This window comes from Nostoc sp., from assembly GCF_036919615.1.
Lineage (GTDB): Bacteria > Cyanobacteriota > Cyanobacteriia > Cyanobacteriales > Nostocaceae > Nostoc.
In genome coordinates this window covers 57,672-102,645 of sequence record NZ_JBALCN010000099.1, presented here as the reverse complement: position 1 = coordinate 102,645, position 44,974 = coordinate 57,672, and the positions used below count along the sequence as shown (strand labels likewise).

The 44,974-nt window shown below is 47.0% G+C and carries 36 protein-coding genes and 1 pseudogene (1 of these 37 running past the window's edge); 21 read left to right on the top strand and 16 right to left on the bottom strand.

Annotated features, from left to right (window positions below; translation table 11 throughout):
* Positions 1 to 392 precede the first annotated feature (392 nt).
* From V7K48_RS30850 to V7K48_RS30825, 6 genes are all read right to left on the bottom strand, one after another.
* Entirely contained in the window at positions 393 to 521 is a 129-nt protein-coding gene (locus V7K48_RS30850; protein WP_335078491.1) for a hypothetical protein, read from the bottom strand.
* A 101-nt stretch (positions 522 to 622) separates the two neighbouring features.
* Entirely contained in the window at positions 623 to 1,663 is a 1,041-nt protein-coding gene (locus tag V7K48_RS30845) for an aspartate carbamoyltransferase catalytic subunit (protein ID WP_335078489.1), read from the bottom strand.
* Positions 1,664 to 2,127: 464 nt separating this feature from the next.
* A complete protein-coding gene (mgtE, locus tag V7K48_RS30840) occupies positions 2,128 to 3,480 on the bottom strand; it encodes a magnesium transporter (RefSeq protein WP_335078487.1) in 1,353 nt (450 codons plus the stop codon).
* Positions 3,481 to 3,850: 370 nt separating this feature from the next.
* Entirely contained in the window at positions 3,851 to 4,219 is a 369-nt protein-coding gene (locus tag V7K48_RS30835) for a hypothetical protein (protein WP_335078485.1), read from the bottom strand.
* A 101-nt stretch (positions 4,220 to 4,320) separates the two neighbouring features.
* Positions 4,321 to 4,842 (bottom strand): hypothetical protein, encoded by a 522-nt coding sequence (locus V7K48_RS30830; protein ID WP_335078482.1) that lies wholly within the window; start codon positions 4,840 to 4,842, stop codon positions 4,321 to 4,323.
* Between the two features lie 142 nt (positions 4,843 to 4,984).
* Positions 4,985 to 5,143 carry a hypothetical protein gene (locus V7K48_RS30825; RefSeq protein ID WP_335078480.1) on the bottom strand — a complete coding sequence of 53 codons (159 nt, stop codon included), beginning with the start codon at positions 5,141 to 5,143 and terminating at the stop codon, positions 4,985 to 4,987.
* Here V7K48_RS30825 and V7K48_RS30820 point away from each other — a divergent pair.
* On the top strand, positions 5,142 to 8,348 hold the full coding sequence (locus tag V7K48_RS30820; protein ID WP_335078478.1) for a glycoside hydrolase family 15 protein: 3,207 nt from the start codon (positions 5,142 to 5,144) through the stop codon (positions 8,346 to 8,348). The two genes, V7K48_RS30825 and V7K48_RS30820, sit on opposite strands and share 2 nt — an antisense overlap.
* A gap of 61 nt (positions 8,349 to 8,409) precedes the next feature.
* Here V7K48_RS30820 and V7K48_RS30815 read toward each other — a convergent pair whose 3' ends face one another.
* Entirely contained in the window at positions 8,410 to 8,724 is a 315-nt protein-coding gene (locus tag V7K48_RS30815; RefSeq protein ID WP_335078476.1) for a YkvA family protein, read from the bottom strand.
* Positions 8,725 to 9,179: 455 nt separating this feature from the next.
* Here V7K48_RS30815 and V7K48_RS30810 point away from each other — a divergent pair, with 455 nt between their 5' ends.
* The 3 genes from V7K48_RS30810 to V7K48_RS30800 all read left to right on the top strand — a co-directional run bounded on the left by V7K48_RS30810 (position 9,180) and on the right by V7K48_RS30800 (position 11,250).
* On the top strand, positions 9,180 to 9,908 hold the full coding sequence (locus V7K48_RS30810; protein WP_335078474.1) for a MotA/TolQ/ExbB proton channel family protein: 729 nt from the start codon (positions 9,180 to 9,182) through the stop codon (positions 9,906 to 9,908).
* Between the two features lie 43 nt (positions 9,909 to 9,951).
* Positions 9,952 to 10,653, top strand: a complete 702-nt coding sequence (locus V7K48_RS30805; protein ID WP_335078472.1) for an ExbD/TolR family protein — start codon at positions 9,952 to 9,954, stop codon at positions 10,651 to 10,653.
* Between the two features lie 234 nt (positions 10,654 to 10,887).
* Entirely contained in the window at positions 10,888 to 11,250 is a 363-nt protein-coding gene (locus V7K48_RS30800; protein WP_335078470.1) for a phage holin family protein, read from the top strand.
* Between the two features lie 97 nt (positions 11,251 to 11,347).
* On the opposite strand, the gene psb29 is transcribed toward V7K48_RS30800, so the two are convergent.
* A complete protein-coding gene (gene psb29 / locus V7K48_RS30795; protein ID WP_335078468.1) occupies positions 11,348 to 12,055 on the bottom strand; it encodes a photosystem II biogenesis protein Psp29 in 708 nt (235 codons plus the stop codon).
* Positions 12,056 to 12,264: 209 nt separating this feature from the next.
* On the opposite strand from psb29, the gene V7K48_RS30790 reads away from it, so the two are divergent.
* Complete coding sequence (locus tag V7K48_RS30790; RefSeq protein WP_335078466.1) at positions 12,265 to 12,870, top strand: chromophore lyase CpcT/CpeT; 606 nt, start codon at positions 12,265 to 12,267, stop codon at positions 12,868 to 12,870.
* Between the two features lie 250 nt (positions 12,871 to 13,120).
* Here the strand turns inward: V7K48_RS30790 and V7K48_RS30785 are convergent, their stop codons facing one another.
* Together V7K48_RS30785 and hemF are read right to left on the bottom strand one after the other, a co-directional pair.
* On the bottom strand, positions 13,121 to 13,489 hold the full coding sequence (locus V7K48_RS30785) for an STAS domain-containing protein (RefSeq protein WP_012411454.1): 369 nt from the start codon (positions 13,487 to 13,489) through the stop codon (positions 13,121 to 13,123).
* Positions 13,490 to 13,772: 283 nt separating this feature from the next.
* Complete coding sequence (hemF, locus tag V7K48_RS30780; protein WP_335078464.1) at positions 13,773 to 14,813, bottom strand: oxygen-dependent coproporphyrinogen oxidase; 1,041 nt, start codon at positions 14,811 to 14,813, stop codon at positions 13,773 to 13,775.
* Between the two features lie 449 nt (positions 14,814 to 15,262).
* On the opposite strand from hemF, the gene V7K48_RS30775 reads away from it, so the two are divergent.
* From V7K48_RS30775 to V7K48_RS30740, 8 genes are all read left to right on the top strand, one after another.
* Positions 15,263 to 15,787, top strand: coding sequence for an SRPBCC family protein (locus tag V7K48_RS30775; protein ID WP_335078462.1), 525 nt, complete (start codon positions 15,263 to 15,265; stop codon positions 15,785 to 15,787).
* A gap of 284 nt (positions 15,788 to 16,071) precedes the next feature.
* On the top strand, positions 16,072 to 17,145 hold the full coding sequence (locus tag V7K48_RS30770; RefSeq protein ID WP_335078460.1) for an Mrp/NBP35 family ATP-binding protein: 1,074 nt from the start codon (positions 16,072 to 16,074) through the stop codon (positions 17,143 to 17,145).
* A 179-nt stretch (positions 17,146 to 17,324) separates the two neighbouring features.
* Positions 17,325 to 18,638 (top strand): rod shape-determining protein RodA, encoded by a 1,314-nt coding sequence (rodA, locus tag V7K48_RS30765; RefSeq protein ID WP_335078459.1) that lies wholly within the window; start codon positions 17,325 to 17,327, stop codon positions 18,636 to 18,638.
* 87 nt (positions 18,639 to 18,725) lie between these two features.
* On the top strand, positions 18,726 to 18,923 hold the full coding sequence (locus tag V7K48_RS30760) for an NAD(P)H dehydrogenase subunit NdhS (protein WP_334974836.1): 198 nt from the start codon (positions 18,726 to 18,728) through the stop codon (positions 18,921 to 18,923).
* A gap of 110 nt (positions 18,924 to 19,033) precedes the next feature.
* Positions 19,034 to 19,690, top strand: coding sequence for an HAS-barrel domain-containing protein (locus V7K48_RS30755; RefSeq protein ID WP_335078457.1), 657 nt, complete (start codon positions 19,034 to 19,036; stop codon positions 19,688 to 19,690).
* A gap of 145 nt (positions 19,691 to 19,835) precedes the next feature.
* Positions 19,836 to 21,974: a cation:proton antiporter domain-containing protein gene (locus V7K48_RS30750; RefSeq protein ID WP_335078455.1), complete on the top strand. Its 2,139-nt coding sequence runs from the start codon at positions 19,836 to 19,838 to the stop codon at positions 21,972 to 21,974.
* 886 nt (positions 21,975 to 22,860) lie between these two features.
* On the top strand, positions 22,861 to 23,811 hold the full coding sequence (locus V7K48_RS30745; RefSeq protein ID WP_335078452.1) for a UDP-glucuronic acid decarboxylase family protein: 951 nt from the start codon (positions 22,861 to 22,863) through the stop codon (positions 23,809 to 23,811).
* Positions 23,812 to 23,957: 146 nt separating this feature from the next.
* Positions 23,958 to 25,349 (top strand): UDP-glucose dehydrogenase family protein, encoded by a 1,392-nt coding sequence (locus tag V7K48_RS30740; RefSeq protein WP_335078450.1) that lies wholly within the window; start codon positions 23,958 to 23,960, stop codon positions 25,347 to 25,349.
* Positions 25,350 to 25,699: 350 nt separating this feature from the next.
* Here V7K48_RS30740 and V7K48_RS30735 read toward each other — a convergent pair whose 3' ends face one another.
* From V7K48_RS30735 to V7K48_RS30710, 6 genes are all read right to left on the bottom strand, one after another.
* Complete coding sequence (locus V7K48_RS30735) at positions 25,700 to 25,906, bottom strand: hypothetical protein (protein WP_335078448.1); 207 nt, start codon at positions 25,904 to 25,906, stop codon at positions 25,700 to 25,702.
* Positions 25,894 to 26,151 (bottom strand): hypothetical protein, encoded by a 258-nt coding sequence (locus tag V7K48_RS30730; protein WP_335078445.1) that lies wholly within the window; start codon positions 26,149 to 26,151, stop codon positions 25,894 to 25,896. Before V7K48_RS30730 ends, V7K48_RS30735 begins: the two co-directional genes overlap by 13 nt.
* Before the next feature lie 149 nt (positions 26,152 to 26,300).
* A complete protein-coding gene (locus tag V7K48_RS30725) occupies positions 26,301 to 28,034 on the bottom strand; it encodes an ABC1 kinase family protein (RefSeq protein WP_335078443.1) in 1,734 nt (577 codons plus the stop codon).
* Positions 28,035 to 28,450: 416 nt separating this feature from the next.
* Positions 28,451 to 28,651, bottom strand: coding sequence for a DUF6200 domain-containing protein (locus V7K48_RS30720; protein WP_335078441.1), 201 nt, complete (start codon positions 28,649 to 28,651; stop codon positions 28,451 to 28,453).
* 167 nt (positions 28,652 to 28,818) lie between these two features.
* The gene (locus V7K48_RS30715; RefSeq protein ID WP_335078439.1) at positions 28,819 to 29,175 is read right to left on the bottom strand and encodes a hypothetical protein; all 357 of its coding nucleotides are present in this window, start codon (positions 29,173 to 29,175) and stop codon (positions 28,819 to 28,821) included.
* 86 nt (positions 29,176 to 29,261) lie between these two features.
* Positions 29,262 to 29,447 (bottom strand): hypothetical protein, encoded by a 186-nt coding sequence (locus V7K48_RS30710; RefSeq protein WP_335078498.1) that lies wholly within the window; start codon positions 29,445 to 29,447, stop codon positions 29,262 to 29,264.
* A 161-nt stretch (positions 29,448 to 29,608) separates the two neighbouring features.
* On the opposite strand from V7K48_RS30710, the pseudogene V7K48_RS35260 reads away from it, so the two are divergent.
* The 8 genes and pseudogenes from V7K48_RS35260 to V7K48_RS30670 all read left to right on the top strand — a co-directional run.
* Positions 29,609 to 29,707: pseudogene (locus tag V7K48_RS35260) on the top strand (DUF6444 domain-containing protein); the annotation flags it as partial.
* A 120-nt stretch (positions 29,708 to 29,827) separates the two neighbouring features.
* Positions 29,828 to 30,136 (top strand): hypothetical protein, encoded by a 309-nt coding sequence (locus V7K48_RS30700; protein WP_335078437.1) that lies wholly within the window; start codon positions 29,828 to 29,830, stop codon positions 30,134 to 30,136.
* Between the two features lie 96 nt (positions 30,137 to 30,232).
* Positions 30,233 to 31,639 carry a WS/DGAT domain-containing protein gene (locus V7K48_RS30695; protein ID WP_335078434.1) on the top strand — a complete coding sequence of 469 codons (1,407 nt, stop codon included), beginning with the start codon at positions 30,233 to 30,235 and terminating at the stop codon, positions 31,637 to 31,639.
* A gap of 37 nt (positions 31,640 to 31,676) precedes the next feature.
* A complete protein-coding gene (fabD, locus tag V7K48_RS30690) occupies positions 31,677 to 32,552 on the top strand; it encodes an ACP S-malonyltransferase (protein WP_335078431.1) in 876 nt (291 codons plus the stop codon).
* Positions 32,549 to 33,526, top strand: coding sequence for an acyltransferase domain-containing protein (locus V7K48_RS30685; RefSeq protein ID WP_335078429.1), 978 nt, complete (start codon positions 32,549 to 32,551; stop codon positions 33,524 to 33,526). The genes fabD and V7K48_RS30685 overlap by 4 nt, the downstream gene beginning before the upstream one ends.
* Before the next feature lie 122 nt (positions 33,527 to 33,648).
* Entirely contained in the window at positions 33,649 to 34,251 is a 603-nt protein-coding gene (locus V7K48_RS30680; RefSeq protein ID WP_335078427.1) for a 4'-phosphopantetheinyl transferase family protein, read from the top strand.
* A gap of 16 nt (positions 34,252 to 34,267) precedes the next feature.
* Positions 34,268 to 44,266 (top strand): SDR family NAD(P)-dependent oxidoreductase, encoded by a 9,999-nt coding sequence (locus V7K48_RS30675; protein WP_335078425.1) that lies wholly within the window; start codon positions 34,268 to 34,270, stop codon positions 44,264 to 44,266.
* Positions 44,267 to 44,322: 56 nt separating this feature from the next.
* Positions 44,323 to 44,974 carry the start of an SDR family NAD(P)-dependent oxidoreductase gene (locus tag V7K48_RS30670; RefSeq protein WP_335078423.1) on the top strand. It continues 16,970 nt past the right edge of the window, so 652 of the gene's 17,622 nt are visible here — the first part of the coding sequence; it begins with the start codon at positions 44,323 to 44,325; its stop codon lies beyond the right edge, outside the window.

Genomic DNA, 44,974 nt, shown 5'->3' with positions numbered 1-44,974 from the left:
TTTGTAACTCTACATCCATTGCCCTACTTACCTTTCAGGGTTTTTTCTGTTCATTCTTTTATTCAGAATACCCGGAAAGTGACAGAAGAGGGATAGGTATCAGGTAGTGACAAATGATAGAACTAGCCCTTTTAAGGTGACTTGTAAAATCTCTTTTTCTTTGAGCACTCTCTATGTATGAATTATTTTATGAGTTATTTATTTAACCGCAGAGGCACGTGTAAAGTCTGAGGATAGAAAACCTCTGTCGGCGCAGCCTGTCGCAGGCATCAGGCTTTCCAAGACAGAGAACAGAGAAAAAAGAGATTTACAGAGGAATTCATTTTCGAGAATTTATACTCACTTTCAAAGGGCTGGTCTTATGTTATACCCTTTATATCTAGCTTGTGTAGTCATGTCAAACCACTTTGCCCACGGTTGGTGTTGCTGATTGGGGTTGGCACAATAGCCGAATCTTGATGGTCATTGCCTGTCACCAAAACTGTGCTGAGTAAAAAAGTAAAATGACTAGGCTTAAGCATCAAATCAGTTCCGAGTAGCAAGTGCTTCGGCTAAGAGTGGGAAGATTCATAAGTACTACTTCTTACTCACCATTCAATTTAGAAGCTGACTGTTAAATTCTTTAAACCTTACCGCTTCCGATCAAATACAACAGCGCCATGCGAACGGCGACACCACTGGTAACTTGCGATTGAATAAGACTAAATTCCGGGTCATCCATCAAATCAGAACTAATTTCAACACCACGGTTGACTGGACCTGGATGCAAAACTTTGACGTTAGGTTTACAAAGTTGCAGCTTTGTGCGTGTAATGCCAAATAGCTGGTGATATTCTCGCAAACTTGGCAGCAAATGAGCCGTCATGCGTTCCTTTTGCAGGCGCAAAGTCATGACAAAATCGGCATTCTGTAAAGCTGGTTCTAGCTGCCAGTGGAGAAAAAGTTGGGGAGTGGAATGTGAGGAAGTTGAGGAGATTATAAACTCCTGACTCCCGCCTTCTGCCTCCTCCAAGATATACTCAGCAAATAACTTGGGTAAGAGGGTGGGTGGTGCTGCCAAATGCACTTCGGCACCACTGGCAATTAAACTCCAGATATTCGATCGCGCCACGCGAGAATGGAGAATATCCCCAACAATGGCAATTTTTTTACCCTTTAAAAGATTCAGTCGGGGATGATCTGGGTCAATTAGAGTACAAATGGTAAATAAATCTAGCAGTGCTTGGGAAGGATGCTCATGTTGACCATCACCAGCATTGAGGACACTAACTCGTACACCTAGACGATCCATTTCAGCCGCGATCGCATTCGGTACTCCTGCCTCTCGATGGCGGACTACCATAATATCAGTTCCCATGGCCAAATAGGTCTTGGCCGTGTCGAGAATTGTTTCTCCCTTAGTCATAGAGGAAGTGGCTGTGGCGAAGTTCAGCGTATCTGCACTTAAGCGTTTGGCAGCGATTTCAAAACTGCTACGAGTCCGAGTAGAGGGTTCAAAAAATAAATTCGCCACCACCTGTCCCTGCAAGGTTGGTACTTTCTTTGTCCGCCGTGATAGCACTTCTTGAAAACTGGCAGCAGTTTGCAAAACAGTATCATATTCAGCGGTAGTGAAATCAGCTAGGGAAAGAATGTGATGACGATTCCAGGTGGTAGTAGGCATAAATAGCAATCACTTTCCTGCATAGAGATCCGAGTGGTCGCGTCTCTACAGCTTTTTAATTTACATATGCAGAGGAAATAATACCACCTGTCTTCTATCAAATTAGATATCTATTGTTTTGTCATTAGTCATTTGTATTTACAAAGGACTAGTAAGCACGTGTAAATCCAGCTACCATCTCAATTAACCAGACAAGTTGCTTTGAGCAACTGGTTAAAGGTCAATACGCTTGGGTTAAGGCTAAAACTCTTTGTCAAAGTCAATTTTTTTAACGTAGACGCAAAGCGGTGAAGCAGCGCGGGAACAGGGGGTTTCCCCCATAAGCGACCGCCGTTGCAAAGAGAAGCAAGAAATCTTTAACTGAAGTGTATTGGGTTAAAGGTAGGCAAACTGACGCCACAGTGTACTACTGACTAATCACAGTTTTCACGAAAAAATACGCTATTGTAATGCACAATAGCTGATTAACTTGGTAAATGTAATACCTGCAAAGCAAAGGAAATCAGGGTAAGGAACGTTAAAAACCCAATTGTATCTAGCATTGTAGTCACCAACGGCCCACTAACTAGGGCAGGGTCAAGCTTCAGTCGTTTCAAACCCATTGGCAGTAAAGTGCCGAGTGTAACAGCCACAATTGTATTAGTTGCCATTACCATTCCGGCAATTAAAGCCACCCATCGCTCTTGGGGTCGCGCCCAAATTAAAGAAAGCAGGATCATTGTCGTGGCTAAAACCAGAGCTGTGGCTAAACCTGCTAAAAGTTCTTTGCGGAGAATTTTCAGAGTATCTTTGGGTGTTACCTCGCCCACTCCCAAGCCGCGGATTGTCACTGTTAATGATTGAATACCAACAGTACCACCAGTGTTAGAAAAAATTGGCATGATTACTGCTAAAACTGGCACTGCGGCAATTACAGATTGGAAAGGCGCGATCGCACTAGCTGCACCAATATACAGGGCCATGATGCCCAACAGCCAAGGCAAGCGGTTGCGGATGGTTAGTAGGGGAGAAGACAAAGCAGCTTCATCACCACTCACACCCCCCAGTTTTTGAATATCTTCTGTAGCTTCCTCTTCCAAAATATCCATCACATCATCAATGGTGATAATGCCGACCAATCGGTCTTCTCGGTCAACTACGGGGATAGCGATTAGGTCATAGCGCTGCATGATTCGCGCCACTTCTTCTTGAGGGGTTTCAGTTCTCACCTTAATGACGCGATCGCTAGCAATATCTCGGATGAAAACATCGGGAAAGGTAAACAATAACTGACGCAGTGAAACTACTCTCACCAGCGTCCGGTTGTCATCTGTGACATAGGCATAGTAAATTGTCTCCTTGTCTTCGTCCTGACGGCGGATTTTGCTCAGGGCTTCGCCTACAGTCAATCCTTCCCTCAACCGGACATATTCGGTTGTCATCACCCGCCCAGCAGTACCTTCTGGATAGCCGAGAATCGTTGCTGTTGCTTGTCTTTGTTCTGGACTCAGTTCTTGTAATAGCCGTTTGATTACCCCAGCAGGTAGTTCATCAAACAATTCTGCCCGTTCGTCGGGACTCATCGCTTCTACAAGTTGCACTACCTGCACATCATGCAGAGAATTAATTAGTTCTTGCTGCACCTCTGTGGGCAGATATTCAAATACATCAATTGCCTGAGCTTTGTTGAGTAAACGGAAGGCGATCGCCCGTTGTTTTTCAGGCAATTGTGTAATGTATTCTCCCACATCCACAGGTTGCAAGCGATTTAAATCCCATTTCAACTGATTTAAATCGGTAGTATCAGTCAGCAAATCACGAATATCTTCTGTGAGCATGATAATCTCCTAAGTCTCCCCCGCGCTGGGAGACTTCCTCGCCAGCTCAGAGGAGGTTGATACTGCCATCTTGTGGACTATGGTCCATAAAATTTCAACAATTCAATATCGATATCTAAATCAAGGCATCGCTAGGGATCATCCTAACCCGGAATAGCCCTCTCCGGTAAATACTGAATGATAATATTCAGTATCTGTGATATTCCTTACTAACTTAATTGCCCTGAGTTTCAGGTAATTTCCGTGTAACTTAAAGTAGATTTTACTACTGCTACAACCTATGTGTCTTGCCAATCAACGAATTTAATCGCCAACTTTATCGGGTTAAAATATTTACAACATTACAGGTAGTATTTGGTGTCAAGCAAGTTCATGCGTAGTCACCTGGACGACGAAGAATCAGAAAGGGGTTAGCAGGTTTTACTTCATAGTCGCGGTAATCTGTTTGAGCTTTGGCATAGGCGTAGCTCGCCGAAGGCATCGCTTCCGATGCAATCCACTCAGGATGGTTATCTTGCCACAGAGGATGGCGTAAAATCAGGATTGTCTGACGCTTCTGATTTTGGTGTACATAGCCAGTGAGGGTTCTGAACTGAGTTGGTAAGCCGTAACCAAGGCGTTGAAGGGTAGCGGCAATTGGTGCATTCATCCCTTGATATAGTTCACTCCAAGGATTTAGAATACTACCCCAAGGAGAGTAGTCTGGGTTTGCGTTGTGAAAGCCCGTTTTAGAGAACATAACTTAAATTATCGACTCAAGAGCCTTTACTTACTATTGAGTACAGGGAATAGCTTCTCCACAAAATTTCGATGAAATCTAAGTAATCTTCTAATTGAGACTCATCCCAGTATGTCAAAATATATCCCTAGCTTCTGGCAAATTTGCATAGAGTAATCGGTAAAATCTTGTCTAGTTGATATTCTGATTATATTCATAACATTATCAACAGATATATATCTATCTCCAGTAATAATACAGGATTTATCAACAATTTTTTCACCTGTTAATTTAGCATAGGTTAGTGCTAGTATAATCATCATAAATACTGATTTATATGGCATTTCTCCTGCTTCAAAATATGCCCAAAACCCTCCCTCTTCACCTAAAGTTTCAGATTCACCTGCGCTGAAAATACTAATAAATACTTCTGCATATTCTGCTATTTCTACTGTTATATCAATCTCGCTATCATATAAAATAAAATTATCTAAATATGTATCAAACAGTTCTTGACCATCAGATAGTACTTTCAATTTAGGTTGGACTGCTAAATTAATTTCAGTTAATACAGAATAGCTTTTTTCAATCAATGCCTTCAGAGACACAGGATTATTTACTTTAACGTTTAGTTCATTTGACATTATTTTGACTAATGTTGCCTCTTTTAAAGGGTTTTTGATCCTTCTTTAGAATTATCAAAAATCATGTGGAGATAAGTATAAATTATCACCCATGTGGATGAAAATTTGAAAAATATCATATTTTAGTTCGGAATCGCTAAAATTAAGTACCCGGAAACCTATTAACAGGAGATAATAATAAACTCACACCACCCTTAGCTGTTGTCCCATCAACCATTACAGAATAAGTTCTGGCTTTATCTAGGTAATTCACTTCACAGCCATAGGGTCGAATTTTGCAAGTAGTTCTGAACCAAATCATGAAAACATCTACCAAATTGCCAGCTCGTCTGGAGTATTACTACCAGCAAATCAAAACGATCATTCTGACTCGGCAGAATCCGATTACTGGTTTACTACCTGCGAGTACAGCGATTACAGCCCACGGCGATTATACTGATGCCTGGGTGCGAGACAACGTTTACAGCATTTTGGCAGTTTGGGGTTTAGGACTTGCATACCGTAAGATTGACAACGATGAGGGACGCACTTATGAGCTAGAACACAGTGTCATTAAACTGATGCGCGGGTTGCTCTTTGCGATGATGCGACAGGCTCATAAAGTAGAGACATTTAAACATACTCAGTCGCTATTAGATGGACTGCACGCCAAATACAATACTGCAACTGGCGACATTGTTGTTGGTGATGACCAATGGGGACATTTGCAACTGGATGCCACATCTATATTTTTACTAATGTTGGCACAGATGACCGCAGCCGGATTGCAAATAATTTATACGATTGATGAAGTGAATTTTGTCCAAAATTTGGTTTACTACATTGGACGAGCTTACCGTACACCAGATTATGGCATTTGGGAACGTGGTAATAAAATTAATCGTGGTAATGCTGAGTTAAATGCCAGTTCCGTAGGCATGGCAAAAGCTGCTTTAGAAGCTATCAACGGACTGGATTTGTTTGGTGTGCGTGGTAGTCAAGCATCGGTGATTCATGTGCTACCAGATGAAATCGCCCGCGCCCGGATTACTTTAGAATCTCTATTACCAAGGGAATCTGGTTCCAAAGAAATTGATGCAGCGCTGTTAAGTATTGTTAGTTATCCTGCCTTTGCTGTGGAAGATTTGCAGTTACGCGATCGCACTCTCAACGATATTATCAACAAACTCGCAGGTAAATATGGCTGCAAACGCTTTTTACGTGATGGACACCAAACCGTTTTAGAAGATAATCATCGCTTGCACTACGAACCGTGGGAACTCAAGCAATTTGAGCATATTGAATGCGAATGGCCGTTATTTTTCACTTATTTAATTCTAGATGGATTATTTCGCGACGAGCCAGAACAAGTTAAAAAATACCAAGAGCTTTTAGAATCATTACTCATAGAACAAGATGGTTTGCGTTTATTGCCAGAGCTTTATTATGTTCCAGGCGAAAATATAGAAGCAGAAAAATTAGCACCTCAAACGCAACCACGTTTACCTAATGAAAATATTCCCTTGGTATGGGCACAGAGTTTATATCTTCTCAGTCAAATGTTGAGTGAAGGTTTACTTGCGGTTGGTGATATCGATCCTTTAGGAAGACATTTGTGTGTAGGAAAACAGCGCGAGGCGTTGGTGCAAATTGCTTTATTAGCAGAAGATGAAGACTTACAGACAAAATTAGAAGTTCACGGAATTGAAGCACAAACCCCTACCCAAGTAGAACCAATTCAGGTGAGAAAAGCTGGAGAATTTTCAGCTATTTATACCCAAATTGGACGTAACGACAAACTTGGTTTAACTGGGCGTCCAGTCCGGCGGCTACGGAGTTTAACAACATCTAGATTTTTTCGGATTCGCGGTGAAACAATTGTATTTTTACCTTCTTTTTCAGACTCTCAACAGTTTTATTTAACCCTCGATTACCATTTTCTGCTGGATCAAATTAGAAGTGAACTGGCTTACATTCAAAAATATTGGAGTGATTTAGGGCGTCCGACTCTGACTTTAATGTTGACGCACACCATGTTAGAAATCGGTTCTGAAGCATTACTAGAACTGATGCAAGAACTGAAAGATGGTGTTTGTAACGGTGTACGGGTGAAATTAGGGCGGCTAAATCAGCTAATGCTGACAGCTGGAATCCAAAGAATTGATTTTCTCCCAAATGCGGAATTTTCGCGATCGCCAGTGAAAAATGCTGGACTACGTTGCTATTATCTAGCTGATCATCCTGAGAAAAACTGGCGTTTAGGACATACCCAAGAATTTCAAATGGAGTGTGAAACCAACTTGGGGTTATTACTTGATTATTTGCGCTCATCAGAGAATATCTACGAGCAAATTGAGTTATTGCAAACTTTAATTCGCTTGCAGGGAATAAAATTTGATACGGGGTATGGTGGCCCAGGATATCCTGTGACTGTAGCCGATTTACTCGATGAAGTTTACACCAAAGCTGGAGATTTAGGTATTTGGGCAGTGGTACGCCGAGCTGCGGGGTTACGGCAAATGGTTGATATTAGCCTATCAGATGCAGTAACGAGTATTTTGGTACGGGGTAAGCAAATTGCTGTGGGTAAAGCTTACAGTGAGGCGTCTCTGATCACTGTACCCATGTCCCACGATGAGATTGCTGATAAAATTAATCATTTTTGTCGTGAAGATATACGCGATCGCGTCCTAACTCAAGAGATTTTAATCTATCTTGGTATCTTAATTCGCTCAGAACCCGAACTATTTCAGGGACTATTGACGCTGAGAGTCGGCTATCTGATCTTATTGATAACCAGCGAACTAGCGCGAGAATTGCATGTCACTCAAGATGAAGCATACGATTACTTAATGCAACTTTCACCCTTTGAAGTGAAAATGCGCTTGCGTCAGGTATTAACTGGATATACTGGCATGAGTAACCTGTTGCGCCAGCAAGAATCACTGCACGTCAAGCAAAAAGAAAGTGATATCGCTTGGGTGGTTTTACCAGCAATTGAAGAAGAAATACAAGTTCCATCAGGTGGTTGGCGGCGGTTTCGCCAAGCCGAGGGTGCGACGGGGCGCGTACCAAAAGAATTTTTTAAGCAAGTTTGGCTATTAATGCGACATTGCAAGGGTCTAGTAGTTGGTGATAAACTAGAGCGCCGCAATCGTTTAGATAGTGAGATAATGTTGTCGGAAATGACAGCGGGGGAAAGAAATTTTGCTCTGTTAGTTGAGCATTTACTGAATAAAATCGAAGCTCCAGAATACCGCCAAGTTAATATTGAAGCATTAATAGAATTAGGAGCGATCGCAGCGAATAATCCTAAGCTGCAAATCGAAGAATATATCGTGTTGGATGTGTTAATTGGACATGCAGTGCGATTGGCGTGGCTAGAAAATCATAGTCAACGCAGCGATCGCTATGATGAAGATAAGGCGAGTGCGTGGCGATCGTTTTACAACACTTCTCCTAGAGATTGTGCTAGTTATATTTTGAAGGCATTCAGGTTTTTGACGGAATTTGTGAAAGATTTTTAAAAAAAATATCCCCCACCTCAGATTCCAAAAGCAGGGGTTTTGTTAAATTTTATTTGCAAAACTACTTAACAGAAACAGCATCAACATCAATGGTGCTTGCAGTGGAGGTAGAAGCCTCAGTAGTATTAGGTACTTCAGTCGCCACATCACCCTTACGAGCTTTCCAGCCTTCAATTACTAGCCCGGACACCTCACCAACTAGCAGGGTCAAAAGGAAAACATCATCAATCTGTCCCACAACGGGTATAAAATCTGGAAGAATATCAATTGGGCTGATCAAATAGACTAACGTTCCTAAAATTACCCACCAACGGTACTTGGGGTTACGAAGCACATCGCGATACCAGGTGTAAAGTGATTGGATTGAAAATTTCATATTTTGAACCTCCAGTTATCTTTTATTTTGGCAAATTATCTTAAAAATTCCTGGTGGGAATAACCGCCCTAGTTAGTTAGGAAGACGCTACTCGTAATCTGCGATTCTGCACAAGAGTCTAGTAATTCTCTGACAACAAATAAATTATATGGATGTTGATTGTCTATTTTAAAGGGGAATCCTAGCTATATAAGCCTAAAGTTTCGCTTCTTGAGTGTAAATTTATCTGCTTTTACGAAGGCGAAGCACTAACGCAGGAAGGAAGTGAGTTTATCATTCAATTGCCTACCCAGCAGCAATTTTCTCCAACAGTCTAAGTCAAATATCCATACTTGCACTGTCTTTTCAGGTTTTCGAGAAATTTATATTTTGGAAGTCCCTCATTTTGCATTAATCTCTAGAATTAAAATGCTTTAGCATATTTGCTCTAGTCATGGAGGGAGGAAACTTAAACAGTGGATATTTTAGATTTATTTTATAAGGGCGGGCCAGCGATGTGGTCTTTGCTAGTTCTGTCGATTCTGTCTTTGAGTGTGATTTTTGAACGTCTATGGTTTTGGTTGCGAATTTTGACTCAGGAAAAGCAAATAGTCGATCGCATTCTGAATGCTGCCCAAGATAATTGGCAAGTAGCTGCGGACATTGCAAGACAAGCAAGCCATCAGCCTGTCGGGCGTTTTCTCTACGCCCCCTTACGTTTTCCAAAAACTGATGCAGAAACCTTTCGACTAGCACTGGAGGCTACGGCGGAAGATGAATTGGCTGGAATGCGGCGGGGCGAAAAACTTTTAGAAGCCGTAATTGCCCTAGCGCCACTGCTGGGATTGTTGGGCACGGTTTTGGGTTTAATCCGCGCTTTGCGATCAATTCGGATTGGTGATTTGGGAACTGAATCTACAGCTGGGGTCACTACTGGTATTGGTGAATCACTGATTGCTACGGCAACAGGGCTAATAGTTGCCATTATCAGTTTGGTATTTTACCGTCTATTTCAAAGTTTTGTAGTTAACCAAGTCAAAGTTTTTCGGAAGGCAGGGAATGAAATGGAATTGCTCTACCGCCAGTCCCCGCCCGATTTTAGCAATAGTACATCAGCAGTTGTGCCAGAAAATTTCACTCCACCCCGCAAGTCAGGAAAGACTAGGTTTTCTGAACCTCCGGAACCCCCGAATACACCTAATTAATAATCAAGAATTCAACCACCGAACTAGGCTTTAGAGTGAGACAATGAAAGTTAATCTACATACTCCAATTGAAGAAGTCCAAATTCAAATCATCCCTTTAATTGATGTTGTTTTTTGTATCCTGACGTTTTTTTTATTAGCGGCTTTACAATTTACACGCCAACAAGCAATTAATGTTGATTTGCCCAAAGCCAGCGCCAGTTCAGTATCTGGAATAACATCACAGAATGGAAGTCTAATTGTAACTATCGATGCCGTTGGCAATACTTACATAGAAAAACAGCCTGTAAAACGGGAAGATTTGGGAGTGAGGTTAAAACAGTATCTCCAAGCAAATCCCAGTGCTGTTGTGGTGCTGAATGCTTCGCGGACAGCAACTTACAATGATGTGATTGAGACATTGGATTTGCTACGGCAAGTAGGGGGCGATCGCGTCTCTTTGGGAATTATTCCTGGCCCATCTCAACCATCCACAAACTCACTTAACCAGCCTGCTGTCCCTTCTTTTCCAATCAATCCTGGTGCAGCACCAGTACCCACCACCGCACCATTTCCAGGCATCAATCCCGAAGGGAATCTTAACCCGAAATTTCCCTCAGCACCTAATCAAGTACCCTTGCCTACGGTAACTGGTCAACCTCCAACTAGGCAAGGCATTAGTCCGATCAATCCTGGGATTTCCAACCCACCAGCATCCCAAGCGCCTGTAGCACCCAAACAAACCCAACCTCCTCTTAAAAGATGAGATCAGGCAAGGGAGAGCAGGGGAGAGTTAGAATCTCCCTGATCTCCCTGATCTTTTTCATCTCCCCACTCTCTTTCAAGCTCTTTCCCAAACCTAAAGATATCTAAAATAAAATTCGGTCAGAGAAAAATTCCCTGCTAATTTATAGATAATTGGTTGAGCTTTAAAGATTTTTCCACCGATAAACTAAAGTAATTTATCACCAATTGCCATTCACGTTTCAGGGGTTGTGGCATGAATCTCGTAACGCTTTTAATTGTTTGGGTAGTAACAGCTATCAGCCTGTTGATAATTAGTAAATTACCTTTGGGAGTTGAAATTGACACTCCTGGTAAAGCCTTCCTTTCTGCCGCAGTGCTTGGGATCGTGACGGCAATAGTCAGACCGATTTTAAGCTTCGTTTTTGCAGTACCAAATTTACTCACATTGGACTTATTATCCGGCATTTTCACATTTATGATTGCCGTGGTTTGTTTTAGTATGGCTGCTTCGTTAGTAGAGGGCTTTCGCTTGCGTTACGGTATTTGGAGTGCTGTTATTGGGGCATTGGCGCTGACTTTTATTAACAGCTTAATCTACAAATTATTGGGCGTCTAAAATTAAAAGTTAGGAGTTAGAAGTGAGGAGTTAAGAGTTATTAACAATTACCTAACTCCTCACTCATCACTTTTCACTCCTGACTTCCATCTCCTAACTATTCATTGGAACTTGGGGGAGCAACGGGGGTAGTAGATTGTTGTTTACGTTGCTCACGTTTTTTGCGATCGGCTGAAAGCATATCTGCCATCACCACCAGTGCTTGCGCCATCTTGTCTAGGTTAGAACGGTATAGCTCCAAATCCTTGTTGAGTTTGTCATTGGACACGTGCAAGCCAGCAGCGATCGCTTTCAGCGCCTCAGTTAGTTGCTTTTCATCTTTGACCAATTCCGGATCTGACTGTTCTAATAACGAAAATACACCAATTGCAAACAAACGGTTGTATTTAAAGTTAGGATTGTTGGCGATCGCTTGCAGGTGTGCTTGCAAGTCAGCATCTTGATCTAAATAACTAGTTTGACCTAGCCACGCAATTAAATCTTTAATTTGCAAACCTTTAGCTACAGTTTGCAATCTTTGGGCATCTTGTCGATAGCGTTGCGGATCTTGTTCTATAGCCCGACATAGGGCGTTAAAAATTGATTCTTGATCATGTTCTGGTAAATAGCCTTGCATGAAGCGGTCAAAAGTAGTGACGACGCCCAAGGCATAAATTGGATTGTAGCTAAAATCGATATTTACTGACAGCAGATGCATTTCCACCATCAATTCTTCCACTACCCGACGATAAATAGTGTTGATCGGACGGGTGTGAAGATTGTAGAAAGTTCGCTTTGTATCAGAGACAGTACGGACGTTATTCACAAAGAAAAAGAAAATGTTAAGGGCGACGTATCTTTATTTTCTCGCTTAAAGGCTACTTTGCCAAGTTGAGCTTTTGGCTGGTAACAGTTTCATTTACAATATAGACAAATCAGAAGTATTTTATCAGCTCGTAGCCAGAGGGGATAAGACCTTTTGCGCTAAAAAACTAGCCAAAAATTATCATCGTTAATGATTCGTTTATTACATTTATGAACTTTTCGCCACAGTTAATTGCTTTAGGTGAGTACCTAGCTGGTGAGTTTGATAATCGAGAACAAGCCATAGGAGAACCAGTTTGGTATGTCCACCTCCGCATGTGGCAAAGACCAGTTAATCTTTTCACAGAAGATAGCATCACCCTGTTTGCCGAACAGGCTAACGTTATTAACCTAGATCAACCTTACCGCCAGCGAATTATCCGGTTGCGTCAGGGGAGCAACTCTGACACATCTGTGAAAGTACAATACTACATGCCTCAAGATCCAAGTGCATTAAAAGGCGCAGGTCATAACCCTGCTCTACTAAACACACTGACACCCGAACAATTAGATTTACTACCAGGTTGTATCCTAACAGTAAATCAGGAAACACTAGCCCCCGATCGCTATAAGTTTACCACTACCCCACTACCAGAGACTCGTTGCAGCTTTACTTATCTTGGCAATAGCGTGAATGTTTCCTTGGGATTTGAAGCCACTGTCGCAGAATTTCACAGCTACGACAAAGGAATTGATCCAACAACTGGAAAAGCGACTTGGGGAGCGATTATGGGGCCTTATCGCTACACCAAGCGAAATCAATATTTTATAAGATAAACTTATTGATCGAGAGGATTCTGATTATCTAGTAAGTGTTGACTTAGGGATTAATAACGCAAATTTTCTAGAGTGAACGCACGGCGAAAGTTCTAACGGCACATTGAGAACGCCAACTACTCTGGATACGTTGAGAAATCTTGTGGTTTCTTAGCGAAAGAATCCCCAACTATAGCCGTCAGGCTTAGTTGGTGGTGCGTTCAATTAACTCTTCACTCCTAACTCCTAACTCCTCACTCCTAACTCTTTTTTAGCTAGCGATGCTACGAGGTACACCTTCTAAAGCTTCCTCTTCTGTTTCAAAGATTTCAAAGACAGTATCCATCATCGTAACTTCAAACACGAGTTTGGCTTCTGGATGTACATTGCAGATACGGAAACTGCCCTTGACTTTATCAGCATCACGCATCCCAGCTACCAAAGACGTGAGACCAGAACTATCAATAAAATTTACCTGAGCCAGATTTACAACTACATGGCGGCTGAGTTTGGAAATACACTCTTGTAACTTCAGGCGAAATTGCCAAGCAGTGGTAATATCTAGGCGACCTGCTGGTGTCAGCACAATAACGGTGTTTCCGTCTTGGGTTGTATAAGTTTTTTGGTCTATATGAATCACTAAAGCCCTCCCCGTGGCATTCCTCTTAAGATTAACTAGTTACAGAATTTTTTAATGCTGTCACTTGAGATTAACAAGCTATAGCTAAAATTGTCACCTTTTTATGCTAAGTGCTTACATTTGGTAGTTTAACTCACCAAAATAGTGCAGAGTGGCAAGTTGAAATGGGGGAGATGGGAAAACCAGGGAGATGAGGGAGTAGGGGAAGATCAGGATAATTATCATAACTCCTGACTCTTGTACAGACGCGATTAATCGCGTCTCTACTCCTAACTTAGCACTATTAACTGGGTGTCCAGTTGATCCAATCTTGAGGCTTAAGGAAGGTTTCATACAACTCGGCTTCAGGGGAGTTGGGTTCCGGTTGATAGCCGTATTCCCAGCGCACTAAGGGTGGTAGGGACATGAGAATTGATTCGGTGCGTCCGTTGGTTTGCAGACCAAAAATAGTGCCTCGGTCATAAACCAAGTTAAATTCTACATACCGTCCCCGGCGGTAGAGTTGAAAATTCCGTTGGCGATCGCCATATTCTATCCCATGTCGCCGTTCTACAATTGGTACATAAGCTGGTAAAAATGCTCTGCCACAGTCTTGCACAAAGGCAAACAAATCTTCCCAACTGCGGGTTGCTGGTGTTCCCACCTGGTTACTATAAATAGCCGCTTTCCCATTGGGATTTGGCCCGCGATATAAAGCACCCTGACCATCTTGGTAATCAAAAAACAGACCACCTACACCCCGTGTCTCATCACGATGCTTGAGGTAGAAATATTCATCACACCACTGCTTAAACACCGAGTAATATTCTGGGTGGTTTTGGTCACAAGCCTGTTTTAATGTTTTGTGTAAATGTGCCGCATCTTCAGCAAAGGGGTAATAAGGTGTCAAGTCAATACCACCACCAAACCACCATACTGGCCCCGCTTCAAAGTAGCGATAATTTAGATGGACTGTGGGTACGTAAGGATTGTGAGGATGTAATACCATTGAAGTGCCCGTGGCATAAAAGCCATGCCCTGCTGCTTCAGGGCGTTGGGTTAAAATTGAGGCTGGCAAATGGTCACCTGCAACTTCAGAAAAATTTACACCTGCTTGTTCAAATATTGCACCTTCTCGCAGCACGCGCGATCGCCCTCCACCTCCTTCTGGGCGTTCCCAACTATCTTCGAGAAACTTACCTACACCATCTAGTTTTGTTAACGCTTGCGTAATTTCGTCTTGCAATTGTTTCATAAACTGACTGACCCTAGTCTGAGCGTCAGTTGCTGGCAAAGACTTCGATGATTCTGCTGCTACAGTTGGTATTTGCGAGTTGGTCAACATAGATTCCCGAACCTAAATTACAATTTCCAGAAAGCCACAAATTTCTTATCTTAAAATTTGGGGCAAACACGCGTCAACAATCAAGCTCTATTTGCCCAACCCGCTTTTTCTTACTGGTTAAGCATTTATACGATTGATGGGCATCACTAGAGTTATTTTCCCTCAAATGCGTATAGGCTTGTTGTATATTGACTGAGTTTTTTTTTAATTTTTAATTGGAATATTCTGGTATAAATACTAAACTTTAGTCGTAACCTTGAAGTATCAAGGGTAAGACTTGCCTGCTCAAAACTTCTTTGCCATATTATTATGTTGGCTGTTGGCGTCTTTGCCAAATCGAGGCTTGCTATGTTTAGGGCATTTCTGAGAAAGTTTTAATTTAGGAACTGAGCGTAGTTGCCTATCACACCAGAGTTACCAGAAAGTATCTAGGGAGGAGGATTAGGAAAATGCAAGGTTGGTTATCCAAATTCATCCACCGCAAACGTCGTCGGTTTTGCGCTTCTCTGGTGCGGACGTATCGAGAGATTAGTTCTGCTTCTGTAGATGAACTGTGGCAAAAAGTCGCTGACTTAACAGATGTTTCCTGGCATCCACTACTTAAAAGTACTAATGTCCCCTACGGATTAGTACCCAAACCAGGATTGATTTTTCATGCTGTAACACGCTTTTGGCCGATTCCCATCCGAATTTTTGTGGAGCGCGTCAATCATAAAGAGATGCTGAGTATCCGAGTGCTGGCGATTCCTGGGATAGAGGAACGAGTGACTTACCAAGTAGAGTCAACGGTTTGTGGTACTTGTCTGTCTTATTCTGTAACGCTACGAGGTTGGTTCTCACCCCTAATTTGGTCTTTATCCCGTCCTTATGCAGACCGCGTAGCACGGTCTTTAGTCGAGGCAGTAGAAAAGACGGCATTGTCAACGGTATCTGGTAAGAAAAAATCCCTTAATGATAGTTGTTTTGATTTTTAGGTGATGGGAGCTGGGGACTTTTAAGAGGCAGAGGGGCAGTTCTTGCTATGTGAAAGGGAAGAAAATACTCCCCTCTGCTCCCCTGCTTCTTTTCCCATGCCCAATAACTAATCCCTAAAGAAAGTTAAGATTCTATTAGGTGATAATGCAATTTGCTAAGTTTTATGACGGCGGTAACAGTGATAACACTAAGCTGACCTTACTTAAGAAAGCATCCAGTTAATAGCTAAGATGTTCGCCACAAGTGTATTTTTTCATTTTCAATTTTGAATTTTGAATTTTTTATGTACGATGTCCTCGACTCCATCTCTGTCTTAGAAGTGTTGCGACCAGTGGAAGACCCAGAACTCCGCAAAAGTCTGGTAGAACTGAATATGATTCGCAACGTCAAAATTGACGATGGCAAGGTTAGTTTCACTTTGGTGTTGACCACTCCTGCCTGTCCTTTACGTGAATTTATCGTTGAAGACTGTCAGAAAGCTGTCAAAAAACTCCCAGGCGTTACAGATGTAAGCATAGAGGTGACGGCAGAAACACCCCAACAAAAAAGTTTGCCCGACCGCACTGGCATTTCTGGGGTGAAAAATATCATTGCTGTTTCCAGCGGTAAAGGTGGCGTTGGTAAAAGTACGGTGGCGGTGAATGTAGCTGTGGCTTTAGCTCAAACTGGGGCGAAAGTCGGCTTGCTAGATGCTGATATCTACGGCCCCAATGACCCTACCATGCTGGGTCTGGCTGATGCCCAAATTACTGTCCGCTCAACCGAAACAGGTGACATCCTAGAACCTGCTTTTAATCACGGCGTCAAATTAGTTTCAATGGGCTTTTTGATTGACCGAGATCAACCAGTAATTTGGCGGGGGCCTATGCTCAATGGTGTAATTCGCCAGTTTCTCTATCAAGTTAAATGGGGAGAACTGGATTATTTGATTGTAGATATGCCACCGGGAACGGGAGATGCTCAGTTGACTTTAACCCAAGCAGTGCCGATGGCAGGGGCAGTAATTGTCACTACGCCGCAAACTGTAGCCCTGTTAGATTCTCGCAAGGGATTGCGGATGTTCCAGCAGATGAATGTCCCGGTATTGGGAATCGTCGAAAATATGAGCTATTTTATCCCCCCCGATCAACCGGATAAGCAGTATGACATCTTTGGTTCCGGTGGTGGCTCCAAAACAGCCGCCGAATTGGGAGTGCCATTATTGGGGTGCGTGCCACTAGAGATTTCCACGCGAGTTGGTGGTGACAGTGGTGTGCCAATAGTTGTTGGTGAGCCAGATTCAGCCTCGGCAAAAGCATTAACAGCGATCGCTTTTACCATTGCTGGTAAAGTATCAGTTGCTGCCTTGACACAATGACATAATAAATTTTAATTTCTATCTACTTCCTGGACTATAGCCTGGGAATACTAAGGATTGGGCATGGGGCATCGGGGATAATCGGAATGAAAAAGCAGGGGGAGCTGGGAAAAAATAACCAATACCCAATACCAAATGCCCAACAATTAAATCTGAAAGCTAAAGTCTAAACTGGCACAATGTTGTTAAAACGATCGCTCCCCAAAATTCGCTGGAAGTCTTGGGTTAGGCCCTGGCAGGATGTAGATTGGCTACTTTTTTGCTTGCCGATTGCTGTCAGCATCTTTGGCGGCATCATGATCCTCAGTACGGAACTGAAACAGCCAGTAACTGACTGGTGGTGGCACTGGTTGGTAGCGGGTATCGGCGTGCTTATAGCCCTGTTTTTATCTCGCACCCGTTACGAAATCTTGATGCAGTGGCACTGGGTGACATACGCACTGACGAACTTTAGCTTAATCGCTGTGATGATTGCTGGTACTAGCGCCAAAGGGGCGCAGCGGTGGATTAGTATCGCCGGCTTTAACGTGCAACCCTCAGAATTTGCCAAAATCGGCATGATCATTACCTTAGCAGCTTTGTTGCACCGACGGACTGCTTCTAGCCTCGAAGGTGTTTTTCGCGTTCTGGCAATCACCGCTATACCTTGGGGATTAGTATTTTTGCAGCCAGATTTAGCAACATCACTAGTCTTTGGTGCGATCGTCTTAGGAATGCTGTACTGGGCAAATGCTAATCCAGGCTGGTTAATTCTGATGATTTCTCCTGTGGTTGCCGCCATTTTGTTTAGTATATCTTGGCCTTTATCAGAGCCGATAGTTTTATTCAAAGAACTATCTTTTGGGTTATTAGGGCTAATTTGGTCAGTTGCGATGGCTATTGTGGGCTGGCAAACTCTTCCCTGGCGTCGATTTGGTTTCGGTGCTATCAGTGCGTGCAGTCTCAATATATTGGGTGGCGAATTAGGAGTCTTCGCCTGGAACCATATTTTGAAGCCGTATCAAAAAGATCGGCTAACTGTATTTATAAACCCCGATCACTATCCACTCGGTGCTGGATATCACCTAATCCAATCTCGCATTGCCATTGGTGCTGGTAAAATTTGGGGATGGGGTCTGTTCAAGGGCCCAATGACGCAACTAAATTTCGTACCTGAGCAGCATACAGACTTTATTTTCTCCGCAGTGGGGGAAGAATTCGGTTTTGTTGGTTGTTTAGTAATGCTGTTTGTTTTCTGCTTAATTTGCTTCCGTCTACTGCATGTTGCCCAAACCGCCAAAGATAACTTTGGTTCCTTGTTGGCTATTGGCGTTTTGTCCATGATCATATTTCAGGTGATTGTGAACGTTGGCATGACTGTAGGTTTAGCGCCTGTGGCAGGAATTCCCCTACCTTGGATGAGTTATGGGCGTTCTGCTATGCTGACTAACTTCATTTCCTTGGGAATAGTAGAATCAGTAGCAAATTTTCGCCAAAGACAGAAGTATTATTGATTCGTCATTAGTCATTTGTAAGAACTAAGGACTAATGACTAATGACAAGTATTAAGCTATTAAAAGGAAACAAGCGAGGCTAAAAACATGATCCTGCCTGGAGCAACTGTTCGCGTCAAGAATCCCGCAGATACCTATTATCGCTACGAAGGACTCGTGCAACGGGTGAGTGATGGCAAAGTAGCCGTATTATTTGAAGGTGGTAACTGGGATAAATTAGTTACCTTCCGCCTGAGCGAATTGGAACTCGTAGAGATCACAGCTGGACGTAAAAAAGCCAAATAGATTAGTTAGGAGTGAGATTAGCTAGGAGTTAGGAGTTAGGAGTTATGATTCTTCAACTTATCACTCCTAACTCTTAACTCCTAACTCTCAACTCCTAACTCAGCACTCCCATGCGCCTCCCCCTACCACAGTTTGCTACTGGCGATCGCCATCCCAACCACATTGCGGAGGTGATTGAGACTACAAGTACCGAATTTTTGGCTCAGTGTTTGGAACCAGAAGATTTGAGCTTTCCCTCCATGCCACCTTTTGGTAGTTGGGTCTGTTCTTTAGATGAAGAATCTGGTAATCAAATTTATGCTGTGGTATATTATGCCACAACTATGCCCATAGATTCCGTACATAGAGCTAGAGCTTTGGGGTTGTCATTGCAAGACTTACGTGAGGAACAACCCCAGATATTTGCCATGCTCAGAACTGAATTCCGGGCTGCGATCGTGGGATTTGAGCAGTCTTCCCAGAATCGAGGTTATAACCAAAGAATATATCAGTATCTACCACCCCGTCCCCCGCAAATTCATCAAGCTGTTTATCGGTGTGAACCAGAAGCGATCATTAAATTTACTGAAGAACTAGATTTTTTGCGGACACTGCTTTGTATTAACGGTGCGCCAATAGAGTCTTTAGCCGCAGCTGCCATTCGAGATGTATACCAGTTACGCAAAGCTGACCGAGAATGGCTAATTAAAGCTGGACGTAGCCTGAGTGTGCTACTTAAAGACGACTACGATCGCTTGCGGTTCATTTTGAGTCAAATCCACCCGTAGATAGTTAGTTCTCCGACAACCTGCTAGTTAGTGTAAGTTAATATTTTTGATTTTTCGTCAGGTGGCTTCTCTATTTATTTATATCGATCAGGCGATCGTCCCCAAGGTAATCGCAGTTTTACCATAGCCCCTTCAATTCCTACCTATGGAACTCATCTCACAAGTTCTTGCTCTGGAACCAACTTCCCAAGTTCTTGGCAAGGAACCAATTGTTGCCTTTGCTATTTTGCTGGTCGTCATCTTAGTTATACCCATAATGTTTGAGCGGCTAAGATTACCAGGATTAGTGGGTTTGGTTTTCTCAGGGCTAGTACTTGGGCCTTCAGGCTGGAATCTATTTCAGTCTGACTCGCCGCTGATAAACCTGCTATCAGACATTGGGTTAATTTACTTGCTGTTTGTCGTCGGGCTAGAAGTTGATCTAGAACAGTTCCGCCGCCAGAAAAGTCGTGCATTTGGGTTTGCTAGCCTGACTTTCAGTGTACCCGTGGTGATGGGAACCTTAGTAGGGCTAATTTTAGGCTCTGGCTGGAATACTTCAATATTAATTAGCTCTTTATTCGCTTCCTATACCCTTTTGGCATATCCCATAATCAGCCGTTTGGGAGTGGTAAACAATGAAGCTGTTACTGTCACTATTGGAGCTAAGATTTTTACAGATATTGGCACAGTGCTGATCTTAGCCGTTTGTATAGCCGTCACTCATGCTGGAGCATTCAGCTTTGCTAAACTACTCACCTTGTTGGGTTGGTTAACTATTTACTCTGTTGCTGTTGTCACAGGCTTTGATTGGGCAGGCAAAGAATTTTTCAAGCGGTCTGGAGACGACGAAGGAAACAAGTTTTTGTTTGTGTTGCTTTCTGTGTTTCTGGCGGCTGTGGGCGCTCAATTGATGGGAGTAGAAAAAATTATTGGCGCTTTTTTAGCGGGTTTAGCGGTGAATGAAGCTGTGGGTGAAGGTCCAGTCAAAGAAAAGGTGCTATTTATTGGTAGTGTGCTGTTCATTCCCATTTTCTTTGTTGACCTTGGCTTATTGATCAATTTACCTGCCTTTGTGAACAACCTGAACACGCTCAAGTTAACGCTGTTGATGATAGTCGGTTTGATTGTCAGTAAATTGATTGCAGCTTTGTTGACAAAACTGGTTTACCGCTATAATTGGCAAGAAATGCTAACCATGTGGTCGCTGTCACTTCCCCAGGTTGGTACAACGTTAGCAGCAACGTTAGTTGGATATCGGGCTGAGTTGCTGCCACTAGAAGTATTACATAGCGTCATTGTCTTAATGCTTGTCACATCAACCTTGGGGCCGTTGATCACCAGTCGAATAGCTGTTGGTTTGACTTCCTCACCAGCCGAAGATCCAGCACCACCCCTACCTGACCAGAACGCACCAGAGATAGACAGTGCTTTTAGTATAGTCGTACCTGTGTATAATCCTCAGACCGAGCAGTATTTGATTGAAATGGCGGCGTTATTAGCGCGTCAGTCTCAGGGCAAAATTATACCGCTGGCTATAGCTACTGCTACTGCTCAGATGGATGCACCGCAGTTAGAAGCTTCTTTACAACGGAGTGAGTGGTTATTGACCAAAGCCACGGCACAAAGTCGAGTATTAGGCGTGGCCGCAGAACCAGTGCTGCGAATTGATGATGCCTTTGCTCAAGGAATTAGCAGAGCTGCTCGCGAACAAAAGGCTAATTTAATTGTTATGGGTTGGGGTAAACGGACTGGTTTGCGAGCGCGTTTATTTGGGAATGTGATTGATGGTGTGCTTTGGGCATCCCATTGTCCAGTAGCGGTGACACGTCTAGTAGAATCACCAAAAAAAATTCAGCGCATCTTGGTACCAGTAGAAAATTTAACGGCACCTACATTACAGCCTGTGCAATTTGCTCAGATGCTGGCAGAGGCAAATCAGAGTCATATTACTGTGCTGAATGTGTGCGATCGCCGCACTAGTTCCAGTAAAATTGCTTGGAGGCGATCGCATCTTTCCCTATTGGTATCAAAATTAGCTTTGGCCAATACCCCAGAAATTCAAATTATCGCTCATGAAAATGTTGCCCAAGCTATTTTGCAGGCAGCACGATTATATGATTTAGTAGTTTTACCTTTTATACGTAATCGAACCAGTCCTGGAGGGTTAGCCATTAGCGATGTCACAACTCAGTTAGCCAGACAACTCACCTGCTCCATTGTCATGCTTGGAGAACCGCAACGCACTCAAACCACAAATGTAGTTATGTCTAACACGGTTACCAGCATTACATCTGCTGTATGATATAAGGCAGAATTCAGTCCATTCACATGAATTGGGCTGGGTTGACGTCGTAGCCCGCACTCCTTTCTCTACGTTCGCGCAGCGTGTCACAGACAGACGCTCTTGCTAGCAAGCTTTAAGAGTAAGGGTACGGCAGGCTCAGTGACCACCGGAAGCATCGCATTCACAAAAAGTCTTTGCAACAAATGAATCGGCTGTAGAGATGTATAACTTTACCCCCCTACCAAGGTTTTGTAGAGGAATTTTGTGAAATGATATCAGGCTCTGCACTTAAGTTGAGGGTGGGATGTTGGCAAACGCCACAACTTGACTATTACAAAAATTTGGGTAATGGTAAGGTCTTAAACTTGCATAAGTGTCAACCTTCTCTCTGCATCTTTGTATTCAACAATTAGAACAGTAAGTAATAACCGTAAAAACACTTTATATTATTGAAGATTTGATGAACTTTAGCTAAAAGACTGACAATTTTCAAACAATGTTTGTTATTTTGCTAGTGAAATTATTAAGGAAGTAAATAAAAATACTACAAAACTACAATCAGAGAAAAAATAAGTTAGTTCAAGGAAGAGGCTCTTGGATAGGGGTTCAAAGCTTGGGGAAATGACCCTTGACTCCTGCTGTGGAGCAGAACATAGGTTTGAGTCCCCCACTTCCATTAAGTGGTTCTCGTAAAGAGCGGGAAGCTAGCGCAACAGGTGGGGTTGAATCCCAATTCTTTTCTATCCCTCTTGCTCCCTGCTAAGAGCTCCTTTGCCTTTTTTTCAATAACACTTTTTGATTGAGCCTTGTTCTTTTTCTCGTTTTGTATTTTTGTCCCCAAGCTGGGTAATCTAAAAGTAAGTGCAATAGCTACTGAAAATATTTGTAAGTAACTGGGAAACATATGAGAATTTTAGTGACGGGCGGTGCTGGGTTTATTGGTTCCCATCTCATCGACCGACTAATGACTGCTGGGCATGAATTAATATGCTTGGATAATTTTTACACTGGTCACAAACGCAACATCCTTAAATGGTTAGGTCATCCGTACTTTGAACTGATCCGTCATGATATTACCGAACCAATTCGGTTAGAAGTGGATCAAATTTATCATTTAGCTTGTCCTGCTTCTCCGGTACATTACCAATACAATCCAGTTAAAACCGTTAAAACCAACGTGATGGGAACGCTTAATATGCTGGGGCTGGCTAAACGTGTGAAAGCTAGGTTTTTCTTAGCTTCAACTAGCGAAGTATACGGTGATCCAGAAGTTCATCCCCAACCCGAAGAGTATAGGGGTAGCGTCAATCCTATTGGGATACGTTCATGCTACGACGAAGGCAAAAGAATTGCTGAGACTTTAGCATTTGATTACTATAGGCAAAATAAAGTTGATATTCGAGTTGCTCGGATCTTCAACACCTACGGCCCGAGAATGTTAGAAAACGATGGTCGGGTGGTGAGCAACTTTATAGTTCAAGCCTTGCGGGGTAATCCTTTAACCGTGTATGGTGATGGCTCGCAAACTCGTAGTTTCTGCTACGTTTCCGATTTGGTAGAAGGATTCATCCGCCTAATGAATGGCGACTACATTGGCCCAGTAAACCTGGGCAATCCTGGTGAATACACGATTTTACAATTGGCACAAGCTGTGCAAAACATGATCAACCCGGACGCACAGATTAAGTTCGAGCCACTACCTTCGGACGATCCCCGGCGTCGCCAGCCTGATATCACAAAGGCAAAAACTTGGTTAAATTGGGAACCAACCATTCCTCTACAAGAGGGGTTAAAACTGACAATAGAAGATTTTCGCGATCGCATTCAAAGCGATGTCAATAATTCAACCACCTGAGTGGCGCCTAGCATCGCTCTGAATTTTCATCCAGGCTCACCCTCGATAACTAATATGCTTAGTGGCTGAGTTTACTATCCGTGTGTAAGTGTTATATTGAGAACTTCTTTTTGAAGACTAACCCGAAAAAAGTGAGGAATTAAAAAATGCGTGTTTGCGTGATTGGTACTGGTTACGTTGGTTTAGTTACAGGTGCTTGCTTGGCTCATATTGGGCATGATGTAATTTGCGTAGACAACAACGAAGAAAAAGTTAAGTTAATGAAGTCTGGGCAGTCCCCAATTTTTGAGCCGGGACTCTCAGAAATTATCCAGTCTGCCATTCAAACAGAGAAGATTCATTTTACTAGTGATCTCGCTGCTGGAGTTGCCCACGGAGAAATTCTGTTTATTGCTGTGGGAACACCACCTTTACCCACTGGTGAAAGTGATACTCGTTATGTTGAAGCTGTAGCCCGTGGGATTGGAGAAAATCTCAACGGTGGTTATAAAGTCATAGTGAATAAATCTACAGTACCCATTGGCTCAGGTGACTGGGTGCGGATGCTTGTTTTAGATGGTATTGCAGAGCGGCAGAAAACACTGATACCCGCAGGTGGAGTGCCGAGTGATCAGAAATTACCTGAGGTTGCAGCCCAGTTTGATGTGATCAGCAATCCAGAGTTTTTGCGCGAAGGTTCGGCAGTTCACGACACCTTCAACCCTGATCGCATTGTACTAGGAGGTAATAGTCAAAGGGCAGTAGCCTTAATGCAACAATTGTATGCTCCAATTGTGGAACGCAAGTACGCTGCTGATCAATCTTTACCCCCTGTGCCAATTCTGGCAACAGATTTAAGTTCGGCGGAGATGATCAAATATGCTGCTAATGCCTTTTTAGCCACTAAGATTAGTTTTATTAACGAAGTTGCTAATATTTGCGATCGCGTCGGTGCTGATATCACCCAAGTAGCCAAAGGTATTGGTTTAGACTCCCGCATTGGTAACAAGTTTTTACAAGCCGGTATTGGTTGGGGTGGTTCTTGCTTTCCCAAAGATGTCGCCGCCCTGATTCACACTGCTGATGACTATGGTTATGAAGCCCAATTACTCAAAGCTGCCGTCAGTGTCAACGAACGTCAGCGGTTGATTGCTTTGGAGAAACTCCAACAAGTTCTGAAAATTCTCAAAGGCAAAACAGTCGGACTACTCGGACTGACCTTCAAGCCAGATACCGACGACTTGCGCGACGCCCCAGCACTCAACCTAATTGAGCAGCTAAACCGACTAGGAGCTAAAGTCAAAGCCTACGACCCTATAGTTTCCCAAACAGGTCTACGTCATGGGCTTTCTGGTGTGCTAGTCGAAACCGATGCCGAAAGACTAGCTGACGGCTGCGATGCATTAGTACTTGTTACCGAATGGCAGCAGTTCAGCACTCTGGATTATGTGAAGATGGCAAAATTGATGGCTCACCCCGTTATCATTGATGGTCGTAACTTTCTCGACCCAGAAACACTGGTACGCGCTGGATTCCAATATGTAGGTGTGGGAAGGTAGAAAGTTTTGAACTGACGTACAAAAGATCCCCTAACCCCCGTTTTTAAGTCCACGAGCATCTTGAAGACCACTAAATCTTTGATTTAGTGGGGGTGGAAAAACGCCGTTTATTTATCCATCAGTCGTCAGAATTCAGCATGAATTCTGACGACTGATGCTTTTATTCTGTTTTGATAATTTTGGACTAAATTTAAAATTTGTAGCTGTTTTCAATGAAGTAAGTAAGTCAGAGTAAATAATTAAAGGTTTGTAGTGAGGGCTTCAGCCCCCAAAGTAGGGCTAAAGTTCTCTCTACGAGACAGTACACGAACATTAGGAAATAATTTCAATATTTTTTACATTTACATTAGTTAATATATTTTACAGCAGTTTTCAATTGGATAGAACACGATGCGAAAAGAACCAGACAATAATCCATAACTATGCAACTGTTGCAACCATTTCACAATATCTAGCTGTGGGAAGTTATGGAAGGCGATCGCTTTTGGTTGTGGATGAGATGGAGTGATCGCCCTTGTGACTATCCAAAGTACGTTGGCGCAGCCTACCGCAGGCATCGCTTGTTTTTGGTTCTGGATGAAATACTGCGATCGCCTTTGTGACTATGCAAAGTGCGCTCACTTGTTTTTGGTTGTAGATGAAATAGTGCGATCGCCTTTGTAACGAACCAAAGTGAGTTGGTGCAGCCCGCCGCAGGCATCGCTTTTCCATTGCAATCCATAATCCAGCGATCGCCTTTCTGTTTGTTTTTTACTGGAAAGAAGTCTTTTTCTAAGCGCTCAGTAGCTTGAATCTCTGTCATTTCATCAATAGACTTCTTGCATAAATGCTTAAATTGTCATACTGAGCGGAGCTAAACAAAGGGGCTTAAACCTCTCATCCACATACTGCACAGGATCAACAACACCCCCCTTTGAGCCAATTCTCAAAACACCAATCGTGATACTCGTATCAACGCCGTTCGAGACGAGATAGAAGGTAAAACAAAAGCAGAAATAGCCCCACCCAGACCTCAACTGCAAGCTTTGATGCATTGTTTGCCCAAGCAGAATACTGATTAATCGGCAACCAACTGACCATGAACGCGACATGTTGGTGCAAAAACACCCAAACTCCCAGAATGATGCCACACCACACAATCTTCCTGACTTCGCCAGCCAGTGTTACTAAAAAGTCTTTCTTCGGTTCGATATGCCGCCGGACAGCTTTCTCACGCATCGACATCATCGTCAGATCAGAGATCTCAGACAGCCCATCAACCAAACGTATCATGATCTCGCCAACATCTGTCTGCTTCAACTGGTTCTGCATTCGTTCCATCGCACCATGAAAGTAACCGCCGATCAGGCCCATATAGTCCGCATTGGGGATCAGATAATTCAGCGACGCATCCATTGATCCCCAGGTTCGGAACACACGCAACAGTTGCCAACTGGACGAGACACGGTTCTTCCGCATCACGGTTCCTGCGGCTACCCCGATCGCTCCAATCGACTTTTCGTGATAAGAAAGGCTCCGGATGTTCATTTTCCCATCCCATTGCCGGTAACACTGGATCAACTGCGCTTTGATCCCCTCAATATTTTCCGACGGCAATGAATCGCACAGCATCAAACTGTAATCGAGTGCCCTGTCGTAGTCTTTCTCGGCGAGCGCAAACAGACTTCGCTTATAATAGCGCAGGAAATGAGCATCTAGGCTCCCAACGGCTCCCAAATCAATCAGGCAAATACGGCTGTCACGCAATAGCATGATATTCCCTGGATGCAAATCGCCATGAAATAAATTATCTTCCAACATCTGCCGGAAAAAGCTCTCAAATAAGCGTTGACCAACCAGTACCGGATCAATATTATTGATCCGGAGAATAGTTTCGAGGCGCTCTGGGTTCGTCTTGGCTGCACGAATATAGTCCGACATCAAAATCCCTGGCACATACTCGGTCGTCAGCACCCGCTTGCGGCTGTGGCTAGGGATTAACGTCGGCACATAGATGTTATGCTTACGCAGCGTCTGGTTCATGTGTTCAAGATTCGCCGCTTCATAGCGATAATCCATCTCCTCTTGCACTATCTGTCTGATCTCGGCGCTGATGCCATTCCAATCCAAATAGTTCTGAAACCCAGAGTTTTTCAATATAGACAGGATAAATTGAATCAACTGGAGATCCTGACCAAAGTTCTTGGCCGCATCCGGACGTTGCACCTTGACAACAACCATCCCCTTGATCGTGGCGATCCGGGCGCGGTGTACCTGCGAAACAGATGCTGCCGCAAACGGTTCCTCTTCAAACTCTACAAAGACTTCTCCGAGGGGACTTCCCAGTTCTTCTTCGATCACCTGTTTGACGTACTCAAAGGAGAATCCCTGTGAGCGATCTTGCAGTTTAGTGAGTTCTGTGCAGACCTCCGGCGGAAACAAGTCCAAACGAAGGGCGAAAAGCTGACCTGCCTTGACCATCAACCCACCTGCCCTTTCGATCAGATGGCGCAGCTCCCGTGCAAAATCTGCTGTTAGGTTGCCCGATCCGAAGAGGCGTTTGAAGAAATATTTGCCAAACAGTTTACAGAATCCACTTACAATGAAGAACGTTCGGTTCCTGTCAAGTGAGATTTCGTGAATCTGAAGGGGGCGTTTCTCAGGCGGTAAGTCAAGAGGGATCGGAATTAAGTCCTGTTGAAGCATCGATCATTGCGAAGTTGAAAGTACATTTGCTAGGTTACTGACGGCAAAATAATCATGGCTCTAGCTGCTTGGCATTGTCAGTGCTGAAGAGCGTCGAGCATCTACAGCACAAGGGATTGAACAGCCGAGCTAAGAACTCTCATCAACCGACACGCGTGCGAGAGCGACACATACGACGATTCAAATCCCAGGGCAAGCGCAATGGTTTCTTTCCGCCTTTGGATCGCTTCGAGACCATTTCCACCTAAGACAACATCAGCTCACAGCTAGACGCTACCAACAACAGATGCACCAACGCATGGAAGCTTGGTGAGAAATCGCTGGGTTGAATTCTGCTGAGTGATCTAAGCGTATCTGACGATGCAGGAATGATTGTGCTTAATTTTGAACGTACCTGGTTAAGTTGACAAGCCGTTCTATAAGATGATGAAAACCGGAACTACCTCCCCTGCAATAGTTCCGTGTATCTTCATTTGTTCAATAGCTACATACACATTGTCACAAATCAGACCTTTACCTTCATTTAAAAGTTCCTCGACGGACTCATCAGTTTGCGGCTCCATCTCAATAATGATGGGAGATGGCAGAATCTGGGCACTCTTAGTCGTATCTTGCATTAACTATATCCTCCGTAAAAATTATGAGTCAGATCATTCCTGATGTTGCTAGATTTTTTGAGGGCCCCCTAAACCAGCCGTCGGAAACCGCTTCTTCATCTTAAACAACGATCATTCACATCAAAGATTATTGTACTTTTTGCCATTAGTAACAATACAACCAAATCTTATCCCGGAACAGCGGGCACTTCTCGGATTAAATCAGGCTCATCGTGAATGAATGTAATTTGTAACGTCCCCATTAGCTCTTGCTCTGGCTTTTGCAGCGTTGAGTGATCAGCACACATCATTTGATCCAAGCTCTCTTTGCTCAAGTTCAAACCCGTCTCTTGAAGATTCACGGCAAGTTTGTCCACGTTGGCATCCGGCACCTCAAAATTGATACAAATTAAAATGTTCGAGTACAGATGAAAATCAGTAATCCAAGCCCCTGCTTGAGAAATGGCTTTACTGACTCGATCCGTCATCTGAATCCGTTCTGCTTTGCTAAACCCATCCAGGCGGAGAAACCGTTGCTTAACCATAAGCTAACCTTTAAAGTAGATCAGATCCGGCTTTAGCTGAAATCGTACCCTACATTTCTCCTGTTGGCTCGACTCAACCGAGAATTTTAGGGATTGGAGACCGAAAACTCAGCTAGGTCAAGAATAACATCTCCCACAGAGTGGCGTAACGGGGCGAGGATCTGCCGTTCCACTTCCTGCACCGCCTTTTCGACTTTGACTTTGTCACGCGGTTTGTTGGGTCGCACGGGCAGGATGGCAATCATATAATACTTAACGGGTGCGACCTCCACGCATCTGTACAGAGGGTAAGGGTAAGAGCTAGGCAGCTCAAGGAAAATTTGATAGCCTCAAGCGTATGGAAAACCAATCGGTCAAGCTCAATGTTCTGGCTGAGATTCCTGATTCTGACTAGGAAAAGACCCCAGAGAGCGTCAAGTGATGCGTCGGGCGATTACTGGAGCGGATTGCAGCTTTAGAAAAGAGGCAACAAGACCTAGAGGAACAGTTGCAGCGGAATTCGCAGAATTCATCGCAACCGCCGTCACAAGATGCGCTTACACTGTTTGTTATCCTTAAAGACTTCTGACAGTTTCTTTTTTAAAAATTTTTAACATCGAAACGGTACGATTCAGGTTAATATGATGTTGAAGTTAAGCTACATACATGACTTATGCGTACACCTATGCAAGTCGGTAAAGAAATTAAGCGGATTATCACGTTTGAAACCAACTCTATAGGCGAACCGATGGCAGTCGTGATTTACAAGAAAAAAGCGACACCCGCTCCTGCGCCTCCAAGTTTGGAAACGGCTCAGACCAATGCTAAGACCGTCCTTGAAAAGATTGTTGATTCCCAGATCGAAGCGGCAAATGAATTTAAGGTATTGAACGAACAAGCTGGCTCAGATTGGTTCAAGGAGCTTGGGAAGAATATTTCCCTTGCGATCATCAAAGGTGGAAGTGCATTGGAGACCAAATAGGCTGTGATTGCCATCAGCAATCAATACATCAGTAAGCAATAAGTTTACCTAATTAATTTAAGAAAGGGGACTGAGGGCGTTGCCCCTAGGCAGGGAGTGAATACCCCTCTATCCCCGAAAATTATCTTCAGTTTAATTACACCTAGCTACTTATATAGAAGTGAGCCAATATCTGTGTCTTTGTCTTCATCGTTTCCTGCGGTTGCTCAAGATCGGATGCACTTCATTAATCTCGGTACATGCAACGCCGTGATTCAATGTGTCCTTTCAATCAAAGACTGTCTTAATGAAAGGGTATTTGCTGAAAGCATAGACCGGATGCTTGAGTCAGAACCGATTTTGAGATGCCAGTGGATTGATAGCTCACTGTTTCCCCGATGGAAAGAAGTTGGGTCTGATCATGAGCAGCAATTTCAGTTGCTTCATGTCATCAATCTTGATCAGGAGATGGGCAACTTTATGTCGGCTCCCCTGGATCCAAGGACTGATAGCCTTATTCAAATTAGAATCTTTCGTTCCTACCCTGCCACTGGGGCGAGAGATACATTATGCGTCAAGCTCTCCCACGTCGTGTCCGATTTGGGTGGTCTGCGTTATCTGGTTTACAAGTTAGCAGAGACATACGCAAAACTGCGAGAAGATCCTGATTATCGTCCGGCTCAAGCTGTTCTAGAGCGCAGCGGTTGGCAAGTGTTTTTTAGGCTGCCGTTTAAACAAAAAATCCGGCTATTTCAAAAAGGCAAAAAAGATTTCGTTGCTAAGGGACAGTGGCTGATTCCATGCGATCGCCAAAGTAATGAGGGCATGGCGTATGCAACCCGAACCCTAGATGGGGAAAAGTTCTTATCGTTATCCCGGTATGCACGCGAGAACCGTGCTTCCCTGAATCTGGTGATGTTAGCGGGATTTGCGCGAGCGTTGCGCTGTCTTGCTGGGGTGGCATCAGACACCTCGCTGCCCCTGATGAATACGCTTGACCTGCGGCATTATTTGCGAAAGGAACGAACTCCGGGAGCTTGTAATCTCTCAGTCCCCTTGCTGTTGGAGGTTGTCTTTCAGGCAGATGACACTTTTGAGCAAACCTTGGCTCAATTGAAGTCAACCATGCTTGAGCAGAAAAAAAGCATCCCTGGTGTGTTTCAAGCCCTGTCGCTTGAAGTGTTGTTTCTTGCCCCCTTCTTTGCCGTCAAAAAATTGCTTGATCGCGTTTTTGCAGAAGCGGCTGCGTCTGGTGTTAGTGTGCCGCTGTTTTCAGATGGCGGCACAGCCAAGGTGGAGATTCCAGGTCACACCCTGCTGCATTCCTATGGTGTAGGGCCGATCACCTATGCACCCGCTTTCATGGTTACGGCTTCTACCTTTGAAGATACAGTGACGTTCGCTGTTGGATTCTGCGAAGCGTCGATATCCCGCGAGTCAATCGCCCATTTCTTTGACTTGATGGTGGAGAATCTTCCCTTACACAACAGTGTTGCGGATGGGATTGGTTCTGCTTCCAACTAGGGAATCTTCTAACCAACTGATTTATAAGGGGAATATTATGATTCGGGCTGTTGCCCTGTTTCCAGGTCAAGGTTCTCAGTTTCGTGGCATGGGTCGCGAATTGTTCCCGCGATACCGACACCTGCTTCAGCAGGCGAACGACATTCTTGGATTCTCAGTTGAAAAACTTTGCCTTGATGATCCGGGGGATGATCTGATCAAAACCCAATTCACCCAAGTGGCTCTGTTTGTCGTTAATGCACTGTATTGGCAGGATCAATTTGGTGAGAGTGGTCGTCTTCCCGATGCGGTCTGTGGGCATTCTCTAGGTGAGTATAATGCGTTGTTCGCGGCGGGCGTTTTTGATTTTGCGACGGGACTAAAGCTCGTCAAAAAACGGGGCGAGTTGATGGGTCGTCAGAGTGGCGGCGGCATGGCAGCGGTGATCGGATGTGATGCATACTGTGTTCGCAAAATTCTGGATGATTTCGCCTTTGATACGCTCGACATTGCCAACTACAATTCCTCGGATCAGGTAGTTATTTCTGGACCCAAGAGGGATATCGAAGATGTGGCGGCGGTCTTTGCAGAAGTACCTAATTTGAGATATGTGATCTTAAGTGTGAGCGGGGCGTTTCATTCGAAGTATATGCGTGAAGCAGGCAATGAGTTTGGTGCATTCATCCGCACGCTGTCCTTCAATCCACCCCGGTTTCCTGTGATCTCGAATCTTTTGGCGCGGCCTTACACCTCGACCGATTTAATCACAACGCTTACAAGCCAAATTTCCCACCCTGTGCGCTGGCTGGATAGCATAAACTATCTGATCGATCAGGGCGCGTGTGATTTTCATGAAGTTGGTCCCGGCACGACACTGACGCGATTACTGTATCGGATCGCTCCAGACTTAGTGCAGGGGGTATCTGCACAATGAAGGCACGAATTGTATTTATGTTCTCTGGGCAGGGATCGCAGTATGCGGGGATGGGGCAAGAGCTTTATGATCGCAATCCGGTTTTCCGACGATACATGGATGAGTTTTCCGACGTGGCCTTTTCATTTCTAGGGGTGCATCTGGCGAATCAGATTTGTTCTGCGAATCATCCTGATTCTGAAGTCTTTGTCCAGACGCGGTATACCAATCCGGCCTTGTATATGTTCAACTATGCCGTTGCAGCCACCCTGGAAGCGGCTGGTGTTATACCCGATGATCTGCTCGGGTATAGCTTGGGTGAGTTAACGGCATCGGCCTACAACGGGAATGTGGATCGGTTCGATCTGTTCATCCGGTTAATTCGAGCCTCGTTTGCCCTGGAACAACAGTCATCTGGGGGCGGGATGCTGGCGGTTTTGGATTCTTGTAAGTTGTGGGATCGCTACCCTAACTGGTTTTGCCATACGTCTCTTGCCAGTGTGAATTGCAGCAAGAGCTTTGTGGTGAGTGGGTCAGCAGATGTTTTGGATCAGTTGCAAAATCAGTTGCGAGTCAGTGGCATTCTGTTTCAGCGATTGCCAGTGATGCAGGCGTTTCATTCGTCCTCTATTGATACAGCAAGGTCTTCCGTCTTACAAGAAATCGATGCGCTTTCCCTGACTGCCCAAGGTCGTTTCTCAACCTATTCCTGCGTTGCGCCTGGGATAGTGGAGGCGGACTTGAGCAGACCTCGCCGATTCTGGGATTCTATGCGTCAGCCTGTCTTGTTTGAAACAGCGTTGCAACACTTGGAGGTCGGTGAACCCAGGTTATATATTGATGTCGGGCCGAGCGGCACACTGGCGGCGTTTGCGAAGCTTTCGATTAATGGGTTGTCGCGATCGCAGGCTTTACCCGTGGTGGATCGATTTGGACTGAATGAGCGGGGATTACACAATGCGTTGGTGAAGGCGGCGGCATGGCGTACTTTCTAACTCCTCCAGCACAGGGCGTAGTGAATGTGACTCTGCGACGGTCGGAGCGGTCGATTCCGTGTTGTTTTAGCACGGTTTCTGTTGCTGACTATCCGGCGGTAGTAGCACGGCGAACCCAAATTTTGTCCGATGCGGAATTGGCTTACTTTGAAGGGTTGCCAGTTTTGCGGCGACAAACTTCGTTTCTGTTGGGGCGGTTTGTGTCGAAAAAGGCGCTGGCGGCTTTGGTTGGAGAGGAGGATTACCGTGCCATTGCGATCACCTTTGGTGTTTTTGGTCAGCCCATCGTGACTCGCCCATGTGCAATGGGGTACGACATCAGCATTTCTCATAATTCGCGGCAGGCGATCGCGATCGCGTTTGAGGCGGGCCATCCGATGGGAATTGATATTGAAACGGTTGATCCGACTGTGTATGAGACGTTGCTCAATGCGGTTCCAGCAGAAGAAGTCCAATTTTTGGATCACCCCGAAAGACCGAGTGCGGAACGGTTGCTGGTGTTGTGGACGGTCAAGGAAGCGCTGTCCAAAGCCCTGCGTTGTGGGCTGATGACCCCCGCCTCGGTGTTGGCGATCGCCACTCTTGAACACACTGCTTGCGATCAGTATCAATCAGTGTTCCGTAACTTTAGTCAGTACAAAGCCCTGTCTTGGGTCTCTGAAGCCACTATTATTTCAATAGTTTTGCCGCTTCATACCGAAATTGAGTTCGATCCATTCCAGTAGGGAGAGATTAAGACGCATGACAAAAGACATCGCTATCATCGGTCTTGCCTGCCGCTTCCCCGGAGCTACCAGTGCTGATGAATTTTGGGTCAATCTCGCCGCTGGGGTGAACTCAATTACTGAAATTCCTCGTGATCGCTGGGATCATGAGATCTACGTTGACCAAACGGCAAGCAAATGGGGTGGTTTCATTAATGGACTGGCGGAGTTCGATGCGAGGTTCTTTTCGATTTCTCCCCGCGAGGCCCTGAGTATGGATCCCCAACAGCGGTTATTACTCGAAGTGGCATGGCATTGCATCGAACACTCTGGAGTTGCACCCGTCCGCCTCCAGCAACAGCGCACCGGGGTTTACATGGGTGCCATGACGCTGGACTATCTGCAAACAGCCACTGCACCAGGCATTGAAGTCGATGGCTTTGCCTGTCTTGGGGGATACAGTTGCATCCTTTCTAATCGGATTTCTCATGCCTTTAGACTGAGTGGCCCCAGCATCACCCTTGACACCGCCTGCTCGTCGTCACTCGTCGCCATTCATCTGGCACGGCAAGCCCTGCTGGCTGGGGATTGTGACATCGCCTTTGCTGGGGGCGTGAGCCTGAACCACAAACCGTGGAAACACCTCTCTTTTTCCCGGGCACGGATGCTCAGTCCCACGGGGCAATGCCGCACATTTGATGGGAGCGCCGATGGCTATGTACCGGGGGAAGGGTGTGGGGTACTGCTGTTGCAACCCTTAGAGCAAGCACTGGCTGAAAACAACCGCATCCTGGGTGTTCTTAAAGGATCGGCGGTCAATCATTCTGCCGTCGGGGAATCGCTCACGGCTCCCAGTGTAGATAGACAGACGGCTTTGTTGATGTCTGCTTATCAAAATGCGGCGGTTGACCCGGCAACTGTCACCTACCTCGAAGCGCACGGAACAGGGACTTCCCTGGGTGATCCGATCGAAATGGAAGCACTTACACGCGTCTTTGCATCGCACTCAGATCGGTCAGGATACTGCAAAGTGGGGTCGGTGAAGACTAATATCGGTCATCTGGAAGCAGCGGCGGGTGTGGCGGGCATGGTGAAGGTGCTGCTGCTGCTGCAAGCAAAAGCGATTCCGCCCAGTCTGAATCTGACCACGCCCAATCCCCTGATCAATTTTGATTCGTCGCCCTTTGTACCCGCGTTGGCACTGGAACCCTGGACTCCGGCGGCAGAGGGGTTGCCGTTGCGGGCTGGAATAAGTTCCTTTGGATTTGGCGGTAGTAACGCCCACGTTATCTTGGAAGCCCCGCCAGCATCCGAGGCTGCGCCTGCATCCCAGACCCCCAGACAATCTTCAGCCGTATTGCCGTTTTTGTTGTCGGCTAAATCTGTCAGCAGTCTGGAGCAATTGGTCACGCACTGGCAAGAAGCCGTGGATCGCCTTGCCGATGACTGTGAGCTTGAGGCTGTTTGTGCCAATTTGGCGTTGTCTAAAGAGAGCTTTCCTTGGCGCTTTGGATTCACGGCGGTAAGTTGGGCTGAAGTCAAACTCGCCCTGGCACAGTTCCAGCGCCCCCATGCCAGTGTGCCAGAGAATCCCCGTCTGGCAGCCGCCGCGATCGCGCTAAAGTCCGTCCAGCCAGAATCCATCCAGCGGTTAGTTGCGGGTATTGTACTGCCCCAGGCTGATTTTGACAGCGTGTTGCACTCCGCCAAGATTCTGTGGAGTCGGCAAATAACGTTTACTCGCTTTGTCGAAGGATGGCGGGACGTACTGCAAGCGGCTAGTCTTGATCTTAATGTTTTATTTGCAGGACTGCCCCTGGATGAGGAGCAGCGCTTGCCCGTGTTTATTGCCCTCCGCAGCAGTCTGAGCCGCCTGTGCCGGAAGTGGAATTTGACTGATCGCTATCCCAGTGGTTCAGCATCACTTTGCGAACTTGTGGAACTGTTTGCGGCAGGAGTGCTTGAGCCAGGGGACGTCTGGGACGTATTATCGCGCGGCACCATTACCAGGAGGCAGACACGGGTTCCCAGTCCTGAACCACAGCCCTGGGTCGCAACCCCGTCCACATTACCCGATGCGGTGTCGAGGTGGCTGGCAGGGCATGAGGTAGATTGGCAAGACTGTTTGCCGGAACGTTACCCCAAACTCTCCTTGCCCCTATATCCCTTTGATCGGCAGGTGTACTGGTTGCAGCCAGAGGGCGATCGCTCGGCTTTGGCACCCCGTTCGGTGTCGCAGACCTTTCGCTCCGATGATCCGGTGATTGCCGCACATTACCTGAATGGGCGGTTGATTTTGCCTGCCGCGAGTATGGTCTGCTTTGCCCTGGATGCAGTGCAACAGATAAGTGGGAAAGCCGTGCACACCTTGTCGGATTTTGCCATCCATCATGGGGTATCCATTCCCTTGGATGAGGCGGCGGGAACCATTGAATTGTCTGCTTTGGTGAATCTATCTGAGGCAACGGTGCAGTTAAGTGTGAACGGGCGAACGGTTGGGAGTGCCCAGATTACCGCACTGACAGAGACCGATCACGATCGCCCTTGGATGCCGCAGACGTGGCTACGTGAGTTTGATCCCGCCTCGCTGTATACCCTGTTGCGGAGTCGAGGCTATCAGTACGGCACCGCACTTCAGGTGATGCGATCACTGGCGGTCAATGATACGATCTCCGAGTGTGTGATCGCAACCGATAATCAGACGGCGTTGCTGGATGGCATTCTCCAAGCGGCGGTGTGCCTGCGCTCGATTTGGGCACCAACAGAGCCGTCTATCTTTGAAGTCCCATCTAAGATGGGAACCCTGATGATGCGGGATATTCGCGAGGTAACTGGGCCTGTCACGGTGCGGATTGAACGGCAACAGTGTAAATTTTCAGCATCCGGGAGTGAGATGCGGGTGATCGCGCTTGATCGTTCTGGGACATGGGTGGCAGTGGTGGATCGGTTGGAATCGGCGATCGCACCGTTGATGGCTCCTGAGATTGCCTATTTTGAACTCCACTGGCAACCGACTCCACTCATCGCTGGTACTAATTTGGCAGCTCCAGAGCTGGCGTTGATCATGGCAGGATCGGTGCCGCTTGGGTTATCACTGTTTCAATCCCTGCGATCTCGATCAGCGGAATGCAGTCTGGTGTTGGCGGGTGAAAGTTTCCAAGCGCTGGGCGGCGGCATGTACCAGATGGATGTCACGGTTGCCGCAGACTACGATCGCCTGCTGAGGACGATCGCCCCAGCATTGACTTACCCTAGTACTGCAACATCGGTCACAGTGTATTGGGTGACACGTCCCGCCGATCCCCAGTCACCCCTTGAGGCTACCGTTGCCGATCAGGTTGCTCAGGGAGTGCGGGGTGTATTCCTGCTGACCCAGGCATGGACGAAGTTGTACCCTGCCATCCCGCTGCGGTTGGTGGCGATTACGGTCGATGCCCAGATCGTTACGCTACAGGATCACGCCTTGGGCTTTGCTTCAGCCGGGATCGAAGCCCTCGGACGGACAGTAGCGATCGAACTACCCCAATGCCGCTTCAAATCGGTGGACTTGGACTCTGCCCTGTCGGTGGAGGAGCGCAGTCGGGTGCTTCTAGCTGAAGCAGCTGCTCCGTTTGACCAGGATGCCGTGGCTTACCGGGACGGACTCCGGTACACCCAACAGGTGCGGGATCTGACCGAACGGACAGGGGAAACGTTCACCATTCCCACAGGTGCTCATATTCTGGTGACGGGCGGGAATGGGGCGTTGGCAGCAGAGGTGGTGCGGGCGATCGCCGCGCAGACTTCGGTTCACCTGATCCTGGTCGGGCGTTCCCCTGCCAATGCCCACACAGAGCGCTTAATGGCGGAGATTGCTGACCTGGGCGCGATCTCAGAGTACCATCAAGCCGACGTGACGGATAGTGCCGCCTTAGACCACCTATTTGTCCATTGGCGTGAGATGGGTATCCACCTACAGGGCGTGATTCACACCGCAGGTCAACTGGATGATCGCCTGCTGCATAACCAAAGTGCCGATTCGTTTGATCGCGTCGTTGCCCCTAAGTTAATGGCAGCAGTCCGCCTCAGTGAACGGTTGCGCGACCACCCCGTTGAATTCTTCGTCGCGTTTTCCTCAATCACGGCGCTGACTGGAAACGCTGGACAGGCAAATTATGGGGTTGCCAATGCCTTGCTGGACGCATTTTGTGCCTATCGATCACGTCATGCTGCCGGGCGCTCCCTGGCGATCAACTGGGGACTGTGGCAGGCGCGGGGCATGGGGGCAGCAGCTCCTTTGGCAGATCGGTTTCGCAGTTTGGGGCTGGAACCGTTGACGGCGGCATCCGGTCGGTTTGCCCTTATGAACCTCCTCACCCGTGCCTGTCCCTATCAAATCGTCGTCACCGGAAAAGGTACTGCTAAGGACGCATTGACCCAATCATCGATCAAAACGGCACCCCCGTTGTCAGACTCTGTTATCGAGATCGTCCCGCCTCACACCACTCCTGACCGAGATCGCATTGAGCAGGACTTGGTGGCATTAGTCGCACGCACGCTCAAGACCGCACCGGAGACGATTTCTCGCCAAGAGGGGTTCTTTAGCCTGGGGATCGAGTCCTTAATGATTGAAGAGATGATGGCGGAATTGAGCAAGCGCCATACAGGACTGCGACCGACGCTCTTGTTTGAGTATCCCAATATTACGGTGCTTGCGACTTATTTAGCCAGTCATGCCACTGCAACCCATCATGCCAGTGAGTCTCTGCCCGCTCTCGATGTCCCAGTAGCCGCAACAATAACCATCATCCCCACCGAATTGGAGGGTAAACGAGAGGAACGTGAGAGCCGTCCCCTGCCCACGCCAGCGCTGCATTCTGGATCAGGCTATGCGATCGGGATCATTGGCATGGATGGACGCTATCCCCAATCTCCCGATCTTGATACTTACTGGCAGAACCTCTTATCTGGGCGATCATGTGTTGAAGAAATTCCGACTTCGCGCTGGGATCATACGCCTTATTTTGCTGAAACTCGACAACCCAACCGCACCTATGGCAAGTGGGGTGGGTTCGTGGCAGGGGTAGATCGCTTTGATCCGCTGTTTTTCAATATTTCTCCCAAAGAGGCTGAACAGACCGATCCCCAGCAGCGCCTGTTCCTGGAAAGCGTTTGGCACACGATGGAACACGCAGGGTACGGGAGCCGCCAATCTCGCCAAAGTCAGCGTGTGGGACTGTTTGCAGGGGTGATGTGGCATGACTATTCCCACGTTGCCCGGGATCTCAGCCTCACCAGTGACCAGGTCAGCGGTAACGGATCATTATTCTGGGCGATCGCGAATCGTGTTTCTCACTTTCTGGATTTCACCGGACCCAGTTTGGCGATCGACACCGCCTGTTCGTCTTCATTGACGGCGATCCATTTGGCCTGTCAAAGTCTCTTGATGGGCGATTGCGATATGGCTGTAGCTGGTGGAGTCAATCTTAGTTTGCATCCGTTCCGCTATCTCTATCTCAGCCAAGCTGGATTTTTGTCGAAGGATGGTCTGTGCCGCAGCTTTGGACAAGGAGGCGATGGCTATGTTCCGGGCGAAGGCGTGGGAGCCGTGTTGCTCAAACCCCTGGAACGCGCCCTGGCAGATGGGGACACAATTCATGGCGTGATCCGAGGCAGCAGCATCAACCACGGGGGGCGAGCCAATGGGTTTACCGTCCCGAACATTGGCTCACAGAGTGAGTTAATTGAACGCGCCTTACAAAGAGCCGGGGTGCGGTTTTGCGATATACAGTACATCGAATGTCATGGCACAGGCACGGTACTGGGTGATTCAATCGAAATCGGAGCCTTGTGGGAGGTTTCGAAACGGGAGGGGATCGCAGGTGACAAAATTGCGATCGGCTCCGTCAAATCGAACATTGGTCATTTGGAATCCGCCGCCGGAATTGCAGGCGTAACCAAAGTGCTGCTGTCCATGCGGCATGGCATGATTCCAGCCACCCTGCATTGCCAACCGCCCAACCCAAACATCCCATTTGCAGAGACACCCTTTGATGTCACTGCCCACAATCGCGCTTGGCCCCCTGGAGAACAGCCCCGGCTCGCTTGCGTGAGTGGTTTCGGAGCGGGTGGATCGAATGCCCATGTTGTCATTGAAGAGTGGCGCACCCCGGTCACCAGTACCCGAGACGTTGGTCCTTGGATCATCGTCTTGAGCGCAAAGACCCCGGATCGCCTAGTCGAAATGGCGACGAACCTGCGCTGTTTCCTCCAAACCCAGACCCCTCACCTGACAGACGTAGCCTGGACATTACAAGTGGGGCGAGAGCCAATGCCAGAGCGGTTGGCAATCTTATCACACTCCCTCGTGGAACTCATGGTTCAACTCGATATCTTTGTCAGCGGTAGTTTGCATCCGGGTTGTTTCAGGGCAAGAGCGTCCCATACGCCCAGTGCTGACCCCACTTCATCTAACCATCACTTATCCGATCTTCACTTATCTGACCACCACGCAAGTAACAGCAGATTGAGCGATGAAGAGATTGCCTCACACTGGGTCAAGGGTGCCAAGATCAATTGGGTCGTCCGCCGTCCGGTCGGGAGTCGTCGCATTCCGCTGCCCGGTTATCCTTTTGCCCAAGAGCGCTACTGGCTCACGCCTGCGAATCAGCAACCACTTCGGAACCCTATCCAGGTTGTGAATGCCGTCAATCCTGTCAATGCCGTTTCTTCTGTGAGCGACAGTCGTCGATTATTAACCAAAGTCTGGATTCAGGATGCAGGTCAGACAGAAAGTCCTGCGGGGGAACGGCTCCGGGTCGGCGTACTCTTTTCCGGTGAATCCGGCAACGACCTTTATCGGCACTTGAGCCAGTTCCCTGGGATCGAGTGCGTGGCATTGAGGGACACGGGTTTTCCTGCCTGGGTGACGCACCTGGCTGATCTTGATGCCTTTGTGGACGTAATCGACTACGAACCCGCGCTGCCTCAGCCTGTACGACCTCAAGCCCGTCGTTTTGCAATCTATCAGGTACTCCTGGATGCGCTCGCCCAGCGCCCCTTGTGTCTGTTGCAAGTTACCTGTAGGCAACACCAGACCCTAAGCCTTGGTAGTGCCTGGCTCACGAGTCTGTTGCCAGTGTTGTCTTGTGAACATCGGTTGGTGCGTGCCAAGGCAATCGCCGTTACCAGTGACATGACTTGTCAAGTCATCGCAGCGGCATTGCAACGAGAACTGCGGCTGGAGGACAGTCATGCCGAAATCCGCTACCAACAGGGCATCCGTACTGTTGCCGCTTGGCAAGCGCTCCCAATGCCGCAGTCCCAGTTGTCGCTAGATGCCACCAAGGTCTATATCGTCACTGGGGGCACCAGTGGGCTGGGGGCACTAGTGGCAACCTGGCTGGCGGCAAAGGGCGCGCGGAAGCTGCTGTTGCTCGGAGTCACCGCCTTACCACCACGGGAGCAATGGGCTAGCCTCAACCCTTCCCATTCCGAAGCGGTGCAGGTCAGAATCCGACACGTCCAAGCCCTGGAACAGTCCGGGGTACAAGTGCGGCTTTTTGCTGGGAAATTGACCGAGCGGGAACGATTGCAGCACTTTTTTGACAGCAGTACACAGGAATTAGGATCCATCGGGGGTGTGGTACATTGTGCGGGGGTGACACCGGAGGGAGTTGGCTCGTTTGTCCGCAAGTCGGTTGATGCCATTCTGTGCACCCTGGAGCCTAAGGTCCAGGGACTGCTGACCTTGGCAGAATTGGTGCCCCCCGATCAGGTTGACTTTTTCCACCTGTTCAGTTCAGTATCGGCGGCGGTGCCTGTATTGGGAGCCGGGATATCGGACTACGCCTGTGCTAATGGTTTCTTAAATGCCTTTGCTGAAGTTTATCGAGCCGCCGGATCCAATGTGATCGCAATCAACTGGCCAAATTGGAGCGGTGCTGGCTCAGCCCAGGGAGAATCGGCGCGGTATCGACAACTGGGCTTTAAGTCACTCACGGTCAGCGAAGCCTTGACACTCTACGACAGCATTGCAAGTTTCCCCATGCCTGCTGTAATCCTGCCGTGTACGGTGGATGAGCAACGCTTTCAGGTGGAGTCATTGGCACTGGCGCTTCCCCCCGATCCACTGCACGTCCCAGGGGAATCTGCGCCGTCTGTATTGCCTGTGCCATCGGTACCGACCCGATCATCTGTAGTGTCCACACCGTTTATGACATCTGAATTGTCTACCCAATTTGGCTCGTTTACCCCTGTGCCTTCGGTAGCATCAGATGCTACTCAGGGCGCGTGGAATTGGTTAGCCAATTGGTTATCGAAGGAACTGAAGATCCCCCGGGCACAGTTGAACGGCACCACAAACTTTGCTGAGTATGGCGTGGATTCAATTTTGCTGGCGGATCTGACGCAGGCGATCGAGAAGCAAGTTGGCTCCCCGATTGACCCATCCCAATTCCTAGAACTTAGCAATATCGATAGTCTGAGTCAGCATTTGGGCGATCGCTGGTCACAAGCATTTGGCGAGACACCGATGCTCCCATTCACCCCATCTACTTCATCCGACACAGTAGCAGTTCCCCCACCAGGTGTAGATGAGCGATCGCCCACGTTGCTGATCGCCCCAGCCCCCTCTCTGCGTGCCGTTGCCGTAATTGGTCTTGGTTGCCATTTTCCAGGCTCCAGTAATGTGTCGGCTTTTTGGGCTAATCTGCTGGCTGGGGTCGATAGCATCCGCGAAGTGCCGCTCTCCCGTTGGGATCATCGCTTGCTGTACGGTCAAGGCGAAGCAGGCAAGCTGATCAGTAAGTGGGGCGGCTTCCTGGACGGCATTGAGATGTTTGATGCCGCTTACTTTGGCATTCAGGATGTTGAAGCCGAACAAGTCGATCCGGCGATTCGCCAAATGCTGGAAGTGTGTGCCGAAACTGTGCGTCACGCGGGTTATGAGGAAGCGGAATTGCGGGTGCAAGAGATTGGGGTCTTCGTTGGCGCACGGGCGGGCAGCTATCCCCAACGCTACGGGAACTGGGCAAAAAATAGCATTGTCGGCGCGGGACAAAACTTTATTGCTAGTCTGTCGTCTCACGTTTTTGACTGGAAGGGTCCCAGTCTAGTGATTGATTCAGCCTGTTCATCGTCGCTGGTTGCGGTGCATCTAGCCTGCAAGAGCCTGTTGGATGGGGAATGCCGGATGGCGATCGCCGCGGGGGTTGACCTGCTGCTGGACGAACAACCCTACCGGATTCTGAGCGAGGCGAAGGCGTTGTCCCCGGACGGGCGTTGTCACACCTTCGATTTGCAGGCCAATGGGTTTGTTCCGGGTGAGGGCTGTGGTGCGGTGTTGCTGAAACACCTCGACCAAGCCTTAGCGGATGGCGACCAGATCTATGCCGTGATTGAAGGCTCTGCGATCAACAACGACGGGCGCACGATGGGAACCACCACCCCCAGCCTGGAAGGGCAACAGCGGGTGATTGAAGCGGCATTGAATGCGGCTGGAGTTGATGGTGGCTCCATCAGTTACGTTGAAGCGCACGGTACGGGAACGATGATCGGTGACCCGATCGAACTAAAAGGATTATCGCAAGTCATTCGCAAATATACAGACGACACAGGCTTCTGTGCGATCGGCAGCGTCAAGACGAATATCGGTCATCTGTTGAGTGCAGCAGGGATTGCCGGGTTCATCAAGACGGCTCTGGCGGCTTGGCATGGGCGCATCCCACCAACCTTGCATTGTGATCAGCCAAATCCGCGCTTTGATTTTGCCAATTCGCCCTTGTTTCCGTGTGTGCGGGAGCAAAGGTGGCAACCGAGGCGGGATGTTCGGCGAGCGGGAATCAGTTCTTTTGGCTTCGGGGGAACCAATTGTCATGTGATTTTGCGGGCGGCTCAACCTCAGGACGGACATCGGTCACGCCGCTCTCCCTTAGCTCCACCAGAGTTCCAGCGGAAATATGCCTGGATTGAGAGGAAGCCGTCTTCAGCCGTGGTTCAATCCCCGGTGGAGCGCCGCACCGCCCTGCTCGAATTTGAAGAACTGGTGACGCGGTAAACAACACAACGGGTCAGGATAACTGTCAATCTTTTGCAACTATAAACGATACCAGGATGATAGACCACGCAGAAAATGTTATCGAACGGCAATATCAGGCGATAGTCCGGTATGATGATCCGATTGTGCGCGATCACCGGGTGTTTAATGTCCGCATTTTGCCCGGTGTCTGCTTGGTGGATCTGATCAGTCGAATTGCTGTTGGCAGAGGGCTTGCGCTGACTGAAATCGAGGTTCGAAACATCCTATTTACCGAACCTGTGGCGACTACAAAGTTCTTTGATCGCCGCCTGCGAATCTCCTTCCGTAGCATAGGTGAAGAGTCTGATGTGACCGTTGAGAGTCGGGCGGAAAAGGATGGTGAAGCACTCGAAGCCGATTGGCGCGTCCATGCCCGTTGCAAAGTCATGCGCGTCTCATTCCCTGTCCCTGCTCCATTAGATGCTCAGGTGCATGCCGTCACCCGGAATGATCCGACCTTGCAAACCGCTGGGATGTATACGATCGCGCGGCAAGCCGGAATTTGGCACGGTGATTTCTACCAACCGCAGGGAGCCCTGTATAGAACACCCGGATCGGTGGTCGCACAATTCCACCTGAACGAAGTGTCTCAGGCGTATGAGAATGATTTTCTGATTCATCCAGCTTATTTAGACGGTTCCACGCTCGTTCCCTTTTTCTTGACTCCAGCGGAAACAGATCGTTTGA

What these genes read in the sequence shown, in the direction of transcription:
- V7K48_RS30850 (WP_335078491.1), bottom strand. Translation starts at nt 521, where the DNA reads ATGCTTAAGCCTAGTCATTTTACTTTTTTACTCAGCACAGTTTTGGTG.
- V7K48_RS30845 (WP_335078489.1), bottom strand. Translation starts at nt 1,663, where the DNA reads ATGCCTACTACCACCTGGAATCGTCATCACATTCTTTCCCTAGCTGAT.
- mgtE (WP_335078487.1), bottom strand. Translation starts at nt 3,480, where the DNA reads ATGCTCACAGAAGATATTCGTGATTTGCTGACTGATACTACCGATTTA.
- V7K48_RS30835 (WP_335078485.1), bottom strand. Translation starts at nt 4,219, where the DNA reads ATGTTCTCTAAAACGGGCTTTCACAACGCAAACCCAGACTACTCTCCT.
- V7K48_RS30830 (WP_335078482.1), bottom strand. Translation starts at nt 4,842, where the DNA reads ATGTCAAATGAACTAAACGTTAAAGTAAATAATCCTGTGTCTCTGAAG.
- V7K48_RS30820 (WP_335078478.1), top strand. Translation starts at nt 5,142, where the DNA reads ATGAAAACATCTACCAAATTGCCAGCTCGTCTGGAGTATTACTACCAG.
- V7K48_RS30825 (WP_335078480.1), bottom strand. Translation starts at nt 5,143, where the DNA reads ATGATTTGGTTCAGAACTACTTGCAAAATTCGACCCTATGGCTGTGAA.
- V7K48_RS30815 (WP_335078476.1), bottom strand. Translation starts at nt 8,724, where the DNA reads ATGAAATTTTCAATCCAATCACTTTACACCTGGTATCGCGATGTGCTT.
- V7K48_RS30805 (WP_335078472.1), top strand. Translation starts at nt 9,952, where the DNA reads ATGAAAGTTAATCTACATACTCCAATTGAAGAAGTCCAAATTCAAATC.
- V7K48_RS30800 (WP_335078470.1), top strand. Translation starts at nt 10,888, where the DNA reads ATGAATCTCGTAACGCTTTTAATTGTTTGGGTAGTAACAGCTATCAGC.
- V7K48_RS30790 (WP_335078466.1), top strand. Translation starts at nt 12,265, where the DNA reads ATGAACTTTTCGCCACAGTTAATTGCTTTAGGTGAGTACCTAGCTGGT.
- hemF (WP_335078464.1), bottom strand. Translation starts at nt 14,813, where the DNA reads ATGTTGACCAACTCGCAAATACCAACTGTAGCAGCAGAATCATCGAAG.
- V7K48_RS30775 (WP_335078462.1), top strand. Translation starts at nt 15,263, where the DNA reads ATGCAAGGTTGGTTATCCAAATTCATCCACCGCAAACGTCGTCGGTTT.
- V7K48_RS30770 (WP_335078460.1), top strand. Translation starts at nt 16,072, where the DNA reads ATGTACGATGTCCTCGACTCCATCTCTGTCTTAGAAGTGTTGCGACCA.
- rodA (WP_335078459.1), top strand. Translation starts at nt 17,325, where the DNA reads ATGTTGTTAAAACGATCGCTCCCCAAAATTCGCTGGAAGTCTTGGGTT.
- V7K48_RS30760 (WP_334974836.1), top strand. Translation starts at nt 18,726, where the DNA reads ATGATCCTGCCTGGAGCAACTGTTCGCGTCAAGAATCCCGCAGATACC.
- V7K48_RS30755 (WP_335078457.1), top strand. Translation starts at nt 19,034, where the DNA reads ATGCGCCTCCCCCTACCACAGTTTGCTACTGGCGATCGCCATCCCAAC.
- V7K48_RS30750 (WP_335078455.1), top strand. Translation starts at nt 19,836, where the DNA reads ATGGAACTCATCTCACAAGTTCTTGCTCTGGAACCAACTTCCCAAGTT.
- V7K48_RS30745 (WP_335078452.1), top strand. Translation starts at nt 22,861, where the DNA reads ATGAGAATTTTAGTGACGGGCGGTGCTGGGTTTATTGGTTCCCATCTC.
- V7K48_RS30740 (WP_335078450.1), top strand. Translation starts at nt 23,958, where the DNA reads ATGCGTGTTTGCGTGATTGGTACTGGTTACGTTGGTTTAGTTACAGGT.
- V7K48_RS30735 (WP_335078448.1), bottom strand. Translation starts at nt 25,906, where the DNA reads ATGCCTGCGGTAGGCTGCGCCAACGTACTTTGGATAGTCACAAGGGCG.
- V7K48_RS30730 (WP_335078445.1), bottom strand. Translation starts at nt 26,151, where the DNA reads ATGACAGAGATTCAAGCTACTGAGCGCTTAGAAAAAGACTTCTTTCCA.
- V7K48_RS30725 (WP_335078443.1), bottom strand. Translation starts at nt 28,034, where the DNA reads ATGCTTCAACAGGACTTAATTCCGATCCCTCTTGACTTACCGCCTGAG.
- V7K48_RS30720 (WP_335078441.1), bottom strand. Translation starts at nt 28,651, where the DNA reads ATGCAAGATACGACTAAGAGTGCCCAGATTCTGCCATCTCCCATCATT.
- V7K48_RS30715 (WP_335078439.1), bottom strand. Translation starts at nt 29,175, where the DNA reads ATGGTTAAGCAACGGTTTCTCCGCCTGGATGGGTTTAGCAAAGCAGAA.
- V7K48_RS30700 (WP_335078437.1), top strand. Translation starts at nt 29,828, where the DNA reads ATGCGTACACCTATGCAAGTCGGTAAAGAAATTAAGCGGATTATCACG.
- fabD (WP_335078431.1), top strand. Translation starts at nt 31,677, where the DNA reads ATGATTCGGGCTGTTGCCCTGTTTCCAGGTCAAGGTTCTCAGTTTCGT.
- V7K48_RS30685 (WP_335078429.1), top strand. Translation starts at nt 32,549, where the DNA reads ATGAAGGCACGAATTGTATTTATGTTCTCTGGGCAGGGATCGCAGTAT.
- V7K48_RS30675 (WP_335078425.1), top strand. Translation starts at nt 34,268, where the DNA reads ATGACAAAAGACATCGCTATCATCGGTCTTGCCTGCCGCTTCCCCGGA.